Source organism: Herbaspirillum sp. NPDC101396, from assembly GCF_044767365.1.
Lineage (GTDB): Bacteria > Pseudomonadota > Gammaproteobacteria > Burkholderiales > Burkholderiaceae_D > Herbaspirillum.
In genome coordinates, this window is sequence record NZ_JBIWNT010000002.1 from 677400 (window position 1) to 733601 (window position 56202).

Annotated in this window: 57 protein-coding genes and 1 tRNA gene (1 of these 58 cut by a window edge); 15 read left to right on the top strand and 43 right to left on the bottom strand. The window is 60.3% G+C overall.

Annotation, left to right across the window (positions count from 1 at the left end):
• Positions 1 to 42: 42 nt before the first annotated feature.
• Positions 43 to 552: a flavin reductase family protein gene (locus ACIROY_RS08180; protein WP_402341098.1), complete on the bottom strand. Its 510-nt coding sequence runs from the start codon at positions 550 to 552 to the stop codon at positions 43 to 45.
• 305 nt (positions 553 to 857) lie between these two features.
• Between ACIROY_RS08180 and msrA the strand changes: the two genes are divergently transcribed.
• Positions 858 to 1397 carry a peptide-methionine (S)-S-oxide reductase MsrA gene (gene msrA / locus ACIROY_RS08185; protein ID WP_402274323.1) on the top strand — a complete coding sequence of 180 codons (540 nt, stop codon included), beginning with the start codon at positions 858 to 860 and terminating at the stop codon, positions 1395 to 1397.
• A gap of 85 nt (positions 1398 to 1482) precedes the next feature.
• Here the strand turns inward: msrA and ACIROY_RS08190 are convergent, their stop codons facing one another.
• The 6 genes from ACIROY_RS08190 to purB form a co-directional block, all read right to left on the bottom strand.
• Positions 1483 to 2694, bottom strand: a complete 1212-nt coding sequence (locus ACIROY_RS08190) for a class I SAM-dependent methyltransferase (RefSeq protein ID WP_402274325.1) — start codon at positions 2692 to 2694, stop codon at positions 1483 to 1485.
• Positions 2695 to 2765: 71 nt separating this feature from the next.
• Positions 2766 to 3401 (bottom strand): pyridoxamine 5'-phosphate oxidase, encoded by a 636-nt coding sequence (gene pdxH, locus ACIROY_RS08195; protein ID WP_402341101.1) that lies wholly within the window; start codon positions 3399 to 3401, stop codon positions 2766 to 2768.
• A 223-nt stretch (positions 3402 to 3624) separates the two neighbouring features.
• Positions 3625 to 4194 (bottom strand): YceI family protein, encoded by a 570-nt coding sequence (locus tag ACIROY_RS08200; RefSeq protein ID WP_402274331.1) that lies wholly within the window; start codon positions 4192 to 4194, stop codon positions 3625 to 3627.
• A 56-nt stretch (positions 4195 to 4250) separates the two neighbouring features.
• On the bottom strand, positions 4251 to 4808 hold the full coding sequence (locus tag ACIROY_RS08205) for a YceI family protein (RefSeq protein ID WP_402274959.1): 558 nt from the start codon (positions 4806 to 4808) through the stop codon (positions 4251 to 4253).
• 52 nt (positions 4809 to 4860) lie between these two features.
• The gene (locus ACIROY_RS08210; RefSeq protein ID WP_402341104.1) at positions 4861 to 5385 is read right to left on the bottom strand and encodes a cytochrome b; all 525 of its coding nucleotides are present in this window, start codon (positions 5383 to 5385) and stop codon (positions 4861 to 4863) included.
• Positions 5386 to 5643: 258 nt separating this feature from the next.
• Positions 5644 to 7011: an adenylosuccinate lyase gene (gene purB, locus ACIROY_RS08215; protein ID WP_402341107.1), complete on the bottom strand. Its 1368-nt coding sequence runs from the start codon at positions 7009 to 7011 to the stop codon at positions 5644 to 5646.
• Between the two features lie 220 nt (positions 7012 to 7231).
• Between purB and ACIROY_RS08220 the strand changes: the two genes are divergently transcribed.
• Positions 7232 to 7837, top strand: coding sequence for a glutathione S-transferase N-terminal domain-containing protein (locus tag ACIROY_RS08220; protein ID WP_402274337.1), 606 nt, complete (start codon positions 7232 to 7234; stop codon positions 7835 to 7837).
• 125 nt (positions 7838 to 7962) lie between these two features.
• Here ACIROY_RS08220 and bfr read toward each other — a convergent pair whose 3' ends face one another.
• The 9 genes from bfr to ACIROY_RS08265 form a co-directional block, all read right to left on the bottom strand.
• Positions 7963 to 8436 carry a bacterioferritin gene (gene bfr / locus ACIROY_RS08225; RefSeq protein WP_116434012.1) on the bottom strand — a complete coding sequence of 158 codons (474 nt, stop codon included), beginning with the start codon at positions 8434 to 8436 and terminating at the stop codon, positions 7963 to 7965.
• 245 nt (positions 8437 to 8681) lie between these two features.
• Positions 8682 to 9098, bottom strand: coding sequence for a biopolymer transporter ExbD (locus ACIROY_RS08230; RefSeq protein WP_116434011.1), 417 nt, complete (start codon positions 9096 to 9098; stop codon positions 8682 to 8684).
• Positions 9098 to 9832, bottom strand: a complete 735-nt coding sequence (locus tag ACIROY_RS08235) for a MotA/TolQ/ExbB proton channel family protein (RefSeq protein WP_402274340.1) — start codon at positions 9830 to 9832, stop codon at positions 9098 to 9100. The genes ACIROY_RS08230 and ACIROY_RS08235 overlap by 1 nt, the downstream gene beginning before the upstream one ends.
• 68 nt (positions 9833 to 9900) lie before the next feature.
• Positions 9901 to 10605 (bottom strand): energy transducer TonB, encoded by a 705-nt coding sequence (locus tag ACIROY_RS08240; RefSeq protein WP_402341110.1) that lies wholly within the window; start codon positions 10603 to 10605, stop codon positions 9901 to 9903.
• 14 nt (positions 10606 to 10619) lie between these two features.
• Entirely contained in the window at positions 10620 to 10847 is a 228-nt protein-coding gene (locus ACIROY_RS08245) for a bacterioferritin-associated ferredoxin (protein WP_083830777.1), read from the bottom strand.
• A 31-nt stretch (positions 10848 to 10878) separates the two neighbouring features.
• Positions 10879 to 11199, bottom strand: coding sequence for a hypothetical protein (locus ACIROY_RS08250; protein ID WP_016832156.1), 321 nt, complete (start codon positions 11197 to 11199; stop codon positions 10879 to 10881).
• 115 nt (positions 11200 to 11314) lie between these two features.
• Positions 11315 to 11503, bottom strand: coding sequence for a hemin uptake protein HemP (gene hemP, locus ACIROY_RS08255; RefSeq protein ID WP_016832155.1), 189 nt, complete (start codon positions 11501 to 11503; stop codon positions 11315 to 11317).
• 193 nt (positions 11504 to 11696) lie between these two features.
• On the bottom strand, positions 11697 to 12791 hold the full coding sequence (mnmA, locus tag ACIROY_RS08260; protein WP_402341113.1) for a tRNA 2-thiouridine(34) synthase MnmA: 1095 nt from the start codon (positions 12789 to 12791) through the stop codon (positions 11697 to 11699).
• Positions 12784 to 13293 (bottom strand): NUDIX hydrolase, encoded by a 510-nt coding sequence (locus ACIROY_RS08265; RefSeq protein WP_402274350.1) that lies wholly within the window; start codon positions 13291 to 13293, stop codon positions 12784 to 12786. The genes mnmA and ACIROY_RS08265 overlap by 8 nt, the downstream gene beginning before the upstream one ends.
• A gap of 176 nt (positions 13294 to 13469) precedes the next feature.
• Between ACIROY_RS08265 and ACIROY_RS08270 the strand changes: the two genes are divergently transcribed.
• From ACIROY_RS08270 to ACIROY_RS08285, 4 genes are all read left to right on the top strand, one after another.
• Entirely contained in the window at positions 13470 to 14585 is a 1116-nt protein-coding gene (locus ACIROY_RS08270; protein WP_116434007.1) for a Re/Si-specific NAD(P)(+) transhydrogenase subunit alpha, read from the top strand.
• Positions 14586 to 14667: 82 nt separating this feature from the next.
• Positions 14668 to 15030, top strand: a complete 363-nt coding sequence (panD, locus tag ACIROY_RS08275; RefSeq protein WP_116434006.1) for an aspartate 1-decarboxylase — start codon at positions 14668 to 14670, stop codon at positions 15028 to 15030.
• 63 nt (positions 15031 to 15093) lie between these two features.
• Positions 15094 to 15411, top strand: a complete 318-nt coding sequence (locus ACIROY_RS08280) for an NAD(P) transhydrogenase subunit alpha (protein ID WP_402341116.1) — start codon at positions 15094 to 15096, stop codon at positions 15409 to 15411.
• Between the two features lie 2 nt (positions 15412 to 15413).
• Positions 15414 to 16850: an NAD(P)(+) transhydrogenase (Re/Si-specific) subunit beta gene (locus ACIROY_RS08285; RefSeq protein WP_402274357.1), complete on the top strand. Its 1437-nt coding sequence runs from the start codon at positions 15414 to 15416 to the stop codon at positions 16848 to 16850.
• Between the two features lie 74 nt (positions 16851 to 16924).
• Here the strand turns inward: ACIROY_RS08285 and upp are convergent, their stop codons facing one another.
• The 5 genes from upp to ACIROY_RS08310 all read right to left on the bottom strand — a co-directional run bounded on the left by upp (position 16925) and on the right by ACIROY_RS08310 (position 22001).
• On the bottom strand, positions 16925 to 17572 hold the full coding sequence (gene upp / locus ACIROY_RS08290) for a uracil phosphoribosyltransferase (RefSeq protein WP_094565282.1): 648 nt from the start codon (positions 17570 to 17572) through the stop codon (positions 16925 to 16927).
• Positions 17573 to 17671: 99 nt separating this feature from the next.
• The gene (locus tag ACIROY_RS08295; protein ID WP_402341119.1) at positions 17672 to 18847 is read right to left on the bottom strand and encodes an FAD-dependent monooxygenase; all 1176 of its coding nucleotides are present in this window, start codon (positions 18845 to 18847) and stop codon (positions 17672 to 17674) included.
• Positions 18848 to 18876: 29 nt separating this feature from the next.
• A complete protein-coding gene (gene pepP, locus ACIROY_RS08300; RefSeq protein ID WP_402341121.1) occupies positions 18877 to 20223 on the bottom strand; it encodes a Xaa-Pro aminopeptidase in 1347 nt (448 codons plus the stop codon).
• A gap of 28 nt (positions 20224 to 20251) precedes the next feature.
• Positions 20252 to 20962, bottom strand: a complete 711-nt coding sequence (murU, locus tag ACIROY_RS08305; protein WP_402274365.1) for an N-acetylmuramate alpha-1-phosphate uridylyltransferase MurU — start codon at positions 20960 to 20962, stop codon at positions 20252 to 20254.
• 13 nt (positions 20963 to 20975) lie between these two features.
• Positions 20976 to 22001 carry an aminoglycoside phosphotransferase family protein gene (locus ACIROY_RS08310; RefSeq protein WP_402274368.1) on the bottom strand — a complete coding sequence of 342 codons (1026 nt, stop codon included), beginning with the start codon at positions 21999 to 22001 and terminating at the stop codon, positions 20976 to 20978.
• Positions 22002 to 22099: 98 nt separating this feature from the next.
• Between ACIROY_RS08310 and ACIROY_RS08315 the strand changes: the two genes are divergently transcribed.
• From ACIROY_RS08315 to rsmA, 4 genes are read left to right on the top strand one after another with little or no spacing between them, the layout of a single operon-like run.
• The gene (locus ACIROY_RS08315; protein WP_402341123.1) at positions 22100 to 24394 is read left to right on the top strand and encodes an LPS-assembly protein LptD; all 2295 of its coding nucleotides are present in this window, start codon (positions 22100 to 22102) and stop codon (positions 24392 to 24394) included.
• A gap of 12 nt (positions 24395 to 24406) precedes the next feature.
• Positions 24407 to 25849, top strand: a complete 1443-nt coding sequence (locus ACIROY_RS08320; RefSeq protein WP_402274373.1) for a peptidylprolyl isomerase — start codon at positions 24407 to 24409, stop codon at positions 25847 to 25849.
• An 8-nt stretch (positions 25850 to 25857) separates the two neighbouring features.
• The gene (pdxA, locus tag ACIROY_RS08325; RefSeq protein ID WP_402341125.1) at positions 25858 to 26916 is read left to right on the top strand and encodes a 4-hydroxythreonine-4-phosphate dehydrogenase PdxA; all 1059 of its coding nucleotides are present in this window, start codon (positions 25858 to 25860) and stop codon (positions 26914 to 26916) included.
• Positions 26913 to 27698 carry a 16S rRNA (adenine(1518)-N(6)/adenine(1519)-N(6))-dimethyltransferase RsmA gene (rsmA, locus tag ACIROY_RS08330; RefSeq protein WP_402274378.1) on the top strand — a complete coding sequence of 262 codons (786 nt, stop codon included), beginning with the start codon at positions 26913 to 26915 and terminating at the stop codon, positions 27696 to 27698. The genes pdxA and rsmA overlap by 4 nt, the downstream gene beginning before the upstream one ends.
• 26 nt (positions 27699 to 27724) lie before the next feature.
• On the opposite strand, the gene ACIROY_RS08335 is transcribed toward rsmA, so the two are convergent.
• Entirely contained in the window at positions 27725 to 28078 is a 354-nt protein-coding gene (locus tag ACIROY_RS08335) for a helix-turn-helix domain-containing protein (protein ID WP_402341127.1), read from the bottom strand.
• Positions 28079 to 28646: 568 nt separating this feature from the next.
• Between ACIROY_RS08335 and ACIROY_RS08340 the strand changes: the two genes are divergently transcribed.
• Together ACIROY_RS08340 and gloA are read left to right on the top strand one after the other, a co-directional pair.
• On the top strand, positions 28647 to 30356 hold the full coding sequence (locus tag ACIROY_RS08340) for a methyl-accepting chemotaxis protein (protein WP_402274382.1): 1710 nt from the start codon (positions 28647 to 28649) through the stop codon (positions 30354 to 30356).
• A 162-nt stretch (positions 30357 to 30518) separates the two neighbouring features.
• Positions 30519 to 30905 (top strand): lactoylglutathione lyase, encoded by a 387-nt coding sequence (gloA, locus tag ACIROY_RS08345; protein ID WP_016832138.1) that lies wholly within the window; start codon positions 30519 to 30521, stop codon positions 30903 to 30905.
• An 81-nt stretch (positions 30906 to 30986) separates the two neighbouring features.
• Here gloA and ACIROY_RS08350 read toward each other — a convergent pair whose 3' ends face one another.
• The 10 genes from ACIROY_RS08350 to ACIROY_RS08395 form a co-directional block, all read right to left on the bottom strand.
• Positions 30987 to 31907 carry a M48 family metallopeptidase gene (locus tag ACIROY_RS08350; protein WP_402274385.1) on the bottom strand — a complete coding sequence of 307 codons (921 nt, stop codon included), beginning with the start codon at positions 31905 to 31907 and terminating at the stop codon, positions 30987 to 30989.
• Positions 31908 to 31926: 19 nt separating this feature from the next.
• On the bottom strand, positions 31927 to 32679 hold the full coding sequence (locus ACIROY_RS08355) for a lysophospholipid acyltransferase family protein (protein WP_402274388.1): 753 nt from the start codon (positions 32677 to 32679) through the stop codon (positions 31927 to 31929).
• Positions 32680 to 32753: 74 nt separating this feature from the next.
• Positions 32754 to 33311, bottom strand: a complete 558-nt coding sequence (gene gmhB, locus ACIROY_RS08360; RefSeq protein WP_402274390.1) for a D-glycero-beta-D-manno-heptose 1,7-bisphosphate 7-phosphatase — start codon at positions 33309 to 33311, stop codon at positions 32754 to 32756.
• A gap of 36 nt (positions 33312 to 33347) precedes the next feature.
• Positions 33348 to 35459 carry a glycine--tRNA ligase subunit beta gene (glyS, locus tag ACIROY_RS08365; RefSeq protein WP_402274393.1) on the bottom strand — a complete coding sequence of 704 codons (2112 nt, stop codon included), beginning with the start codon at positions 35457 to 35459 and terminating at the stop codon, positions 33348 to 33350.
• Positions 35460 to 35539: 80 nt separating this feature from the next.
• On the bottom strand, positions 35540 to 36457 hold the full coding sequence (glyQ, locus tag ACIROY_RS08370; RefSeq protein ID WP_402274395.1) for a glycine--tRNA ligase subunit alpha: 918 nt from the start codon (positions 36455 to 36457) through the stop codon (positions 35540 to 35542).
• Between the two features lie 149 nt (positions 36458 to 36606).
• Complete coding sequence (gene lnt, locus ACIROY_RS08375; protein WP_402341129.1) at positions 36607 to 38202, bottom strand: apolipoprotein N-acyltransferase; 1596 nt, start codon at positions 38200 to 38202, stop codon at positions 36607 to 36609.
• A gap of 9 nt (positions 38203 to 38211) precedes the next feature.
• On the bottom strand, positions 38212 to 39099 hold the full coding sequence (locus tag ACIROY_RS08380; RefSeq protein WP_402341131.1) for an HlyC/CorC family transporter: 888 nt from the start codon (positions 39097 to 39099) through the stop codon (positions 38212 to 38214).
• Between the two features lie 214 nt (positions 39100 to 39313).
• Entirely contained in the window at positions 39314 to 39550 is a 237-nt protein-coding gene (locus tag ACIROY_RS08385; protein WP_402341133.1) for a pentapeptide MXKDX repeat protein, read from the bottom strand.
• A gap of 65 nt (positions 39551 to 39615) precedes the next feature.
• The gene (locus ACIROY_RS08390; protein WP_402274407.1) at positions 39616 to 40401 is read right to left on the bottom strand and encodes a molybdopterin-dependent oxidoreductase; all 786 of its coding nucleotides are present in this window, start codon (positions 40399 to 40401) and stop codon (positions 39616 to 39618) included.
• Between the two features lie 25 nt (positions 40402 to 40426).
• Complete coding sequence (locus tag ACIROY_RS08395; RefSeq protein ID WP_402341135.1) at positions 40427 to 41044, bottom strand: cytochrome b/b6 domain-containing protein; 618 nt, start codon at positions 41042 to 41044, stop codon at positions 40427 to 40429.
• On the opposite strand from ACIROY_RS08395, the gene ACIROY_RS08400 reads away from it, so the two are divergent.
• Together ACIROY_RS08400 and ACIROY_RS08405 are read left to right on the top strand one after the other, a co-directional pair.
• A complete protein-coding gene (locus ACIROY_RS08400) occupies positions 41037 to 41198 on the top strand; it encodes a hypothetical protein (RefSeq protein WP_402341137.1) in 162 nt (53 codons plus the stop codon). The two genes, ACIROY_RS08395 and ACIROY_RS08400, sit on opposite strands and share 8 nt — an antisense overlap.
• Positions 41199 to 41317: 119 nt before the next feature.
• The gene (locus tag ACIROY_RS08405) at positions 41318 to 41500 is read left to right on the top strand and encodes an anti-sigma factor (RefSeq protein WP_402341139.1); all 183 of its coding nucleotides are present in this window, start codon (positions 41318 to 41320) and stop codon (positions 41498 to 41500) included.
• 129 nt (positions 41501 to 41629) lie between these two features.
• Here the strand turns inward: ACIROY_RS08405 and ybeY are convergent, their stop codons facing one another.
• The 4 genes from ybeY to ACIROY_RS08425 all read right to left on the bottom strand — a co-directional run bounded on the left by ybeY (position 41630) and on the right by ACIROY_RS08425 (position 45754).
• Positions 41630 to 42088, bottom strand: a complete 459-nt coding sequence (gene ybeY, locus ACIROY_RS08410; RefSeq protein ID WP_402274413.1) for an rRNA maturation RNase YbeY — start codon at positions 42086 to 42088, stop codon at positions 41630 to 41632.
• Entirely contained in the window at positions 42075 to 43160 is a 1086-nt protein-coding gene (locus ACIROY_RS08415) for a PhoH family protein (RefSeq protein ID WP_402274415.1), read from the bottom strand. The genes ybeY and ACIROY_RS08415 overlap by 14 nt, the downstream gene beginning before the upstream one ends.
• Positions 43161 to 43208: 48 nt before the next feature.
• Positions 43209 to 44549 (bottom strand): tRNA (N6-isopentenyl adenosine(37)-C2)-methylthiotransferase MiaB, encoded by a 1341-nt coding sequence (gene miaB / locus ACIROY_RS08420; RefSeq protein ID WP_402341141.1) that lies wholly within the window; start codon positions 44547 to 44549, stop codon positions 43209 to 43211.
• A 305-nt stretch (positions 44550 to 44854) separates the two neighbouring features.
• Positions 44855 to 45754 carry a LysR family transcriptional regulator gene (locus ACIROY_RS08425; protein ID WP_402341143.1) on the bottom strand — a complete coding sequence of 300 codons (900 nt, stop codon included), beginning with the start codon at positions 45752 to 45754 and terminating at the stop codon, positions 44855 to 44857.
• 87 nt (positions 45755 to 45841) lie between these two features.
• Between ACIROY_RS08425 and ACIROY_RS08430 the strand changes: the two genes are divergently transcribed.
• Entirely contained in the window at positions 45842 to 46444 is a 603-nt protein-coding gene (locus ACIROY_RS08430; RefSeq protein WP_402341145.1) for a cysteine hydrolase family protein, read from the top strand.
• A gap of 9 nt (positions 46445 to 46453) precedes the next feature.
• On the opposite strand, the gene ACIROY_RS08435 is transcribed toward ACIROY_RS08430, so the two are convergent.
• The 7 genes from ACIROY_RS08435 to ACIROY_RS08465 all read right to left on the bottom strand — a co-directional run.
• The gene (locus ACIROY_RS08435; protein WP_402274423.1) at positions 46454 to 46888 is read right to left on the bottom strand and encodes a CBS domain-containing protein; all 435 of its coding nucleotides are present in this window, start codon (positions 46886 to 46888) and stop codon (positions 46454 to 46456) included.
• A 120-nt stretch (positions 46889 to 47008) separates the two neighbouring features.
• A tRNA-Met gene (locus ACIROY_RS08440) sits at positions 47009 to 47085 on the bottom strand.
• 100 nt (positions 47086 to 47185) lie between these two features.
• The gene (miaA, locus tag ACIROY_RS08445) at positions 47186 to 48127 is read right to left on the bottom strand and encodes a tRNA (adenosine(37)-N6)-dimethylallyltransferase MiaA (protein ID WP_402341147.1); all 942 of its coding nucleotides are present in this window, start codon (positions 48125 to 48127) and stop codon (positions 47186 to 47188) included.
• Between the two features lies 1 nt (position 48128).
• Positions 48129 to 50021: a DNA mismatch repair endonuclease MutL gene (gene mutL, locus ACIROY_RS08450; protein ID WP_402341149.1), complete on the bottom strand. Its 1893-nt coding sequence runs from the start codon at positions 50019 to 50021 to the stop codon at positions 48129 to 48131.
• A 71-nt stretch (positions 50022 to 50092) separates the two neighbouring features.
• Positions 50093 to 52255 (bottom strand): Cache 3/Cache 2 fusion domain-containing protein, encoded by a 2163-nt coding sequence (locus tag ACIROY_RS08455; RefSeq protein WP_402341151.1) that lies wholly within the window; start codon positions 52253 to 52255, stop codon positions 50093 to 50095.
• 273 nt (positions 52256 to 52528) lie between these two features.
• The gene (locus ACIROY_RS08460) at positions 52529 to 55495 is read right to left on the bottom strand and encodes an EAL domain-containing protein (protein ID WP_402341390.1); all 2967 of its coding nucleotides are present in this window, start codon (positions 55493 to 55495) and stop codon (positions 52529 to 52531) included.
• A gap of 168 nt (positions 55496 to 55663) precedes the next feature.
• On the bottom strand, positions 55664 to 56202 hold the final stretch of the coding sequence (locus tag ACIROY_RS08465) for a methyl-accepting chemotaxis protein (protein WP_402341153.1). The gene runs 1198 nt beyond the window's last position; only the last 539 of its 1737 coding nucleotides appear in the window; its start codon lies off the right edge, out of view — the gene reads right to left on this strand; it ends in the stop codon at positions 55664 to 55666.

The window sequence follows — 56202 nt, forward strand, 5'->3', positions numbered from 1 at the left end:
GCGCCTTCGGGCGCTTTTTTATTTGCGTAAGCAGTTCAGCTTTCACATCTCATCGGTCTTCACAAATCGACCGTCATGGAAGACCAGCGCAGCTTGCGGAGTGACTTCGCAATGTTCCACCTCGCCCACGAAAATGACATGATCGCCTTCCGGATAGCGGCTGCGGTTATGGCATTCGAACCAGGCAGAGACACCTTTGAGCACAGGCTGGCCGGTGCGCGACAAGGTATATTCAACGCCGTCAAAACGGTCTACTGACTTGCGCGAAAACTGTTCCGCCAGCGCAGTTTGCTCAGCGCCCAGGATATTGATCACGTAATGCGAATTACCGGAGAAAACCGGCATGCTGCTGGCTTGTTCGGACAGGCTCCACAGCACCAGCGGCGGCGACAGCGACACTGAATTGAACGAGCTCGCGGTCAGTCCCAGCAAGGTGCCATCGTCCAGGCGCGTGGTGATGACGGTGACGCCGGTTGCGAACTGGGACAATGCCTTGCGGAAATGAGCGGCGTCAAAAGCGCGCGTGGTGGCGCGCGGGGAGCGAGAATGCATCTAAGGCCTGTGGAAACGTTCTGACAAGTAGGACATTATGCCCAAAAAAACACCGGACGTAACCCAAGGCCTCCTTGGGACAAGCCTGGGGTATTTTCTGAATGTAACTTTTAGGTACGTTAAATTGTTGAATTTTGATGCATCTGCAGATGCTGAAAAATGTCTGGCTGGAAGCCCCGGCGTCAGCGCCCATTTCGCCGACGCTAGGTTTTTGTCCGCGAGCAATGGTATAAACGTAGCTATGCGGGCATGAATTGCAAAGCACGTGCCGCAAGATCCATTTGAATCCAGACGCAGGAGCGATCGTGAGTACTTCAACTGAAACAGCAGTTCTTGGCGGCGGGTGTTTTTGGTGCCTTGAAGCCGTGTACCAGCAGCTCAAGGGCGTGCAGCACGTGGAGTCCGGCTACACCGGCGGCCACGTAGAGAATCCGACTTATGAGCAGGTCTGCAATGGTGATACCGGCCATGCAGAGGTGGTGAAGCTGAGCTTCGATCCGGCGCTCATCAGCTTCCGGGAAATTCTGGAAGTCTTCTTTACCATCCACGATCCCACTACGTTGAATCGACAGGGCAACGACGTCGGTACGCAGTATCGCTCGGTGATTTACTACGATTCGCCGGAGCAGCAGGATACTGCCAAGCACATCATTGCAGAGATGGCGCTGGTTTGGGATGCACCGCTCGTGACAGAACTGAGTCCGGTGGAAAAATATTACAAGGCCGAGGACTACCACCAGAATTACTTCCAGCAGCATCCTTTTCAGGGATATTGTGCTTTTGTGGTGGCGCCGAAGCTGGCAAAATTTCGGCAGGTGTTCGCAGAGAAGAGCAAGGGCGAATAAATCCTGGCCGGGAATTGGCCAAGGATACGCAGCAAAAAAGCAGCCGGCCTTAGCGCCGGCTGTTTTCATTGGAACAATTGCGTCGCTACGGCTGAGCGTCGTAGATATAACGTCGCGATTGCGGTAATGCGTCGGCAGGGCGATTCGCTTTGCCGCACACGACCTGATAGAGAGAGATCCAGTCCTTGTCGAAGCAATGCGCACTGCCGGCAAGATACACGCGCCAGATGCGATAGCGTTTTTCGTCGGTCAGCTTCTTGATTTCCTCTGCGCGCGCTTCAAAGTTGTCGGCCCAGATGGCGCAGGTCCTGGCATAGTGACGGCGCAGGTTTTCAACGTCGAAAACTTCCAGCCCGCCTTGTTGCATGGTCTTTAGCACCAGGCTGACATGCGGCAATTCCCCGGCGGGGAACACATATTTGTCGACGAATTCACCACCGCCATACGGGGACTCGCCATTCTCGATGTCCGTGCTGGTGATGCCGTGGTTCATCACCAGGCCGTCATCGGCGAGCAGCGAGTTCACATGTGCAAAGTACATCGGCAGGTTCTTCAGGCCGACGTGTTCGAACATGCCTACACTGGTGATGCGGTCGAAGGTGCCGGTGACGTCGCGATAATCCTGCAGCCGGATTTCGATGCGGTCGCTCAGGCCGGCTTTTTCGACACGCTCCTTGGCCAGCGCATACTGGTTTTCGGACAAGGTGACGCCGACGCAGCGCGCGCCGAATTTCTGCGCCGCGCGCAGCACCAGCGCTCCCCAGCCGCAGCCGATGTCGAGCAGCCGGTCGCCGGGACGTACCTTGATTTTGGTCAGGATGTGATCGATCTTCTTGATCTGTGCGGTCGCCAGGTCTTCATCGCCGTTCTCGAAGTAGGCGCAGGAGTACACCATGTTTTCGTCCAGAAAGAGTTTGTAGAACTCGTTCGAGACGTCATAGTGGTAGCGAATCGCTTCGGCGTCCTTTTCCTTGCTGTGGCGCACCGTGCGGACGATACGGGCAAGCTTGCCTTCGGCTTTCAGGGTTTTGGCGGCGAGCAGATTGGCGACATTGATGATGCTGGCGACGGGGCCGTCAACGTCAATCTTGCCTTCGACGTAGGCTTCTCCCAGATTGGAGAGCGAAGGGCGGAACAGGTAAGGCAGGGCGGACACGTGCGGCACGCGCAAGGTGACTTGCGGTGCGTTGTCGCTGAAATCGAATTGGCTGCCGTTCCATAACTCAAGGCGCAACGGCAATGCCGTTGCGTGTCGTACGTTGTCGACCCAAGCTGCTAGCTTCTTTTCCCAAAACACGATAATTCCCTCCGTGCGAGTAATGATGCTGTAGCGCGGCCCTTTCCGATGGCGTCGTCAACAAAGACGGGCTAGGGCTGCAGGCGTTGCCGGCTCCACGTACCGTCTGCTCCGCGCGTATAGACAACGCGGTCATGCAGGCGAGATGGCCGACCTTGCCAGAATTCGATTTTTTCCGGTATCACGCGGTAACCGCCCCAATGCGCGGGGCGAACCGGATGCGCTCCGTATTTTTGTTCCACTGCAGTGAACTGCGTTTCCAGCGTTTCGCGCTTGTCGACCGGCGCGCTTTGCTCGGAAGCGATGGCGCCCAGTTGGCTGCGTAGCGGACGGCTGAAAAAATAGGCGTCGCTTTCGGCCGCGGCGACCTGCTCTATCCTTCCTTCGATACGAACCTGGCGTTCTAGTTCTACCCAATGGAACAATAAGGCGACATAAGGATGTTCCTCGATGTCGCGTCCCTTGCGGCTGTGATAGTTGGTGAACCAGGTAAAACCGGCGGCGTCGACCTGCTTGAGCAGCACAATGCGCGATGACGGCCGACCGTCGGCGCCGACGGTGGCTACGCTCATGGCATTGGGCTCGGGGAGTTCCGCTTTCAGCGCCTCATCGAACCATGTTGAAAATTGAACAACAGGATCGGTGGCGACGTCGTTTTCCGACAAACTGGCGCGGCTGTAATCCTTGCGAAGATCTGCTATCGACATCGTTGCTTTATCCTAAATAGGTACCGCGGGAACTGCGCTAGAGTAGCGCGTTTTCAAAAAACTTGCACTTGGGCAGCGCCTTCCATCACCCCCGCGAGGCGGGCGGAAGGGCGTTTTCAGGCCTGTGTCCATTATGCGCGGGAGTGCGGATGCAACTTATGATATGGAACAAAAAAAGGCCGATGCGCATGACACGCATCGGCCTTTCCGGAAGGGAGGCGGATCAGTTGGACTTGATCGCTTCGACCTGGATCGCCAGCTTGACTTCCGGTGCGAACGGCGGCACGGCGTAGTTGATGCCGAAGTCGGTGCGGTTGAAGGTTCCCGATGCGTCGGCGCCGCAGACTTCGCGCTTGAGCATCGGATGCTGGATGCAAGTGAACTTGTTGATCTTCAGTTGCACCGGCTTGGTCACGCCATGCAAAGTCAGCTCGCCGTCGACGGCAACCGGCTTGTCGCCGTCGAACTTGATCGACGTGCCCTTGTACGTGGCGGTCGGGAATTTCTGCACGTCGAACACATCGGCGCTCTTGACGTGGTCATTGAGCTTGGCGTGACCGAAATCGACTGACGATGCGTCGATGGTGATGTCCAGCGAGCCGGTCTTGGCCGCGCGATCCAGCGTCACGGTGCCGGAAGTCTTGGTGAACTTGCCGCGCCATACGGAAATGCCCATGTGATCCGCTTCAAAGCTTGGATAGGTATGGCTTGGATCGATGGTGTAGGTATCGGCGGCGAAAGCCGTGACGGATGTCGCCGCCAGCAGGGAAATCAGGGCGAATTTCAGTTTCATGGTGAATCCTTTTCAATGAGCAGTGGGGTGTCGAAACGCTTTGTTATAAGTAAGTCTTAAGGTGTGGTGACGACGTGGAACTTGATCGTCACTTCGTCGGCGACCATGCCGGTGTCTTTCCATTCGCCTTCGCCGATGTTGAACGCCAGGCGCTTGATCGGCAAGGCGCCGTCAAACGTCTGGCCGCTGCCTTCTTTCTTGACCGTCAGCGGGAAGTGCACGTCCGCAGTCTTGCCCTTGATGGTCAGTTTGCCGGCGACGTCATACTTGGTGCCGGCCGGTGCGCCCGCAGTCGGCTTGATCGAGCTGGCGACGAAGGTGGCCTTGGGGAATTGCGCGGCGTTGAACCATTCCTTCTTCAGCACTTCCTTGTTGTACTCAGCCTCGCCCAGGTCGAAGCTGGCGATGTCGATGTCCACGCTGGCTTTGGCGGCGTCGGGTTTGGCGCTGTCGAAATCGATCTGCGCGACGAATTTCTTGAATTTTGCTTCGACCGGCACGTTCAGTTGCTTGAAGACGGCGCCGACCGTGCTTTTGGCAGTGTCGACTTTGAGCGGGGCTGCAATGGCAGCGGAGGAGGCGGCCAGGCCGAAGACGGCGATGCCGCCGAGCATGGCATGGACCAATGTAGTACGCAGAGTCATGAAATTTCCTCGGGAAAGATGATCAGGGCAGGATACGTCTGAGCACACCGTCGCGATCGATGAATTGATGCTTCAGTGCGGCCAGCACATGCAGGCAGAAAGCGGCTAGCAAAGTCATGTTCAGCCAGTAGTGCATCAGCTTGAGCAAGGGTTTGAGTTCGGGATTCGGATCGATGATCACCGGCAGCGGCAGCACGCCGAGATAGACCACGGGAATGCCGGCGGCAAGGCTGTACAGATAGCCGGAAACCGGAATCGCGAAAATCAGGATATACAGCAGGAAATGCAGCGCATGCGCGGCGCCTTGCTGCCAGCGCGGCATCTGCGCCGGGTATGCCGGCGCTGCATGCGTCAGGCGCCAGAGCAGGCGCAGGCAAGCCAGAGCGAGTACGGTCACGCCCAGCCACTTATGCCAGGAAAAATATTTGAGCTTGGTCGGCGTCAGGCCGGGAATGTCGGTCATCGTCACGCCGAGCGCGAAGGCGGCGATGATCAGCAGAGCAATGAGCCAGTGCAACAGGATGGCGGGTTTTGTGTAGCGTTCCATGGCGATTGCTGGTGGAGTATCAGGTTGTGCAGCGGGTTGTTCTGCATCGTACCGGCATTGGCGCGACCGCGTGCCGAGTCTGATCTCGCGCAGTCGGGAGGTGCCGGTAGGGTAACTCAACAGAATAAGGTGTTTTCATCGGCGGCAATAGATAGGCAGATTTGATTTCACTCATCCATTGATGTTGTGAATGAAGCTGATTACCGCGCAATTTGAGTGGACCGGGCGGCTTTGGTTTCCGCCCGATCGTTGCAATGATCAAATATTTTTGGCCAGTGCGATCGCTTCGCCGATGTAATTCGCAGGCGTCATCGCCAGCAAATGGTCCTTGGCGTTTTGCGGAATGGCCAAGCCGTTGATGAAGTCGCGCAGCGCATCCTTGGAAATGCCTTTGCCGCGGGTCAGCTCTTTCAACTGCTCGTACGGATTTGCGATGCCGTAACGGCGCATCACGGTTTGCACCGGCTCGGCCAGTACTTCCCAGGTGGTGTCCAGATCGGCAGCCAGGCGTGTCGGATTGACTTCCAGTTTGTTCAGGCCGCGCAGGCAGCTGTCATAGGCCAGCACCGCATAGCCGAATGCCACGCCGATGTTGCGCAGCACGGTCGAGTCGGTCAGGTCGCGCTGCCAGCGCGAGACCGGCAGTTTTTCCGACAGGTGCTTGAGCACGGCGTTGGCCATGCCGAGGTTGCCTTCGGAATTCTCGAAGTCGATCGGATTGACCTTGTGCGGCATGGTCGAAGAGCCGATTTCACCGGCCTTGGTGCGCTGCTTGAAATAACCCAGCGAGATGTAGCCCCAGATGTCACGGTTCAGATCCAGCAGGATGGTGTTGGCGCGCGCCACGGCGTCGAACAGTTCGGCCATGTAGTCGTGCGGTTCGATCTGGATGGTGTACGGATTGAACACCAGGCCCAGGCGCTGTTCGATGACGTTCTTGGAGAACGCCGCCCAGTCGGTTTCCGGATAGGCGGACAGGTGGGCGTTGTAATTGCCGACAGCACCGTTCATCTTGCCAAGGATCTCGACGGCGGCGATGCGTTTGACGGCGCGCTGCAGGCGGGCGACGACGTTGGCGATTTCTTTGCCCAGCGTGGTCGGGCTCGCCGGCTGGCCGTGGGTGCGCGACATCATCGGCACGGCGGCGTGTTCATGCGCCAGTTCGGTCAGCTTGGCGATCAGGCCTTGCAATGCCGGCAACACGACGGTGTCGCGCGCGGACTTGAGCATCATGCCGTGCGAGGTGTTGTTGATGTCTTCGGAGGTGCAGGCGAAATGGATGAATTCGGAGGCGGCGACCAGTTCCGGTACATCTGCGACCTTTTCCTTGAGCCAGTATTCGACCGCCTTGACGTCATGGTTGGTGACGGCTTCGATCTCCTTGATGCGGGCGGCGTCGGCTTCGGTGAAGTCGGCGGCCAGCTTGTCCAGCAGCGCGGTGGCGTTGGCGGAGAAAGGCTTGATCTCGGCAAAACCGGCAGCCGACAAAGCTTGCAGCCAGGCAATTTCCACTTTCACCCGATGATGCATGAAACCTGCTTCGGACAGGATGGGACGCAGCTTGTCGGTTTTTGCGGCGTAACGGCCGTCGAGCGGGGAGAGGGCGGAAAGTGCGGAAAGGGACATGATGATATGCGGATGAAAAGACGTTGAAAATAAGATGCGCAGGGCTCGCAATGCGTGCTGTCTTGGTCCGGCGGCGCTGCGGACCTGCGTTGACTCGCGATTTTACCATTGCCCGGGCCCGTAATCCGGAACGTTGCCGCTTGTCCTCCGGACGGCCGTCTCAGGCGTTGATGGTCAATCCCCGATGCTATAATCGGGCCGGATTATTACAAGAAATGTTATGAAACTGATCGCCTCGCTGGTAAGCCCTTACGCTCGCAAAGTCCGCATTGTCATGGCGGAAAAAAAGATCGATTTCGAATTGGTGCTGGAAGACGTATGGAGTGAGACCACCACGATCCAGCAATTCAATCCCCTCGGCAAAGTACCGTGTCTGATGATGGACGATGGTGGCGCCATGTTCGATTCGCGCGTGATTTCCGAATACCTCGATATTCTGACGCCGGTTGGCAAGTTGATGCCGACCAGCGGTCGCGAGCGCGCCGAAGTCAAATGCTGGGAGGCGTTGGCCGATGGCTTGCTCGAAGCCGCCATCCTGGTTCGTCTTGAAAAGAAGCGCCCGACACGCCAGCAAAGTCCGGAATGGATCAAGCGGCAATGGAGCAAGGTCGAAGCCGGCCTGAAGGCAATGTCGGTGGGTCTGGGTGAAAAGAATTATTGCGTCGGCAATCACTACACTCTGGCGGACGTCTCCGTCGGCTGTGCGTTGGGATGGCTGGAGTTTCGTTTCCCGGAAACCAAATGGAAAGACAACTATCCGGAATTGCTGCGCCTGTACGAGAAGCTGTCGGAACGTCAGTCGTTCAGGGATACCTTCCCGCAGTAAGAGTGGTGTCTCTGCGTGTCAATGCAGATCACGGCGTCTCAGGAAAAAAAAGCGCAACCCCGGAAGGTTGCGCTTTTTTTACGCCCTCGCCCGAGAGCGTCGGCTCTCGAAGCAGGATTGGTTCTTTACTCTGCGATGATCTGCGTTTGCAGGTAGTTCTGGATGCCGATCTTGTCGATGATATCGAGCTGGGTTTCGAGCCAGTCAATATGTTCTTCGGTATCGTCGAGAATCATCTGGAACAGTTCTCGCGAGACATAATCGCCATGCTGTTCGCAAGTGGCAATGCCTTCCTTGACGGTCTTGTGCGCAGCTTTTTCCAGGTTCAGGTCACATTGCAGCATCTCGGGCGTATTCTCGCCGATCATCAGCTTGTGCAAGGCCTGCAGGTTCGGCAAACCGTCCAGCATCAGGATGCGGTCGATCAGCTTGTCGGCGTGTTTCATTTCACCGATGGATTCTGCGTATTCTTTCTTTGCAATTTTTTCAAAGCCCCAATGCTTGTACATGCGGGCATGCAAAAAATACTGGTTGATCGCTGTCAGTTCGTTGGTTAACTGAGCATTGAGCAGTTTGATGACCGCTGGATCGCCTTTCATAGGTACCTCTGAGAATAGGGTGGGAAGAAGATCGGCTGGCGGGGTGGATAAGCAATCCGGCGCACATGAAGCTCAGCCGTGTGAACGGACGCATCATAGCGCAGCGGGTTACAGACTTCACCTTAAATTAGCGCGAATCATTCTTACTTTATTTCTATCGCGCAATGAGATTTGTTCCTGGCCTGCAAAAACAAAGCCCCCGCCGGCGAGGGTGGGGGCTTTGCTGGCAGCGAAACGGCAGAGACTTATTTCGCTTGCGGGTCGGTGACGAAGCCGATCTTGGACAGGCCGCCCGACTGGGCCGCCGCCATCACTTGCGCGACTTTTTCGTATTGCGTTGTGCGTTCAGCGCGCAGATGCAATTCGGGTTGCGGTTGCTTCTTGGCGGCTTCGGCGATACGTGCAGTCAATTGCTCGCTGTCGATCGCTTCTTCATTCCAAAACACCTTGCCGGAAGCATCGATCGACAGGCTGATGTTTTGCGGTTTCGGCTCATCCGGCTGGTTGGTGGCGCGCGGCAAATCGATCTTCACCGCATGATTCATGACCGGGATGGTGATGATGAAAATAATCAGCAGCACCAGCATCACGTCGACCAGCGGCGTGGTGTTGATCTCCGGGTTGAAGTCGTCGTCCGAATCGGACAGGGAACCCATCGCCATTACGCTCTCCCGACAGCCGTCAACTTGGCGCTTTTGGTGGCGCCTGTTTCGGCGTCCTCGTTGGCAGAGCGGGCGCCGGTGACAAACAACGCGTGCAGGTCGAAACCGAATTTGTTCAGCTTGGCGATCGTGGTCTTGTTACCGCGCACAAGGGCGTTGTAGCCGAAGGTTGCAGGAATCGCCACTGCCAGACCCAGCGCAGTCATGATCAGCGCTTCGCCGACAGGGCCTGCGACCTTGTCGATACTGGCTTGGCCGGAAGTGCCGATCGACACCAGTGCGTGGTAAATGCCCCAGACGGTGCCGAACAGACCGACGAACGGCGCGGTCGAGCCGACCGACGCCAGCACGGCCATGCCGGTTTGCAGCTTGCCCGATGCTTCGTCGATGGCCTGACGCAGCGACAGTGTCACCCAGTCGCTGACCGACAGTTGGTCATGCAGGTGGCCCTTGTGGGCAGTATGGTGGCTCATCGATGTGACGCCTGCTTTGGCGACTTCGGCGAATGGGTTGTCGTTGCCCAGTGTGGCGACGCCTTCCGGCAGGCTGGTGGTATCCCAGAATGCATGGCCGGCCGCATCGGATGCGCGACGGAAGCGCAGCAGTTGCAGCGCCTTGGTGACGATGACATACCAGGATGCGATCGACATGGCGACCAGCAGCACTGCGACGCCTTTAGTGACGAAATCCCCTTGCGCCCACAGGCTTTCCAATCCGTACGGACTTACTTCCATGATGACTTCCTTTGCTTATTGACTTGAATGAATAGACGAATGAATAAATGAACGAATGAGCGAATAAATTAGCGATCGAGCTTGAAATTGATGACGCCGGTGGCGGACACGACAATTGCCTTGCCGTCTTCGATATAGGGTTTGAATACCGCGCGCATGACTGCGCGTCGCGCTTCATCATCCAGGCGGGATGAGCCCGAGCCTTTGATGATGTCGACTTTTTCGGCTCTGCCTCCGGTATTGACCAGTACCCGGAATTGGACGACGCCTTCTTCGCCCATACGCTTGGAAGCGGCAGGGTAGCTGACGCGCGGGGGTTCAATGTATTCGATGCCGGAGGTAATCTGTTTGATCGGCGGCGGACCTGGCGGCGATGCAGGGGCCTGCGCTGGAGCGGCGGCTGGCGGCGATGGTTCAGCCGGTTGGGGCGGCGTTGGCGGTGCGCTGATGGCGGTTGGCGCCGGTGCTTGCGTAACCGGGATTGGCGGCGGTGGCGTCACTGACTTCCTGACCACGGGAACGACCTTGGGCGGCGCCGGTGGCGCTTTTGGCGGCGCCGGTTCGGGCGCACGCTCAGGCGTGATGAAAGTGGCGATCACTTCCTTCGGGATCGCGCTGGCGACCTGATGGATCAGGCCGCTTTGCAATGCATAGAAGAAGGCGATGTGCAGCAGGATGATGAAGCCGAGCGGGCCGATTTTCTTGACCTGGCGCCAAGCGAGACCAACGGGATTGGACGAGCTGCTACTCATAGTAGGCGATGAAGCGTTCATGAATGAAATGATCTTTAGGCAATCATGGTATTCGCACGGAATACCAGAGTCTGCACTGTGTTGCGTGTTTGATTGGAGTTGCTCAGACATTCGCGGAGGACATGCTTGGCGCAGGTGTGGCATTTTCCGCAGGAAGTGCCAATACCGAGCTCCTTGCGAAGCTCGGACATGGTAGTCATGCCTGCGTTCACTGCCTGGTGAATCTTGCCTTCGGAAATGTTGTTACAAACACATACGATCATTGTACGCCTTGCCGCCCGGGTATGTAGGCTCTTAAATGGATCTCGCTCCTGAAACGATGCGAGCGAACAGATTAAATTTCTCGGGTTGCGGCATTGTCCGTTCCACTACGGTTCCCCACTGTTCCGATAATTGTTGGCAAGTTGCCCGCAATACCGGCGCCAGATTCGGCAAATCCGCCAGCGCTTTCAGGTGTCGTTCAATCACTGACGCCAATTTGACGCAGCTTTTGGTTTCCTGATTACTGGCAGTGTAATGAGACATCAAATGCAGCACTGCTGAGACCAGCAGCTCTGGCTGTGCCGGTGCGTTATTTGGTTCCACGAACGCGGAATCCATTTTGTCGGTAACCATCAAACTCTCCTTAATCGGCTAGCTTGGCTGGCTAACGCGTAACGCATGGCATCACCGTTGGCTGGCTGGTTTTACATCGCTTCACTACGAATCCTGAAGCGACTCGTTAATATGGTTACGCCGTCAGAATCAATTTGTTCAGTTGTGTCAGACGCAGTTTGTAAATACGACCGCCGTGGTCGATTTCCAGCTCGCGCATTTGCCGGAACAAATCCTGGCTCTTGATGCGAGTAATGGGGGAGCCATTTGCTGCAGTGGCTGGCTTGTTGCGACGCTCGGTTCCGTGCTCGATCAGTTGGTTCATCACGACCTCCTATTAAATGCGAACAATTCTTATTTAGATTATTCGTCATTTAATCCTAGATTGCAAGCTCTTTTATGATTTGTTGCGAGTTTCTTGCCACGGGGAAACCGGTGGGTGGAATTTCCGTTGCCGAAAAAGCAAAAACGCCCCGCTGCGCAAGGCAAGCGGGGCGTTTCTGAAGGAGAAGAAGCGCTTACACGGACTCGATAATGCCGCCACCGAGGCAAACATCGCCCTGGTACAGAACTGCCGACTGGCCCGGCGTCACGGCCCATTGCGGGTCGGCGAAGCGCAGGTCAAAGCGGCCGCCGGCATCGCTGAACGAGCAGGGTACGTCAGCTTGACGGTAGCGCGTCTTGGCGCTCAGTTCGGCCATGTCGGGGGCTTCTCCGGCCACCCAGCTGATCTGGCTGGCGCCGAGCTGCGCCGACAGCAGCCACGGATGGTCATGACCCTGCACGATATAGAGCGTGTTGGTTTCGACGTCCTTGCGGGCGACGTACCAGGCGTCGCTGTTGCCGTCGGCGTTCTGGTGCGCCTTGATGCCGCCCAGTCCGATGCCCTTGCGCTGGCCCAGCGTGTAGAAGCTCAGGCCGACGTGTTCGCCCACGATGTCGCCCTCGGGCGTCTTCATCGGGCCGGGTTCGTAGGACAGGTAGCGATTAAGGAATTCCCGGAACGGCCGCTCGCCGATGAAGCAAATGCCGGTCGAGTCCTTCTTGGCCGCATTCGGCAGTTTCAGCTGCTCGGCGATCTTGCGCACTTCGGTCTTGTGGATTTCTCCAAGCGGAAACAGCGTCTTCGACAATTGCGCCTGGTTAAGCCGGTGCAGGAAATAGCTCTGGTCCTTGCTGGCGTCGACCGCTTTCATCAGTTCGAACTTGCCGGCCGGATTCTCGCGCACGCGCGCGTAGTGGCCGGTGGCGATCAGATCCGCGCCCAGGTGCATGGCGTGGTCGAGGAAGGCCTTGAACTTGATCTCGGCGTTGCACAGCACGTCCGGGTTGGGGGTACGGCCGGCCTGGTATTCGCGCAGGAATTCGGCGAACACGCGGTCCTTGTATTCGGAGGCAAAGTTGACCGCTTCAATGTCGACGCCAACCACGTCGGCGACGCTGACTGCATCGATCCAGTCCTGGCGCGTCGAACAGTATTCGGAATCGTCGTCGTCTTCCCAGTTTTTCATGAACAGGCCAATGACTTCATAACCCTGTTCTTTCAGCAGCCAGGCCGAGACCGACGAGTCGACGCCGCCGGACATGCCGATCACCACTTTTTTCTTAGCCATGGGCAACTCCTGCATCAATCCCGACTGCTGCCGTCACACTCGCGTCGGTATACAGCAGCGACAGCGGACCGCGCTGGCCGCTGAGGTAATCGTCCACGCAGCGCAGCACCAGCGGGCTTCGATGGCGTTCGCGGCTGGCGGCGATTTCGTCGCGTGTCATCCAGAGTGTGCGCACGATGCCGTCATCGAGCGGACGGTCGTGCTGCGCGCCCAATTTTCCAGCAAAGGCGAAACGCAAATAGGTCGTGTCGGCACCGCCGCGCGAGGACGAGACGTTGCGCGACATATACATGCCGATCAGCGCGGTTGGTTCGAAATCGTGGGCGGATTCTTCCAGTGCCTCGCGCACCACCGCTTGCGTCAGCATCTCGCCCTGCTCCAGGTGGCCGGCCGGCTGGTTCAGGCGCAAGCCGTCGCCGGCTTCCTCTTCTATCATCAAAAAACGGCCCTCGCGCTCAATAATCGCGGCGACTGTGACGGAGGGCTTCCAGACTTCAGACATAATATTCCTTACAAGAGCCGACATTTTACCGTGGCTGGGCAAAGGCTTCAGCGCGGCGGCCCGGAACGCATCGCATATGCGAGTACCGGCTCCTGCAAAGCTTTTGCGCAAAGTTGTTGATCTTTAAATTTTACGTGTAAGATTCCGGTAAGAATTTACAACTACAGGAGCTCTGAATGAGGCTAGGCATCCCCGTCGAAAGTCGGGACGGAGAAACACGCGTTGCGGCAACCCCGGAAACGGTCAAGAAGCTGGTCGCCGCCAAACATGAAGTGCTGGTGGAGTCGGGGGCCGGCATCAAATCCAGCATTACGGACGAAGCCTATGTCGCTGCCGGTGCGGTCATCGCAGCCACGGCCGACGTTTATGGTGCTGAAGCATTGCTCAAGGTGCGTGCACCGAGTGCAGATGAACGTGCGCGCCTGAAGTCGGGCACCGTCGTGGTCGGCATCCTGAATCCGTTCGATGCCGACAACCTCGCAGCGATGGCTGCCGCCGGACTGACCGCTTTCGCGTTGGAAGCCGCACCGCGCACCACTCGTGCACAGTCGATGGACGTGCTGTCCTCACAGGCCAACATTGCCGGCTACAAGGCCGTGCTGATGGCTGCCAATACCTATCAGCGCTTCATGCCGATGCTGATGACCGCCGCCGGCACCGTCAAGGCCGCGCGCATGCTGATCATGGGCGCCGGTGTGGCCGGCCTGCAGGCAATCGCAACCGCCAAGCGCCTCGGCGCGGTGATCGAAGCATCCGACGTGCGTCCAGCCGTCAAGGAACAGATTGAATCCCTGGGCGCCAAATTCCTCGACGTCCCCTTCATCACCGAGGAAGAAAAGGAAATCGCCCAGGGCGTCGGCGGCTATGCCCGTCCGATGCCGGCCGACTGGATGCGCCGCCAGGCTGAACTGGTGCACGAACGCGCCAAGCAGGCCGACATCATCATCACCACTGCGCTGATTCCCGGCCGCAAGGCGCCGGTGCTGATCAGCGAAGAAACCGTCAAGGCCATGAAGCCGGGTTCGGTCATCCTCGACATGGCGGTCGACCAGGGCGGCAACTGTCCGTTGTCAGAGCCGGGCAAGACCGTGATCAAGCACGGCGTGCACATCATCGGCGAAGGCAATCTGGCGGCGCTGGTGGCGGCCGACGCTTCGGCCCTGTATTCGCGCAACGTGCTCGATTTCCTCAAGCTGATCGTCGACGCCGAAGGCAAGCTGGTCATCAACCGCGAAGACGACATCGTCGCGGCGACCTTGCTGTGCAGCGGCGGCGAAGTGCTGCGCAAATAAAGCAGCATCAATGCAACATCTTATCCATACCGGTTCGCGCAAGCGCGCCGGAGCAGAACCAAGAATTAAAGAGTAAAGCCTTATGCAACGAATCATGCTGCGCGCGAAGATTCACCGCGCGACTGTGACCGAATGTGACCTGAACTACGAAGGTTCCTGCGGTATCGACGAAGACCTGCTGGACGCCGCCGATATCCGTGAATTTGAAAAGATCGAGCTGTACAACGTCAACAACGGCGAACGCTTCTCCACCTACGCTATCCGCGGCAAGCGTGGCAGCGGCGAGATCTCCCTGAACGGCGCGGCAGCCCGCCGCGCGCACCTGGGCGATCTGCTGATCATCTGCACCTATGCACCCATGACGGACGCAGAAATCGCCAGCTATGTACCGAAGATCGTCTTCGTCGACGACAAGAATCACATCACCAGCCTGAAAGCCATATAAAACCAAACAGGTCGCGGCATGGATATTTAAATTCATGCCGCAGCCACAGAAAGGAATGACACCATGGAAGTCGGTCACACCATCATCAACCTGATCATCTTCGTACTGGCGATCTACGTCGGCTACCACGTGGTCTGGACCGTTACGCCGGCCTTGCACACGCCGCTGATGGCAGTCACCAACGCCATCTCGGCGATCATCATCATCGGCGCCATGCTGGCTGCGGGCCTGACCGAAGGACCGGTCGGCCGCATCGCCGGCACGCTGGCCGTGGCGCTGGCGGCGGTCAACGTCTTCGGCGGTTTCATGGTCACGCAGCGCATGCTGGAGATGTTCAAGAAAAAAGAACCTAAAACCAAGACAGACAAGGCGGGGGCATAAGCATGAGCATGAATCTGGTAACCCTGCTGTACCTGGTGGCCTCGGTGTTCTTCATCCAGGCACTGAAAGGTCTGTCGCATCCATCGACGGCGCGTCGCGGCAACGCCTTCGGCATCGCCGGCATGGCCATTGCGGTGGTCACTACGCTGGCGCTGATCATCAAGCTCAAGGGCGACATGCCGACGTCGGGCATCGGCCTCTGGCTGGTGGCCGGCGGTGTCGTGGTCGGCGGCGGCATCGGCGCCTATCTGGCCAAGAGCGTCGAGATGACCAAGATGCCGGAACTGGTCGCGGCGATGCACTCGCTGATCGGTCTGGCGGCAGTCTGTATTGCCGTTGCGGCCGTGGCCGAACCCTGGGCCTTCAACATCGCCGCGCACGGCGAAGCGATCCCGCTGGGCAATCGCGTTGAATTGTTTATCGGGACCTTCGTCGGCGCGATCACGTTCTCCGGTTCGGTGATTGCGTTCGGCAAGCTGTCGGGCAAGTACAAGTTCCGCCTGTTCCAAGGCGCGCCGGTGAGTTTCTCCGGTCAGCACATGCTGAACCTGTTGCTAGCGGTGGCGATGATCGGCTTCGGCGTGATCTTCGTGCTGACGCAGAACTGGCTGCCGTTCATCGTCATGGCGGCCATCGCCTTCGTGCTTGGCGTATTGATCATCATCCCGATCGGCGGCGCCGACATGCCGGTGGTGGTGTCGATGCTGAACAGCTACTCCGGCTGGGCGGCGGCGGGCATCGGTTTCTCTCTGAACAATTCGATGCTGATCATTGCCGGTTCGCTGGTCGGATCAAGCGGCGCGATCCTCTCGTACATCATGTGCAAGGCGATGAACCGTTCGTTCTTCAACGTGATCCTCGGTGGTTTTGGCGGCGATCCGGCGGCTGCCGCGGCGGTTGGCGGTCAGGCGCAGCGTAACGTCAAGTCGGGCTCGGCTGACGATGCGGCCTTCCTGATGGGCAATGCGGAAACCGTGATTATTGTCCCGGGCTACGGCCTGGCGGTAGCACGTGCGCAGCATGCACTGAAAGAGCTGACCGAGAAGCTGACCCATAAGGGTGTGATCGTGAAGTATGCAATCCATCCTGTGGCCGGTCGTATGCCAGGCCACATGAACGTGCTGCTGGCGGAAGCCGAAGTGCCTTACGACCAGGTCTTCGAAATGGAAGACATCAACAGCGAGTTCGGCCAGGCCGACGTGGTGCTGGTGCTGGGCGCCAACGACGTGGTGAACCCGGCTGCGAAGGATCCGAAGTCGTCGATCGCCGGCATGCCGATCCTGGAGGCGTACAAGGCCAAGACGGTCATCGTCAACAAGCGTTCGATGGCTGCCGGTTACGCCGGTCTGGACAACGAACTGTTCTACATGGACAAGACCATGATGGTCTTCGGCGACGCCAAGAAGGTCATCGAAGACATGGTCAAGGCGGTTGAGTAGTCCGCCTTGATGCCGAGTAAATAAAAAAGCCGCCGGATTCAAAACCCGGCGGCTTTTTTTCATGATGCGGAGATTTACTTGGTGCCGAAAATCCGGTCGCCGGCGTCACCCAGGCCCGGCACGATGTAGGCATGGCTGTCGAGGTGCGAATCGAGCGAAGCGACGTACAGCTTCACGTCCGGATGCGCATCATGGAATACCTGTACTCCTTCGGGCGCCGCCACCAGCGCGACGAAAATGATGTTCTCCGCCGTCACGCCGCGTTTCTTCAGGACATCGACGGCATACACGGCGGAGTTGCCGGTCGCCACCATCGGATCGCACAAGATCATGGTGCGGTCTTGCAGGTCGGGCAGGCGCACCAGGTATTCCACCGGCTGATGCTGGTCGTTGCGATAGACTCCGATATGGCCGACGCGCGCCGACGGGATCAGCTCCAGCAAGCCGTCGCTCATGCCGATGCCGGCGCGCAGCACGGGAACCACGGCCAGCTTCTTGCCGGCGATGACGGGTGCATCATAAGTGACCAGAGGCGTTTCGATCGACTCGGTGGTCAGCGGCAGATCGCGCGTGATTTCGTAGCCCATCAGCAAGGTGATCTCGCGCAGCAAGTCGCGGAAGGTGCGCGTCGAGGTGCGCTTGTCGCGCATGTGCGAGAGCTTGTGCTGGATCAGCGGGTGGTTGAGGATGAACAGATTGGGGAAGCGGGGATCTTGTTTCATGATCTTATTTCATGGTCTTATCGGTCGGGACCGCAAGCGTGCGGCAATGCTGCATTGTCTCATGCCGGGCGCTGCGGGCAAGGGATTCAGGGCCGACCCTTAACGCCAGCCGAACATCATCTGCTCCGCCAGCACCCGTTTCGCCGGCGCTGCCACGTCGATCAGTCCCAATGACAAACCAAGCAAGGCTTGTGACGGCGCACCATCCGGCGCGCTGGCAAAAACCCGCGCCATCACATCGGTGAGCTTGATCGTGGCATTGCGGTCGCGACGCCGTTGCGTCGCGAAGTGTTCGAGTGCGGCCGGCCCGGAGCTTGTGCGCGTCAGCGCGCTGGCCAATACCACGGCGTCGCGCAAGCCGAGATTGAGTCCCTGGCCGGCGACCGGGTGCAGGGTTTGCGCGGCGTTGCCGATGGCAACGGTGCGGGCGGAGGCGCCAGGGGCGGCATTCAGGCCCAGCGGATAGCTATGGCGGGCGCTGCTGGAAGAAAAACGTCCGACGCGTCCGCCGAAGACTTCGCCGAGTTCATGCAAGAAAGCGTTGTCATCAAGCGCCAACAGATGCTTCGCCGTGTCCGGACGCACACACCACACCAACGCATATCCGTCATCCTGCGGCAGCAAAGCCAGCGGCCCTTGCGCAGTAAAGCGTTCGAAAGCGCGATGGGCGATCGTGGCCGTGGCGGTGACGTGGGCGACGATGGCGACCTGATCGTAGTCGCGTTGCACCGCCTTGGCGGTTTGTTCCGAGAACACGCCGCCTTCGGCCTGCACCACGATGCCGGCGCTGAAACTGCGGCCGTCGGCCAGTTGTACGCTGGCCTGCAAACCTTGCTCGTCGATGGCGGACACCTGTGCCGGACGCAGCACGGTCACTCCGTTCGGAGTGAGTGCTGCCGACAAGGCCTTCACCAGCGCGCCATACCGCACCACGTAGCCGAGCGCGGGCAGGTCATAGTCTTCGCGATTGATCAGCGTGCGACCGAAATGCTTGCGTCGCGACACGTGGATCTGGTTGATGGACGTCACCGACGGCGCCATCAGGGACCAGGCGCCGATTTCATGCAGGATTTGCTGGCTGCCGTGCGAGAGCGCAATCGTGCGCGGATCTTGCTCCGCCTGTTCGCCCGACTTGGCGTCGATCAGCGCGATGCGGTACGCTGGCATGCCGCGCTTGTACAGCAGCGTGGCGACGCTGAAGCCGACCGGGCCGGCGCCGCAGATGATGACGTCGTAATCCGGCCGGACTGGAGTGGCGGTGTCGGAAGAACTCATGGCAGGCGTGGAAACATGGCCGTCACGATTCACGCCGAGCGCATCAGCGCTTCGATGTCGGCCACTTTGTTGGGCACCGCCGTAGTCAGGATTTCACAACCGTCCGGCGTGACATGAGCGTCGTCTTCGATGCGGATGCCGATGTTCCAGTATTTTTCCGGCACGCCTTCGCCAGGACGCACGTAAATGCCCGGCTCGACCGTCAGAACCATGCCCGGTTGCAGCGTGCGCCACGGCTTGTCGCCGTCGGCGGTGGCCGGGTCGCGGTATTCGCCGACGTCATGCACGTCCATGCCCAGCCAGTGGCCGGTGCGGTGCATGTAGAACTGGCGGTAGTCGCCTTTGGCGATCACGTCGTCAAGCGAGCCGACCTTGTTCTTGTCGAGCAGGCCGGTGTCGAGCATGCCTTGCGCCAGCACGCGCACGGCGGCGTCGTGGCCGTCCATGAAGCGCTTGCCGGGGCGGGTGTCGGCGATGGCGGCGTCTTGTGCGGCCAGGACGATTTCGTACAACTCCTTTTGCGGGCCGGAGAACTTGCCGTTGGCCGGGAACGTGCGCGTGATGTCGGACGCATAGCTGTCGAGCTCGCAGCCGGCGTCGATCAGCACCAGGTCGCCGTCCTTGAGCTCGGCGTCGCCGGCACGGTAGTGCAGCACGCAGGCGTTGGCGCCGGTGGCGACGATGGAGCCGTAGGCAGGATATTGCGAACCGTTGTTGCGGAATTCGTGCAGCAGCTCGGCTTCCAGGTGATATTCACGCAGGCCGGGACGCGACAGGCGCATGGCGCGGCAATGCGCTTCGGCAGAAATGATGCCGGCGCGTTTCATCACTGCGATTTCGCTCGCGTCCTTGAACAGGCGCATCTCGTCCAGCAGCACATTGACGTCGACGATGGACGATGGCGCGGTGATGCCCGAGCGACCCAACGCACGCACGCTTTGCAGCCATCCCTGCAATTGCGCGTCGCGCTTGACGTCGTGGCCCAGCGCATAAAAGACGGCCGGTGCATCGGCCAGCAATTGCGGCATTTCCTTGTCCAGCGTATCGACGGCGAAGGCTTCGTCGAAACCGAATTCCTGGCGCGCGGCATCGGGGCCGTAGCGATAGCCATCCCAGATTTCGCGTTCAAGGTTTTTGTCGCGGCAGAACAGGATGCTGCGGCTGTCCTTGCCGGGCGCAGCAATCAGGATGATGACCGCTTCCGGTTCCGTGAAGCCGGACAGATAGTAGAAATAACTGTCGTGGCGATAAGGATAGTCGGCGTCGCGGTTGCGCATGACTTCGTGCGCGGTCGGGATGACGGCGACGCCGCCGCCTTTTGCTTGCATCTGCGCGATCAACTGGGCGCGGCGGGCGGTAAAGGAAGCTGTGGTCATCTTGGTGCTTTCTTCCGGATGATCCGGATTATCTGCCGGCGAGGGGCGTATTCAATTCTTCCAGCTGTTCGACGGTGCCGACATTGATCCATTCGCCGCGGTAAATTTCTCCGCCGACCTGGCCGCGCGCTGCGTATTCGCGCAGCAGCGGTCCGAGCTTGGCGTGTTCACCCGGCGTGATGGCGTCGAACATTTGCGGCCGGTACACGCCGATATTGGCGAAGGTGAACAAGGGCGAGCCTTCGTTGGCGATCGAAAAACTGTTCAGCGCAAAATCGCCGGTGGGGTGATGCGGCGGGTTTTTCACCAGATAAATCCAGGCGACGTCGCGCTTGTCCAATGGTATCGGATTTCCCCACAGGTCGTTGTCTTCGAGAACGGTCTTGACCTGTTCGAAATCAAAATGGGGGATATAGATGTCGCCGGAGATGGCGACGAATGCTTCTTCGCCGAGCAGGTGGCGTGCCTTGGCGATGCCGCCGGCGGTTTCCAGCGCAGTGCCTTCGGAGGAGTAGTGAATCCGGGCGCCGAACTGCGTGCCGTCGCCCAAGGTTTCTTCAAACAGGTGACCAAGATGCGCGTGGTTGATCACGATCTCGGTGATGCCGGCGCGCACCAGGTTCAGGATCTGCCAGACGATCAGCGGACGGCCGCGTACTTTCAGCAGGGGTTTGGGACAGGTGTCGGTCAGGGGGCGCATGCGCTCGCCGCGGCCGGCGGCAAAAATCATCGCTTTCATGGCGTATCCGGCCTCAGAATGTATAGCCGACTTGCGGCGCTTTGTCTTCCAGCTTCTCGATCAGTCTGACCAGCGGGATCAGCGCGTTGTAGCGGCGCGCGGCCTTGAGCGTGTATTCCATGACCAGCGGCATGTCCTTCAGATAGGCATCCTTGCCGTCGCGATGGTAAAGGCGTGCAAATATGCCGAGCACTTTCAGATGGCGCTGCAGGCCCATGAATTCGAAATCGCGGTAGAAGGTATCGATATCCGGCGCCACAGGCAAACCGGCGCGCCTGGCGCGTTCCCAATAGCGGATGACCCAGTCAAGCACCATTTCTTCGTCCCACTGGATGTAGGCGTCGCGCAGCAGTGAAACCAGGTCGTACGTGATCGGCCCGTACACCGCATCCTGGAAATCGATAATGCCCGGATTGCCGGTCGGCAGGACCATCAGGTTGCGCGAGTGGTAGTCGCGATGAACGAACACCTGCGTCTGCGCCAGGTTATTGGCGAGCAGGGAGTCGAACACCTTGGTCAGCGTGTTCTTCTGATCGTCGGTCAGCGTCACGTTCAGGTGCTTGGCGATGTACCAATCGGGAAACAGTTGCAGCTCGCGCGACAGCAGGGCGCGATCATATTCCGGCAGCACATCCGGCTTGCTCTGGGTCTGCAGCAGCACCAGCGCGTCGATGGCGTCGATGTAGAGCTTGTGGGCGGTGTCGTTGTTGAGCTGGTTCAGGTAAGTGGTCGTGCCCAGATCCGACAGCAGCAGGAAGCCGCGTTCAACATCCTGCGCCAGCACCGTCGGCACCGACACGCCGGTTTTTCCGAAGACTTCGGCGACGTGGATGAACGGGCGCACGTTTTCTTGCGGCGGCGGCGCATCCATGGCGATCAGCGTTTTACCGTCCGGCGTGTCCACGCGGAAATAACGGCGGAAGCTGGCGTCGGCCGAAGCGGGACGCAGCGTCTCGACCTTGGTGGGGACTGCGAGGGTGGGCAGCCATTCTTGCAACTGGGACAGGCGCGGATCGGCAGGGGAATTATTTAAAGACATGAACAATCAGAGGAATTCGTTTGATGATGTTGAGTTCCCATATAATAAGGGATTAAATCCAAAAAATCGCCTGCCATGGTGTTTGAACGCTTCTTTACATGATCCGCTTTTTCAAGTTTCCATTTGGTCGTAGTGCCGACTTGCGGATGTCGCGGTTCTTTACGTCCCTGGCTTCTCTTGCCGTCGCGGCGTCGGCAACGACCGTTTTGCCGCTCTCCGCGCAGGCGCAGACCACCCAGAATACGCCGGCCAAGCCCAATGCCAAGGCCGATGACAAGGATGCACCCGTCAACGTCAGCGCCGAACAGATGACCGGCCGGCCTGATCGCCAGATCAACCTCGATCGCGACGTCGAAGTCGTGCGCGGCGAAACCACCATCAAGGCCGACAAGGCCGAATACCGCATCATCAAGGACGAGGTCGAAGCGACCGGACACGTCTGGATGAAGCGCCTGCAGGATCGCTACACCGGTGACAAGGCCTTGATGAACATGGATTCGGGCAAGGGTTACGTCACCAATCCGACTTACCTGTTCGGCAAGAACGGCGGTCGCGGCAAGGCCGAGAAGATCGACTTCCTGTCCGATGACCAGGCCAAAGTTACAGAAGGCACCTACAGCACCTGCGAAGCGCTCGATCCCGACTGGTACATCCAGGCGTCCACGATGGATCTCGACAGCGGTCGCGACGTCGGCACCATGCATAGCGGCATCGTGTATTTCAAGGGCGTACCTATCCTCGGCGCGCCGCTGATGTCCTTCCCCTTGTCCGGTGAGCGCAAGTCGGGCGTGCTGCCACCGACGTTCGGCGTCACCAGCACGGGCGGCGCGGAGCTGACGGTGCCTTATTATTTCAATATCGCACCCAATCGGGACCTGACGCTGTATCCGCGGTTCATCGCACGGCGTGGATTGCTGCTCGGTGCGGAAGGCCGCTATCTTGGGGACGGCTACTCCGGCGTGACGACGGTGGAAGGCATCCAGGATCGCCAGACAGGCACCGGGCGCTACTCGATTTCGTCCCTGCATTCGCAGACACTGGCGCCGGGACTGGTGTTCGGCTGGAACGTCAACAAGGCATCCGACAACGATTATCCGAGCGATTTTTCCCATTCGGTAACGGCCAGTACGCAGCGTTTGCTGATTCGTGATGCCAGTCTGAGTTATTCGAGCACTTATTGGAGCGCAGTCGGACGCGTGACCAAATACCAGTTGCTGCAGGACATTAACAGTCCGATCCAGAAACCGTACGACCGCCTGCCGCAATTGACCCTCTCGGCGGCGCGCCAGGACGTCGGCGGGTTCGATCTGAATTTCGTTTCTGAATTCGCGCGCTTCTCGAACACGTTTACGACCGGCTCCACCGCAGGTTCCGAAATGGTCGGCGGCGATCGCATGTACGCCAATCAGTCGGTTTCGTACCCGATCGTGCGTCCGGGTTATTTCATTACGCCCAAGGTGATGATGGATGCCACCACGTATCGTCTCAATAATGTCGGCGTCGGCGCGCCGACCAATCTGACGCGCGTGGTGCCGACTTATTCGCTGGATTCCGGCATGACGTTTGAACGCGACACCACGCTGTTCGGACGCAACATGACGCAGACTCTGGAGCCGCGCCTGTTCTATGTCCGTACGCCGTACCGCGATCAAAGCCAGTATCCGAATTTCGACTCGGGCGTGGCCGACTTCAACTTTGCGCAGATCTTCAGCGAAAACCGTTTCGTCGGGCATGATCGCATCAGCGACGCGAACCAGATTACCGGTGCGCTGGTGTCCCGTTTCATCGAGGACAACGGCCTTGAGCGACTGCGTATGGCGGTTGGCCAACGCTTCTATTTTGCCGATCCAAAGGTGATTCTGGACGGCACCACCTCCACCATCAACGGCAGCAAATCGGACCTCTTGCTGTCGCTCGGCGGCCAGGTTACCAACAAGCTGTCGCTCGACAACACAGTGCAATACAGCGAGACCTTGCGCCAGATGGTGCGTTCAACCTTTGGCGCGCGCTGGCAACCGGCGCCGAAGAAAGTGCTGAATCTGACCTACCGCCTCGATCGCACCAACGCGACCGGTATCCTCAAGCAGATGGACATTTCCGGTCAATGGCCGGTGTCGCAACGCTGGTATGCTGTCAGCCGCATCAATTATTCGATCCCCGACAAGACCGTGGCCGAAGGTTTGCTGGGCATGGAATACAAGGCCGATTGCTGGGTGTTCCGCCTGGTGGCGCAGCGCATTCCGACTTCGTCGAGCAAGGCGTCCACTTCGTTCTTCATTCAGCTTGAGCTGAATGGTTTCTCCAAGATTGGCTCGAACCCGCTGGATGCGCTCAGCGCCAGTATTCCCGGCTATCAGATCATCAACAAGCCAGACGATCTCACACGTTATTAAACCGATAATCATATGAACGCTTCCTTCTCCCTGCGCCGTTATCCTTTCGCCCGCATCACTTCCGGCATCGTCCTGTTGAGCATGTCGCTGGGCATGGCCGGCAGCGCCCAGGCGCAGTTCGCCGCCACCGCGACGCCGGCGGTTCCGGGACTGCAGCTGCCGCCTTCTGCGGCGCCGGCAGCTCCCGCGCCGGCTGCGGCGTCTTCGCGTGCACCGCGTCCAGTTGATTCCATCATCGTCGTCGTCAACAACGACGTGATCACGCGTCAGGAACTGGCCGAACGCCTGGCATCGGTGCAGAAGCGTCTGACCGCTCAGGGCGTCGCCCTGCCGCCGCGCAACCAGCTGCAAAGCCAACTGTTGGAACGCATGATCGTCGAGCGTGCGCAGACGCAAATGGCGAAAGAAAACGGCATTGTTGTGGATGACGTCATGCTGGATCGCGCGATCCTGCGCATTGCCGAACAAAACAAGATGTCGCTCGCCGATTTCCGCGTCCAGCTCGAGCGCGAAGGGATGGCCTATCCTGCCTTCCGCGAAGACATCCGTCGCGAAATCATCATGCAGCGCTTGCGCGAACGCGAAGTCGACAACAAGGTGCTGGTGTCGGAATCCGAAGTGGACAACTATCTGGCAGCGGAGAACAACACCGCCGTCAAGCACGAAGACCTGAACCTGGCGCAGATTCTTGTGCGGGTTCCGGAAAATGCCTCCCCTGAGCAAGTTGCCGCACGCCGCCAACGCGCTGAAGAAGTGTTGCGCCAACTCAAGACAGGCGCTGATTTCGCCAAGACCGCAGCAACCTATTCCGACAGCAGTGATGCGCTCAACGGCGGCGACCTGGGTTGGCGCGCGCAAGACCGTTTGCCGCAGTTGTTCCTCGATGCGGTGGCAAGCCTGAAACCGGGCGAAGTCTCCGCCATCGTCAAGAGCGGCAACGGCTTCCACATCATCAAACTGGTTGATCGCCGCAACGCCAGCGTCGCCGACAAGGCAGGAGCACCGGCCGTCGAGCAAACCCATGCACGCCATATCCTGATCAAGGTCAATCAGGTGGTCTCAGCCGCCGAAGCGCGTCGCAAACTGCTGGAGCTGAAAGAGCGCCTGGACCACAAGGCAGCAACCTTCGAAGAATTGGCCAAACTGTATTCGAACGACTTGTCTGCATCCAAGGGCGGGGATCTGGGCTGGATCTATCCGGGCGACACTGTGCCGGAATTCGAGCGCGCCATGAACGAATTGAAGCCGGGCGAAGTCAGCCAGCCGATTGAATCGCCGTTCGGTTTTCACCTGATCCAGGTGGTTGAACGCAAGACCGACGACGGCTCCAAGGAACGTGCGCGCCTGGCCGCACGCCAAGCCATTCGCGAGCGCAAGATCGAAGAGGCGAGCGAAGACTGGTTGCGTCAATTGCGTGATCGCGCCTACGTCGAATTCCGCACCGACGATAACTGATTCCGCTGATGTCCGAAGCCCTGCCCGCAGTCTCTGAAGATCAACGCCGGCGCCCCACGCTGGCGATCACCTGCGGAGAGCCGGCCGGCATCGGCCCGGAAATTTCCATTCGCGCCGCCTGGCAGCTGCGTGCAGAAGTACGCAGCGTGCTGCTCGGCGACGCCGCCTTCCTGGCACAGACGGCGCAGGCGCTGGACCCCGCCATCGCCTTGTCGGCCTTGTCGTTGCAGGCCTTTCGCAACAGCGGACTGCCCAACTTCCCGCAAGATCGCTTGATCGTCATTGACTGCCCCACCAGCGAACCGGTCGTTCCGGGCGTGCTCGATGCGCGCAATGGCCGCGCCGTGCTGCAGACGCTCGACGTGGCGGTCGAGTGGGCGTTGCAGGGACAATTCGATGCCATCGTTACCGCGCCGCTGCAAAAGAGCACGATCAATGACGCCGGCGTGCCTTTCACCGGCCATACTGAATACCTTGCTGAACGTACTTCCACACCGCAGGTGGTGATGATGCTGGCCGGCGGCGATGCGCCGCATTTACGGGTGGCGCTGGCGACCACGCATCTCGCGCTGAAGGACGTATCGGCGGCGATCACGTTCGACGGACTGGGTCGTACGCTCGACATCATCCATGCCGATCTGCGCGACAAATTCGGCATCCCCCGGCCGCGCATTCTTGTCACGGGCCTCAACCCGCACGCCGGCGAGAACGGTTACCTGGGGCGTGAAGAAATCGACGTCATCAGCCCTGCGCTGGCGGCCGCCAAGGCGCGCGGAATCGATGTCGCCGGTCCTTATCCGGCCGACACGCTGTTCCAACACAAATATCTCGAGCATGCCGATTGCGTGCTCGCCATGTACCACGACCAGGGCCTGCCGGTGTTGAAATTCGCCAGCTTCGGCCAGGGCGTCAACATCACGCTGGGCCTGCCCATCATCCGCACCTCCGTTGACCACGGCACCGCGCTCGACCTCGCCGCCCAAGGCTTGGGTCGCGCCGACCACGGCAGCATGGTCGAAGCCATCAGGACGGCGGCGCTCATGGCCCGCGCCAAGAATTCCCTATGAAACATATCGCCCGCAAACGCTTCGGCCAGAATTTCCTGACCGACCAGACCGTCCTGTACGACATCATCAGCGCCATTGCGCCGAAGAAGGACGACGTCATGGTTGAGATCGGTCCAGGGCTGGCAGCGATGACCAGCCTGTTGCTCGAATCGCTTGATGAGATGCACGTGGTTGAACTCGACCGCGACCTGGTGGCGCGCCTGCAGAAGCAATTTGATCCGAGGCGTCTGCATGTGCATTCCGCCGATGCGCTCAAATTCGATTTCACGTCGATTCCGGTGCCTGCCGGGCGCAAGCTGCGCGTGGTCGGCAACCTGCCTTACAACATCTCCAGTCCGCTGATGTTCCGTCTGGCCGAGCTGGCTCCGCTGGTTCAGGACCAGCATTTCATGCTGCAGAAGGAAGTAGTCGAACGCATGGTCGCCGATCCCGGCAGCAAGGCTTTCGGACGTCTTTCGGTGATGCTGCAGTGGCGCTATCACATGCAGCTCATGTTCGTGGTGCCGCCGACTGCCTTCGATCCGCCGCCGCGCGTGGAGTCCGCGATTGTGCGCATGATCCCGATTGCGCAGCCGCTTGAATGCGATCAGTCCCTGCTCGAAGAAGTCGTCACCAAGGCGTTCTCCCAACGCCGCAAGGTAATCCGCAATTGTGTCGCCGGTTTGCTCGTTGAAGCCGACCTGATCGCGGCCGGCATCGATCCGCAGGCGCGCCCTGAAGCGGTGCCGATGGAGCAGTTCGTCGCGCTGGCCAATGTGTTGCGGCAACATCGCGCCGACTGAATCTGTGACCGCTGTGCGGTCGTAAATTATTTACGCATCGATTTCAGCAGCAATTCCATGAAGTCCACCGCCAATTGCTGATCCTGCGGCCCCAGCAGGATGAAGCGTCCCAGCGCGTTTTCCAGACGCGCCGCCGCCGCCTTGCCGGCGTCGCTGGTGTTTTTTCCTGACTGGCTGTTTTGCTCGGCGATGAGATAGAGCGACGACACCGGGACGTCGAGCGCCTTGGCGACGTTTTCCAGCATGTCAGGTGTGAGGCGTTGCTTGTCGCGTTCGACGCGCGACAGATTGGCGGCATCGGTGCCGGCGACCAATGCAATTTCTTCCAGGCTCGCTTTTCTTTCCTTGCGAATCTTGCGTAGGACTTGGCCAATATTCATTTATCAATTCTCCTGCCAACATTGCGTGAGGCGCAAAGTCGTGCGGACAAATTTTTTGCTAAAATATTGCGTATTACGCAAATAATCGACGCCAAACCAAGGCCTGCAAGCAAAAATAAATCTTGCTTTACGGCATTGACGATTCAACCCTGTCGGAACCGCACCACGAAAGGCGGCAAACGGCAGGCAGGCGAAGAGATCAGCAGGTTCTCTCGCGCAGCGGCTCGCTTATGACAGCTGCGCGGATGATCGTCCTTTCTTTCATCATAGTTCGCCGACCGTGAGATGAAACCTGTATTTGCGCATGCTGTCATCTGACGGGGGAACGTCGCACATGGTCATCAGGAATTTCCCGATGGCAGCGCGACGCGTTGCGGATTAGTCTTGCGGAAATTTTCCGCACTTCAATATTGCGTCATTGCATCAGCGACGCCTTCGACAAATGCTTGTTGAAGCGTGATCTCCCGGCGCGTAGTATCGACTCATCCGGATCGGAGTAACCGGGACGCGTCGCGTCAGCCGTCAGCCAATACGTTCAATTGCACTTTTACATGACAAGGGGAAATGTATGCGCATAGCGAATTTCAAGATCGGGGCACGTCTGGGTTTAGGATTCGGCTTCCTGGTGCTGTTGCTGGTCGCCATGGCAGTGCTCGGGGTGACACGCCTGTCCGGGCTCAATGAACAGATGGACGAAGTCATCAACGACAAGTATCCGAAGACGGTGCTGGCCAACGACATCATCAAGAACGTCAATGTGATCGCGCGATCTTCGCGCAACGTGCTGTTGATGACCGATGCCGACGAGGTCGGCAAGGAAATGCAGACCATCCGGACCGCCAGCGACAACACCAAAACCACGCTTGAAAAGCTCGACAGCCTGATCACCGGCGACAAGGGGCGTGCGCTCATGAAATCGATCATGGATGCACGCACGCAATACAACGCCGGTCGCGACGAAGTGCTGCGCCTGGTCGTGTCCGGTGCGAAGAACGAAGCGACGGTATTGCTGCTGCAGACGGTGCGGCCGCTGCAACTGACCTATATGTCGGCAGTGGAAACCCTGATCGCGCATCAGAATGAATTGATGCATGTTGCCAGCAAGGAAGTCGAAGAAGAATATCTCGAAGCGCGCAATCTGGTGATTGCACTAAGCGCCATCGCGCTGGTGTTCGCAGGCCTGATCGCCTGGCTGGTCACGCGGAGCATTACATCGCCCTTGAGTCGCGCCGTCAAGGTCGCGGAGACCGTTGCAGCAGGTGATCTGACCTCGCAGTTCGATGCGTCCGGCAAGGATGAAACCGGCCAGTTGCTGCGCGCCTTGCGCTCCATGAACGACAACCTGCTCGATATCGTCAGCCGGGTTCGCCACGGCACCGACACCATCGCCACCGCATCGACCCAGATCGCCGCCGGTAACCTGGACCTGTCCAGCCGCACCGAGCAGCAGGCCAGTTCGCTTGAAGAAACCGCCTCGTCAATGGAGGAGCTGACTTCCACCGTCAAGCAGAACGCCGAAAACGCACGCGAAGCAAACAAGCTGGCCGTGTCGGCGTCGGCCGTCGCGGTCGAAGGCGGCAACGTGGTCGGCAAGGTGGTGCATACGATGGAATCGATCAATGCGTCCTCGCGCAAGATCGTCGACATCATCAGCGTGATCGACGGCATCGCCTTCCAGACCAATATCCTGGCCTTGAACGCTGCGGTGGAAGCCGCCCGCGCCGGTGAGCAGGGCCGCGGGTTCGCAGTGGTGGCCAGCGAAGTACGCACGCTGGCGCAGCGCAGCGCCGCTGCCGCCAAAGAAATCAAATCGCTGATCGACGACTCGGTGGAGAAAGTGGATTCCGGCAGCAAGCTCGTCGAGCAGGCTGGCCAGACCATGAACGAGGTGGTCAGCAGCGTGCGTCGCGTGACCGATATCGTCGGTGAAATCACCGAAGCCAGCCGCGAACAAAGCGAGGGCATCGAGCAGGTCAACCAAGCTGTCACGCAGATGGATCAGGTTACGCAGCAGAACGCCGCCTTGGTGGAAGAAGCCGCCGCTGCCGCACAATCACTGCAGGATCAGGCCACCAGCTTGTCGCAGATCGTCGGCGTGTTCAAGATCGATAGCAATCGCCTGCCGAATAATGCCGGCGCCGCGTCGTCCGTCCAGCAGCGTTCGCATGACGTGACGCCAAAGACGCCATCGCTGGCGCGCAAGCAGGAAACGCCGCGTCTGCCGGCTGCCGCACGCACGCCTGTCACCACCAAGGACGACGACTGGGAGCAGTTCTGATCGTTTGACGTTATCGCCATCACTGCGCGCCTGCCGCCATCTGACCGCAGGCGCGCGGCATTTTCCCGATCTGGAACGCGACGTAAATAATGCACGCCGGCAAGCCGACGCGAACAGCGCTACAATCCTGCACTCCGATAAGTTCTTAGGCAAAGGCTCACTATGCGCATCCTGCACACCATGCTCCGGGTTGGCGACCTGCAACGCTCCATCGATTTCTACACCAAGGTGCTCGGCATGAAATTGCTGCGCACCAGCGAAAACACAGAATACAAATACACCCTGGCTTTCCTCGGTTACGGCAGCAATCCGGATCACGCCGAACTCGAGCTGACCTACAACCACGGCGTCGACAAGTATGAAATGGGCACCGCCTACGGCCATATCGCGATCTCGGTCGACGATGCCTACAAGGCCTGTGACGCCGCACGCTCTTCGGGCGGCAACGTGACGCGCGAAGCCGGCCCGGTCAAGGGCGGCAGCACCGTGATCGCCTTCGTGACGGACCCCGACGGCTACAAGATCGAGTTCATCGAACGCAAAGACTAAGGTAAACCGACGTATAAACGATTCGGCCTGCTGCATGGAGACATGCGGCAGGCCGATTTTTTTGTCGAACGGAATTGCCGGTCAGAAAATCGGCAAAGTCTCGGGTGCGCTGTCGCGCAGGGCGCGCTTGGCGGTTTCGAATTCAGGGAAGATCGATTGTACCGTGGCCCAGAAGCGTGGGCTGTGGTTCATTTCGCGCAGGTGCGACAACTCGTGCGCGATCACGTAATCGATCAGCGGCAGGGAAAAATGCATCAGGCGCCAGTTCAGGCGGATGCGACCGTCGGCAGTACAGGAACCCCATTGCGTGGTGGCCGACGATAGCGCGAACGACTGGTAAGTCACGCCCAGTTTCTCGGCGTAGATCGGCAGGCGCGCTGCAAAGGTTTCCTTGGCGCGCGCTTGCAGCCAACCTTGCACGCGGTCTTTCAACTGCTGTTCGCCGGCGTCGGCAGGCAAGCCTACCGTCAACTCCAGCGTGTCTTCATCGTAAGCAATGCCGGCCGCCTGATGGGCGCGGATACGCAAGGTGATGTCCTGTCCAAGATAGGGCAGGGTGGCGCCGTCTAGCCATTGCATCTGCGGTTGAAGGCGGCGCGCCGAGCGTTCGCGGCGTTCATTGAGTTTTGTGAAGATCCAGCGCTGCTTTTCGCGGATGGCGTTTTCGATCTCGCCCAGGGTCACCCATTTCGGCGCAGTCACGCGCAAGCCTTCATCGCTGATCAGGAAGCCGATCGAGCGGCGCTTCGAACGCAGCAGCGCATAGTCGAGATGATGTTCGCCCAGCTGGATGCGCCGCATGCCATCGGCGGGACGGCCGATCGGCGGCGACATCGGCGGCAACGGCGTCTGCTGTTTCAGTTCGGGCGCCGGTGCGAGGTCCTGCTGCAAAAGCGGTGGCGGTGGGCTGTCCTGCGTCGTCTCAAGAGGCGTCGGTGTGAAGAAATCCAGTTGCAGCGTAAGCTGGTTAGGATCCGGCTGAGAGTGACGAAGCAGTTTCAATGTAGTGGGGCCGATGGTGTCAGTTTCTTGTTTTGTCGACGGCGGCATAAACCGCCGGGGAAATCACGCGCATTTCAGATTCTATCCAATTTTCAACGCGTTGGCTTAACTGTGCAGGATCCAGGCCTTCCGGCGAGATAGGTTTGCCGATCGATACCGTGATCATACCCGGAGTTTTGATGAATGAGCCCTTCGGCCAGCACTCGCCGGCGTTGACTGCGACAGGCACGACCACGGTGTTGGTTTCCACCGCCAGGCGCGAGCCGCCGTGCTTGTACTTGCCGGTCTGGCCGACCGGAATGCGCGTGCCTTCCGGGAACATGATTACCCACTGGCCGTCGGCCAGGCGCTTGCGTCCCTGCACCACGACTTGCGCGAAGGCGTCGCGGCCCTTGCTGCGGTCGATCGGGATCATGCGCAACAAGGCGATGCCCCAGCCGAAGAACGGGATGTAGGTCAGCTCCTTCTTGAACACGAACACCAGCGGACGCGGCATGATGATCAGGTAGAAAATCGTTTCCCACGCCGATTGGTGCTTGGATAGCAGGATCACCGGCGCGTCGGGCAGGTTTTCCATGCCCTTGACCTGATAGCGGATGCCGCAGATCACGCGCGCTGCCCAGATCACGATGACGTTCCAGCGCGAAGTCAGGTAATAGCGCTGCGCGTACGGGAACGGCGCGAACAGGATGCACGCCATCGACCACACTACGGTGGTCACGGTCATCACCAGCGTGAACAGCACGGAACGCAAAAACAGGTTGATACGCAAAATACAGTCTCCCTTTTCAGAGTCGGTGCGGCCGTGTCCGCAATGCGGCGGCCCGCTGCCTTCTCACTTATCCACTAAACCGACATTTCTACCGGTGCTTTCAATATGAAGTCGACTACGCCGGCGAGGTCCGGATAGATCAGCGTACCGGGCGGCAGGCCGCCTTTTTCGCGGGTCTTCTCGCCCTTGCCGGTGAGCACCAGGAACGGCGCACAACCGGCCACGAAACCGGCCTGCAGGTCGCGTAGCGAATCCCCTACGGTCACCACGCCGCCGCGCAGGCTGACGCCGAAGCGCTTGGAAATTTCGTTGAACATGCCCGGCTTGGGCTTGCGGCAATCGCAGTTGTCGTCGGCCGCATGCGGGCAAAAGAACACGGCGTCGATATCGGCGCCGACCTGCTGCGCGGCATTGTGCATCTTCTGATGGATGGCGTTGAGCGTCATCATGTCAAACAGTCCGCGGCCTACGCCCGACTGATTGGTCGCGACGACGACGCGATAACCGGCCTGGTTGAGGCGGGCGATCGCTTCCAGCGAACCCTTGATCGGAATCCATTCCGCGGGCGACTTGATAAAGGCGTCCGAGTCCTGGTTGATCACGCCATCGCGATCCAGAATGATCAGCTTCATGTTCTTCTTACCCTATCCCTGAGAACTTGATGGACCTTATGCCGCCAGCTTGGAAATGTCGGCGACCTGGTTGAGCATCTGATGCAATTCGGCCAGCAAGGCCTGGCGATTCTTGCGCAGCTGTTCGTCCTCTGCATTGACCATGACGTCGTTGAAGAAGGCATCGACGTTCTGGCGCAGTTGCGCCAGCGCCTTCAACGCGCCGCTGAAATTGCCTTGCGCATACGCGGCATCGACTTGCGGCTTGAGCAGCAGCATGGCCGAATACAGCGCCTGCTCGGCGGCTTCGCGCAGCAAGCCGTTCTGCACGGTGCCACTCACTCCACCCTCGATCTTCTTGAGGATATTGGTGATGCGCTTGTTGGCGGCGGCCAGCGCTTCGGCTTCCGGCAGCGCGGCGAAGGCTTGCACCGCATCCAGGCGTTCGGTGATGTTGTCGAGTACTGCCGGCTGCTGCGCCACCACCGCTTCGATCTCGTTGGGCGAGTAATTGCGCTCGCGCAGCAAGCCGCGCAGGCGATCAAACAGGAAGGCGCTGACGTCGGCGCTCGGGTCCTTGAAATTGCTGTTGCCGGCAAATTGCGCCACGGCGGCCTGCAGCAAGGCAGGAATCGCCAGCGGCAGACGCTTTTCAACCAGCATGCGCAATACGCCCAGCGCATGGCGGCGCAGCGCGAACGGATCCTTGTCGCCGGTCGGCTGCAGGCCGATGCCCCAGATGCCGACCAGGGTTTCCAGTTTGTCGGCCAGCGCCACGGCGGTGCCGGTCGCGGACGACGGCAGGGCGTCGCCGGCGAAGCGCGGCTGATAGTGTTCGGAAGCGGCCAGCGCGACTTCATCCGGCTCGCCGTCGTGACGCGCGTAGTAGGTGCCCATGATGCCTTGCAGCTCAGGGAACTCGCCCACCATGTCGGTCAGCAGATCGGTCTTGGCCAGCAGCGCGCCGCGTTCGGCCAGCGCCACATCATTGCCCAGCAATTTGGCAATCGCACCGGCCAGCGCCTGGACGCGCTCGGTGCGTTGCAACTGGTTGCCCAGCTTGTTGTGATACACGACGTTAGCCAGTTGCGGGACGCGGTCGGCCAGCGTCTTCTTCTTGTCTTGCTCGAAGAAGAACTTCGCATCCGACAGGCGCGGACGCACCACGCGTTCGTTGCCCTGGATGATGTGCTGCGGGTTGGCGGTTTCCAGATTCGAAACGATCAGGAAGCGCGAGCGCAGCTTGCCGTTCGCATCCGTCAGCGCAAAATATTTCTGGTTGGTCTGCATGGTCAGGATCAGGCATTCCTGCGGCACTGCCAGGAACTGGTCGTCGAACTTGCATTCGTAGACCACCGGCCATTCGACCAGCGCCGTGACTTCATCGAGCAGCGCTTCCGGCATCAGGACCTTGTCGTCGCCGGCCTTGCCGAGCAGGTCGAGGCGGATCTTTTCCTTGCGTTCTGTGAAGCCGGGAATGACTTTGCCCTTGCTGATCAGCGTTTCGACATAGGTCTCGGGCGAGTCGATCGCGATCGCGCCCTGTGACAGGAAACGATGGCCTTGGGTGATCTTGTCGGCGTCGAGGCCGAGGATGTTCAGCGGCACCACGGCGGCGCCGTGCAGAGCGATCAGGCGGTGTGCCGGACGCACGAAATGCACGGTATTGCCTGCGTCACGGCCGTGCTGGCGCTGGTAGCTCATCACCTTCGGAATCGGCAGCTTGGCGACCGATTCTTCCAGTGCCGCTTGCAGACCGGATTGCAGCGCGCCGCCCTTGGCGGTGTAGTTGTAGAAGAAGCTTTCGGCCTTGCCGTCCTGAGCGCGTTCCAGCTGGTCCGGGGTGATCACGGTGGCGCCGACTTGCACCGCCAGTGCCGCCAGTTTCTTGACCAGCGGCGCCGCAGGGCGACCTTCGGCGTCGAGAGCGACGCTGACCGGCAATACCTTTTCGCGGATAGCCTTGTCGAGCGAGGTGGCGCGTACTTTAGTGATGGAAACCGCCAGGCGACGCGGTGTCGCGTAAGCGGTGGCGACCGCGCCTTCTTCAAGGAAGTCGCGCGATTTCAGTCCGTTGAAAATCCCGTTGGCAAAAGCGTCGCCCAGTTTGGCGAGCACCTTGGGAGGCAGTTCTTCGGTCAGGAGTTCTACTAAAAGTGTTTGAGTCATTTTCTGTTTTCTTGCCGATTTCTTGCTTATTTGGCGCTACAGCGGGTGTCAGCCGCAGCGCGATCCGATCAATGCTTTATTCAAGCCGCCTGGCGCGAAACGTCGGCATCCGCCATCGGGAAGCCGAGGCGCTCGCGCGATTCGTAATATGCCTGCGCCACGGCGCGCGACAGGTTGCGGATGCGGCCGATGTAGGCTGCGCGCTCGGTGACCGAGATGGCGCCGCGTGCATCCAGCAGGTTGAAGGTATGCGCCGCCTTCAGGATCATTTCGTAGGCCGGCAGCGCCAGCGGCACTTCCAGCAGGCGCTTGGCTTCGGCTTCGTAGTTGCCGAACAGCGAGAACAGGAAGTCGGTATTCGAATATTCGAAGTTGAAGGTCGATTGCTCGACTTCGTTCTGGTGGAACACGTCGCCGTAGGTCAGCTTCTTCTTGACGCCGTTCTCGACCCATTCGGTCCAGATCAGGTCGTAGACGTTTTCCACGTTTTGCAGGTACATCGCCAGGCGCTCGATGCCATAGGTGATTTCTCCCAGCACCGGTTTGCAGTCGAGGCCGCCGACTTGCTGGAAGTAGGTGAATTGCGTCACTTCCATGCCGTTGAGCCAGACTTCCCAGCCCAGGCCCCAGGCGCCCAGCGTCGGGTTTTCCCAGTCGTCTTCGACGAAACGCACGTCGTTTTGCTTCAGGTCCAGGCCCAGCGCTTCGAGCGAACCGAGGTACAGGTCGAGGATGTTCTCAGGCGCCGGCTTCAGCACCACCTGGTATTGGTAGTAGTGCTGCATGCGGTTGGGGTTTTCGCCGTAGCGGCCGTCCTTGGGGCGGCGCGACGGTTGCACGTAGGCGGCGCGCCATGGCTCAGGCCCGATGGCGCGCAGGAAGGTCGCGGTGTGCGAAGTGCCGGCACCGACTTCCATGTCGTAGGGCTGGAGCAATGCGCATCCTTGCGCATCCCAATATTCTTGCAGCTTGAGAATGATCTGTTGAAATGTAAGCATCTTTTTATGTTGCCGGTGATGGCGGGCAAGGAATTGCTAAAACCCTGAATTTTAGCGGTTTTTGAGGGGGCCATGCGGCCCAAACGCAGGAACAGGCCGGAAATAACGAAGACAGGCCCGGGAACGAACAAAGAAAAACGCGGTGGCGACTAGCGTTTGCGGCGCGACAGCAGCCAGGCCGCCGCCAGCGCGGCGATCGCCAGCGCCAGCATCAGCTTGTTGCCGAGCAGGATGTAGGGCGTCTGGCCCTGGAAACCTTGCACCGAGGCGCTCAGCATGTTGCGCGTGTAAGGCTGCAGTTCCGACACCAACTGGCCTTTGGGGCCGATCACGGCGGTCGCGCCGGTGTTGGTCGCGCGCAGCATCGGGCGGCCGGTTTCCAGCGCGCGCATCTGGGAGATCTGCAAGTGCTGCGGCAGCGCGATCGAATTGCCGAACCAGGCGATGTTGGACAGGTTCAGCAGCATGCTGGCCTGCGGCTGCCCGGTGTAGTAGGCGCCGCCGAGCTGGGCGGCGATCTCTTCACCGAACAGATCCTCGTAGCAGATGTTGGGCATGATCCATTGCTGCTTGACCTGGAATGGAAGCTGCAAGGGTTTGCCACGCGTCATGTCACCCAGCGGAATGCTCATCATGTCGACGAACCAGCGGAAACCGAGCGGGATGAATTCGCCGAAAGGCACCAGGTGATGTTTGTCGTAGCGATACGGTGTGCGCTCGCTGGCCGGATCAGGAGAAAAACCGACCATGCTGTTGGCGTACTGGCCGGGTCCGTCGGACAAGGGAATCCCCAGCGCCAGATGGCTGCCCGAAGTCTGTACAAAGCGCGCCAGGCGCGCCAGATAGTCCGGCGGCAGTTGCTGCGGCAGCAGCGGCACAGCGGTTTCGGGTGTGGCGATCAGGTCGGCCGGCGCGCTGCGGATCATATCGTCGTACATCATCAGCGACGACAGCAGCGCTTCGTTGGAGAATTTCATCTCCTGCGGAATATTTCCCTGCAGCAAACGTACGCTGATCGGCTGTCCTGCAGCCTGTGTCCAGTCGACCGTGTGCAGCGCTACGCCGGCGCCGGCGAGCAGCAGCGTCAGCGCGGCGGGCAGGACGCGCGGCCCGGTGCGCAGGCTCAGCATGGCGAGACTGCCGGCGACGATGGCGGCAATCCAGGCCAAGCCATAGACGCCGACCACGGGCGCGAAGCCGGCCAGCGGACCGACGTTGTGTGCATAGCCCGAGGTCAGCCATGGGAAACCGGTGAACAGCCAGCCGCGCAGCCATTCCGACAAGGCCCACAGCGTCGGCAATAGCAGCAGCAACAGCACCATTTGCGAGGTCGCCCAGCGCTGCTGCAGCCAGCGCGCCAGTGTTGCGGTCAACGCGGCATAGAGACCCAGGTAAGCCGCCAGCAAGCCCACCGCCAGCGCCGCCATCCATCCCGCCATGCCGCCGTAGTCGTGCATGCTGATGTAGAGCCAGTGCACGCCGGCGGCCGCCCAGCCGAAGCCGTACAGCCAGCCGGTCAGGGCATTGCGGCGGAAAGAGGCAGTGCGGGAGATCTGGCGGAACAGCCAGGCCAGCGTGAGGATCTGTATCGGCCAGATGTTGAACGGCGCGAACGCCAGCACGTTGGCGACGCCGGCCAGCAAGGCGAACAGCGGCGTCCAGCGTGCAAGGCGCGATACCGTCGAACTGTTGGCGGCAGCCGCAGCATCGGTAGAGTCAGCAGGGATGGGCGAAGAAGAATTCACGCGGAAAAACTATTGTTCTTCCTCGGCTGCCGGCGTGTCCGGCAGTTTTTCCACCAGCAGCACATGCGCCTGGCGGGCGTCGGCGCGCAACACTTCGAAGCGCATGCCGCCGATGTCGAATTCGTCGCCCTTGCGCGGCACGCGGCCGAGGTGGTTGGCGACCAGGCCGCCGATGGTGTCGGCGTCTTCATCGGAGAAGGTGGTTTCCAGCGTCTCGTTGAACTGGGTGATCTCGGTCAGTCCCTTGATGCGCCAGCGCGGCCCGTGGGCGCCGTCCTTGATGGCGAGGATGTTGTCTTCTTCCTCGTCGAAATCGTATTCGTCTTCGATGTCGCCGACAATTTGCTCGAGCACGTCTTCAATCGTGATCAGCCCGGCGACACCGCCGTATTCGTCGACCACGATGGCCATGTGGTTGCGGTTGGCGCGGAAGTCGCGCAGCAGCACATTGAGGCGTTTGGATTCGGGAATGAACACGGCCGGACGCAGCATGTCGCGCACGTCGAAGGATTCTTCAGCGTAATAGCGCAGCAGGTCTTTCGCCAGCAGCACGCCGACCACCTTGTCGCGCTCGCCTTCAACCGCAGGGAAGCGCGAATGCGAGGTCGACAGCACGTCGGGCATCCAGGTTTCGATCGGCTTGCTGATATCGATGGTGTCCATCTGCGAACGCGGCACCATGATGTCGCGCACGGCGAGATCGGATACCTGGAATACACCTTCGATCATCGACAGCGCATCGGCGTCGATCAGGTTGCGTTCATGGGCGTCTTGCAGGACCTCGAGCAACTCTGCTCGGTTTTCTGGTTCGGGGGAGATGAGGGCGGTGAGACGTTCGAACAGGGAACGGTGTGGTTTAGCGTCAAGAGATTTGACGCTACTAGAGTGATCTTGCATATGGCGTGAGCCGTGGGTCCGACGTTGTTTCGATGAGCCATAGGATACAACAAATATATGACAAATCTACTAAAACCCGATTTTCACGACTGAGACGCGCAACGAACGCAAGCAGCAGGCTGGATCAAATGGCAACAGTTTCCCGGCGGACATGTGCACTGACGGACATGTCCACGGCGAGGGGATGCCGCAGACATGTCGAAAGAAACGAAGATTACTTCTTCATTTCATCTTTCTTCATTTCATCCTTGCCCATGCCGTCTTTAGCCATGGCGTCCTTGCCCATGGAGTCCTTCTTCATCTTGTCCTTTTTCATGCCATCCTTCTTCATGCCGTCCTTCGACATGGAATCCTTGGACATGTCGTCCTTGGCCATCGTATCGGCAGCGTAGGCGCCAGATACGGCAGCCATCATCAGACAGGCGAACAGGGTCGAGAGTGCTTTTTTCATGTGAATCTCCTAGATGTTGAAAATTGGCAAAAGCGCCATGACTACGGCAGATGCTTGGCAGATTGCTAAGCGCCGCCGAACCAGTTGTACCCCTGGTCTTCCCAGTAACCGCCGGGGTAAGTGTTGGTTACTTCGATCGAAACGATATGCTTCGGATTCTTGTAGCCCAGCTTGGTGGGCATGCGCAGCTTCATCGGGAAACCGTATTTCGGCGGCAGTATGTCGCCGTCATACGTCAGCGTCAGCTGCGTCTGCGCGTGCAGCGCCGTGGCCATGTCGATGCTGGTGTAATAGTCGTCGGCGCAGCGGAAGGCGATGTACTTCGCGCTCAGGTCGGCGCCGATATGCTTGAGGAAACCGGCGAACGGCACGCCGCCCCAGCGGCCGATGGCGCTCCAGCCTTCGACGCAGATGTGGCGAGTGATCTGTTCCACCTGCGGCAGGCGGCGCAGCTCGGCCAGGGACCAGGTGCGGCGGATGGCAATCAGGCCTTTGAGCTCAAGGCGATAGGCATCGCCGTCGACTTCGGTGATTTCATCCTCGCCATAAAACGCGTTGAACGGAAATGGCCGCGTGATCATCGACGCCGGATACGTCGGCGCCAGTTTGTTCGGATCGAACAGCCAGCCCTGCACACCATCGTTCATGCGTGAAATCTTCGTCAGCATGCGGTTCACGGATTCCTGCTCGGTGAGATTGCAGCCGCTCAGCAGCGACAGGCCGCCCAGCGTCAGTGCGCGCTTGCCGAACAGGCGTCGCGACGGCATCGACAATTCGAGTTCGCGGCGCGCATCCTTGAGGATCAGTTCGCCGTCGAGGTTAGACGGCAGGCGATTTGGTTTCTTGATCATGGTAAGGGTCTCTGTTTAGTGGCGTTCAGCGTCCGCGCAGCATGGCCAGCAAGGTGCGCGGCACCAGCGCCACCATCGCGACATGCACGACAATGAACAGCACCAGGAAACTCATGGCAAAAAAGTGCACGATGCGCGCGCTGTCATAGCCGCCCATCAAGTCGCGCAGCAAAGGCAGCTGCACCGATTTCCAGATCGCCAGTCCCGAGACCACGATCAGCACCAGGTCGGCGATTACCGACAGATACGCCAACTTTTGCACGGCGTTGTAATGGTCCAGAGACGCGTGCTGCAACTTGCCCTTGAGCGCCTGCACAAAGTCGTGGAAGACTTCCTTCGGGCGCAGCGGAAAGAACTTGCGCCGTGCACGTCCGCTCAGCAGATTGAGCGCCAGGTAAATCACGCCGTTGATTGCCAGCAGCCACATCGCCGCGAAATGCCATTGCAGCGCACCGCCCAGCCAGCCGCCCAAGGTCCATTCCTTGGGAAACGAGAAGGGAAAAATCGGCGACGCGTTATAGATGCGCCAGCCGCTCAGGATCATGAGCACGACGGCGAGCGCGTTGATCCAATGCGTGACGCGCAGCCACAGTGGATGGATGGTCGCGGACGTCGTCGGAAGCGTGGGCGCATGGATGTTCAAGTTCGTCTCCTCAATGCATGGCGAATATGTGTTTCATGCAGCTTGGTCGGACGAGTTGGCGGTTTCTTACAAGGAATTTGAAAAAAGTGAAAATCACGGCATGGCAGGGCTCGCAACGGCATCAGCAGCCACTGCGAAAAATAATCGTCAGTGAATTGTAAGAAATGACGTCCGGCCACGACCAACATGCAGGGAGCCGGAGAACGGCGCTGAAAGCGCGACGGCGGGTTGGCTGATTTACAATGCCAGACGGAGTGCGACAGGAGCAATGACATGAACTGCAAGGAAGCACATCGCGTCTTGTGCGAGGCGCAAGACAGCAAATTATCTTTCGCCCGGCGGCTGACGTTGCGCTGGCATCTGGCTATCTGCGACCATTGCACGCGCTTCGGCCGTCAGCTGGATTTCATGCGCAGGGCGGTGCGGCGTTACCGCGACGGCGGGGATGGGAAGTAAGGTGGGAAGTAGGGCAGAAAAATAGGCAGGGAACACAATGCCGTCGCAGCGCAAGGCTGCGGCCGGCAATGTTCAGTGCTGCCGATGTTGCAGATGTTGATGCAGATGTTGATGCAGATGTTGGTAGTGTTACCGGCGGTCCGCGTAAGGATCGGCGAAACCCAGGCCTGCCAGAATTTCAGTTTCCAGCGTTTCCATTTCGGTCGCTTCTTCTTCGTCTTCGTGATCGTAGCCTTGCGCATGCAGCACGCCGTGCACGATCAGATGCGCCGCGTGATCCAGCAGCGGCTTCTTCTGCTCCAACGCTTCCTTTTCCAGCACGTCGGTGCACAGGATGATGTCGGCCTGCGTCACTTCGGCGTCTTCCTCTTCCGTGTAGGCAAAGGTCAGCACGTTGGTGGCGTAATCCTTTTCGCGGTATTCGCGGTTCAGCGTGCGGCCTTCTTCGGTGTCGACGAAGCGGATCGTCAGTTCCGCCGGCGCGAACAGCGCGGCCTGGATCCAGCGGCGGATCTGCGGACGCGGCACGCTGTCCTTCAGGCGTGTATCGGCGTACTGGACGGACAGGGTCAGTTTATTTTTTTGCATGGCGTGGCTTGGCTGACTGGGTCAGGCCCTGGCTGAGGCGTTTGACGGCGGTGTTGGAAGTGACATGTGAATTGCTGACGGTCGATACCGCTTCATAGGCGTCGACAATGCGCGCGACCATGGGATGGCGCACCACGTCGCTGCTGGTGAAGCGCGAGAAGGCGATGCCGCGCACCTCATTGAGCACATTGAGCGCGTCGACCAGGCCGCTCTTCTGGCCGTGGTGCAAGTCGATCTGGGTCACGTCGCCGGTGACCACGGCCTTGCTGCCGAAGCCGATGCGGGTGAGGAACATCTTCATCTGTTCCGGCGTGGTGTTCTGCGCCTCGTCGAGGATGATGAAGGCGTGGTTCAGCGTGCGGCCGCGCATATAGGCCAGCGGCGCGATTTCGATCGCCTGCTTCTCGAACAGCTTCTGCGTACGGTCGAAACCGAGCAGGTCATACAGCGCGTCGTACAGTGGGCGCAGATATGGATCAACCTTCTGCGCCAGATCTCCCGGCAAGAAGCCCAGGCGTTCGCCGGCTTCGACAGCCGGGCGCGTCAGCACGATGCGCTGCACGGCGTCGCGCTCGAGCGCGTCGACGGCGCAGGCCACCGCCAGGTAAGTCTTGCCGGTGCCGGCCGGGCCCACGCCGAAGGTGATGTCGTGCTCGAGGATGGCGTGCAGGTACTGGCTCTGGTGCGGCGTGCGGCCGCGCAGGTCGTGCTTGCGCGTTTTCAGGATCGGGCTTTCGATCTCGGTCTTGTCTTTCTTGTCAACCGCGATATCCGCATCGTCGAGTTCGGCGTCGATGGTCGCGGTGGCGCGTTGTTCGACCAGCGCCAACTGAATGTCTTCCACCGATACCTGCTTGTCGGCCCGCGTGTAGAAACGATCAAGGACCGCGACCGCGCGTTCGGCGTTGGTGCCGCTGACGATGAACTTCTCGCCGCGACGGAAAATCGTCACGTCGAGGGCGGACGAGATCTGCCTCAGGTTTTCATCGAGCGGACCGCACAGATGCGCCAGGCGCTTGTTGTCGAGCGGTTGCGGGATGAAGTAATGAGGCTGGTTGGGTGATTTTTTCAATCTGGCTCGGTGTCGTCAGGTGGATTTAAATAGCGGATGGCGATGGCGTCATTGCTTGACGATGATCTCGCCGCGCAGCGAAAACGCGAAAGTCTGGACGATGGTGACATCGATCATTTCGCCGATCAGGCGGGCGCCGTTCGGGCCGGCGTCGAAATTCACCACGCGGTTGTTTTCCGTGCGGCCTTGCAATTCGTTGGCATCTTTCTTCGAAGGGCCTTCGACCAGAATGCGCTGGACCGTGCCGAGCATGGCCTGGCTGATCTTGCTGGCATTGTCCTGCACCACCGCTTGCAGATGTTGCAGGCGCTTCAGTTTGACGTCGGCAGGCGTGTCGTCGGCCAGGTTGGCCGCCGGTGTACCTGGCCGCGGGCTGAAGACAAAGCTGAAGCTGCTGTCGAAGCCGATATCGGTAATCAGCTTCATCAGCGCGTTGAAGTCTTCATCTGTCTCGCCCGGGAAGCCGACGATGAAGTCGCTCGAAATCGTGATGTTGGGACGCACTTCGCGCAGGCGGCGCAGCACCGATTTGTATTCCAGCGCCGTATAGCCGCGCTTCATGGCCGACAGGATGCGGTCGGAACCGTGCTGCGCCGGCAGGTACAGGTGATCGACCAGCTTGGGCACCTTGGCGTAGGTGTCGATCAGGCGCTGGGTGAATTCCTTGGGATGGCTGGTGACGAAACGAATGCGCTGGATGCCGGGCATCTCGGCGATGTATTCGATCAGCAGCGCGAAGTCGGCGATCTCGCCGTCTTCCATGACGCCGCGGAAGGCATTGACGTTCTGGCCCAGCAGCGTGATTTCCTTGACACCTTGTGCGGCCAGTCCGGCCACCTCTGTCAGCACGTCCTCGAAACGGCGCGACACTTCCTCGCCGCGCGTGTACGGCACCACACAGTAGCTGCAGTACTTGCTGCAACCTTCCATGATCGACACGTACGCCGTCGCGCCTTCAACGCGGGCCGGCGGCATGTGATCGAACTTTTCGATTTCAGGGAAGCTGATGTCGACCTGCGGGCGGCCGGTAAAGCGGCGCTCGCTGATCATCTGCGGCAGGCGATGCAGGGTTTGCGGACCGAATACCATGTCGACGAAGGGCGCGCGCTTGACGATGGCTTCACCTTCCTGGGAGGCCACGCAACCGCCGACGCCGATCAGCAGGTCAGGATTGATTTTCTTCAGTTCGCGCAGGCGGCCGAGATCCGAGAACACTTTTTCCTGCGCCTTTTCGCGCACCGAACAGGTGTTGAGCAGGATCACGTCGGCGTCTTCCGGACGGTCGGTCTTGACCAGACCGTCGGACAGGTTCAGCACGTCGGCCATCTTGTCCGAGTCGTACTCGTTCATCTGGCAGCCGAAGGTTTTGATGAATACTTTTTTCTGCATAAATGTCATTCAGGCATGAGCGCGCGGCGGGAGGCTGGGTCCTGCGCACGTTGGCTTGTGGGGCGCATCGGCCAGGCGCCGGCAAGGGGAAGCTGAGCATGGGCAAACTACAGTCGCGGCAGCCGGAAAGGCGGCTTGTGCGGCGCGATCCGGGGCGCCTGCAGTCGGTGCTTCCAAGGTCCGCGATTATAGCACCGGATCCCGCGCGGAGCCGCAGGCGGGCGCGGATCCGGGGAGGCCGGAAAAGGCGTTGAAAATGTCAACAATGTCATCAAGGCAACTTCCCGGCGGCTCTTCCGCCAGATTCAGGCGGGCGATCCGTCGGCGAAGCAGCCTTCCAGCCAATCCAGCACCGCCCGCAGACGCGGCAGTGCCCGCAGATCGCGGTGGTACACCGCCCAGGCCTCGCGCTGCAACTGTGGCGCAGCCTCTGCCAGTTCCAGCTCAGGCGCCAGCAGGTAATGCGGCAACAAGGCCATGCCCACGCCGGCGCGCGCCGCCATGCATTGCGTCACCAGGCTGGTGCTGCGGAAGCGCACCGGATTGCCGCCGGCATGATCCGCCAGCCATTGCGTCTCGGGAATATCCGGCACACCGTCGTCGAAGCCGATGAACGGCGCAGAAGCCGGCGCGGCGCGCCATTCGGCCACGCGTGCGCGGCTGCCGCACAGGAAGTAGCTGATCTTGCCCAGCTTGCGCGCAATCAGGTCGCCGTCCTGCGGCCGCGCGAAGCGGATCGCCAGGTCGGCGTCGCGGCGCGCCAGGCTCACGGTCTGGTGACTCATGCTGAACTCGATGTCGAGCTGCGGCCAGCGCTCCAGCAGCGCCGGCAGGCGCGGCGCCAGGAACATGGTGCCCATGGCGTCGGTGCTGGCGATGCGCAGCTTGCCTTCCATGCGGATGTCTTCGCCGGCCAGGCGGCGCGCCAGCTGCGCGGTCTGCGCCTGCATTTCGCGCGCGGCGGCCAGCACCGTTTCGCCCAGCCGCGTCAGTTCGGTGTCGTCGCCGCGTCGTGTAAACAACGGGCCGTGCAAGGCATGCTCCAGCGTTTGCAGGCGCCGGCTGACAGTGGCATGGGTCACGCCCAGCATGCGCGCGGCACCGGAAAAGCTGCCTGATTCGATAAACGCGGCAAAGGTGCGCAAGCCTTCCCAGTCGGCGGCGAGGAGTGCAGACGAGTCGGATGCGGCTGTGAATTTATTCACGGATGGCTACCTGTTTTTGTGAATTGATGAACGTATTTTAACCGTCTAGGATGATCCCATCGTTCACCACCCTCAAGGAGAAAAACCATGTCCACACCAAAAACCCTGCTGCAAATCGCCGGCGCCGCACCGCGTTCGCCAAGGTGGCAAGACGCCGCACTGGTGCTGATCGATCACCAGACCGAATACACCGTCGGTGGTGTGCCGCTGGCCGGCATCGACGCCGCCGTCGGCGAGATCGCCGCCTTGCTCAAGCAGGCGCGCGCCGCCGGGGCACCGGTATTCCACGTGGTGCACCACGCCAAGCCGGGTGCGGCGCTATTCGATCCGCAGCGCGAATTCGTCGGCATCATCGACGGCCTGCAGCCGCAGGACGGCGAAGTCACGGTGGTCAAGGCGCTGCCGAATTCCTTCGCCGGCACCACGCTGGACGCCGAGCTGAAGAAGGCGGGGAAAAAGGAGCTGATCATCGCTGGCTTCGCCACCCACATGTGCATCAGTGCCACCACACGCTCGGCGCTGGATCATGGCTATGTGTCGACGGTGGTGGCGGCGGCGTGCGCCACGCGCGATCTGCCGGATGCGCTGGGCAAGGGCGTGGTGCCGGCGGCGGAGGTGCAGCGTGCGACGCTGGCGGCGTTGGGTGATCGTTTTGCGACGATCGTGCCGGATGCGGCTGCACTGAATTAACGGCGATGTTTACGCGACGGTCGGATTGGTTGGATTGATCCGCAGGTTCTTGAGAATGTCGCGCCACGTGACGATGCCGACCGGCCTGAAGTTCAGATCGACCACCGGCAGGCAGGAAATGCCGTGGGTATTGAAAGACTGGATCGCGTCATCGACCGTGGCGCTTTCCTGCAGCACGATCGGCCGCCGCGTCATGATCTGGTGCACGCGCTTGTTCAGACTGGCGGTGTCCTGGTAGGTTTCCCGGGCCGAGCCGATGTTCGGACTCAGCGCCTTGAGCAGGTCGCGATCGGACACCACGCCCAGCAGCTTGCGCTCTTCCACCACCAGCAGGTGATGGAATTTCAGGTTGTCGAAAATCTCTTTGACCGTTTCCAGCTTGTCGTCCAGGGTGACGGTGACGAGCTTCGCGGTCATGATCTTCTTGATGCTGACTCCAGCCATTGCTCCTCCGTTGATATGTCGGATTGTCCTCCAAGCCAGGCAGGGCAGGCAATTGACGCAGGTCAAGTTGACCGTAAAAAACAAAAAAGGCCCGTGCGAACACGGGCCTTCAGATGTCTTTGGTGGTGATAGGTGGACTTGAACCACCGACCCCAGCATTATGAGTGCTGTGCTCTAACCAACTGAGCTATATCACCAAAAGCAAGCCCGTGATTATGCTGTCCGTTCTTGCTTGTGTCAAGAGATTTAAGCCTAAGATTGCTGTTTCATTAACCCGCGCTTGCCGGCCCTATCCAATCAATGTTCCAGCGCCTTACGCACGTACGCCATCACCGCCTGCGTCGCGTCGGGCGCATTGCAGTCGATCACGATGCGGTCCGGTGTCGAGCGCAGCCAGGTGATCTGGCGCTTGGCCAGTTGTCGCGTGGCAATGATGCCGCGTTCGCGCATTTCGGCGCGGTCGTACTGGCCGTCGAGATGTTCCCAGGCCTGGCGGTAGCCGACGCAGCGCATTGACGGCAGGCCCAGGTGCAGGTCGCCGCGGGCGCGCAGCTTGCGGACTTCGGCCAGCAGGCCGTCGTTTTCCAGCATGAGGTCGAAGCGGCGCGCGATGCGTTCGTGCAGCACGGCGCGGTCGGACGGCTCCAGCGCCAGCGGCAGCAGCGTGAAGGGTAGCGCCGCCGCGGTCTTTTGCGTGAGCAGCGCCGACATCGGCTTGCCAGTCAGTTCGATGATCTCGAGCGCGCGCTGGATGCGCTGGCTGTCGTTGGGTTTGAGGCGGGCGGCGGTTTCCGGGTCGAGCGTGACGAGGCGTGCGTGCAGGGCAGGTACGCCATCGCGTGCAGCTTCTTCGTCCAGGCGCGCGCGTACTTCGGGATCGGCTTCAGGCAGGTCGTCGAGGCCGTCACGCAAGACCTTGAAATACAGCATCGTGCCGCCCACCAGCAGCGGCAGCTTGCCGCGCGCACGGATGTCCTGCGCCAGGCGCAGCGCGTCGTTGCGGAACTGCATGGCGGAGTAGGCTTCAGTCGGATCGATGATGTCGATCAGGTGATGCGGCACGCTGGCGAGTTCGTCGGCGTTGGGCTTGGCGGTGCCGATGTCCATCTCACGATACACCAGCGCCGAGTCGACCGAGATGATTTCGCAGGGAATGTGTTTGGCGATTTCAAGCGCAGCGGCAGTCTTGCCGGAAGCGGTCGGTCCCATGATGGCGACCGCCAGTGGCGTTGCGGTCATGCTATTGACCGCGCAGGAAGAGTTTGTCCATGTCGGACAGGGCCAGCTGGCTCCAGGTCGGACGGCCGTGGTTGCACTGGTCTGCGCGCTCGGTGGCTTCCATCTGGCGCAGCAGGGCGTTCATTTCCGGCACGGTCAGGCTGCGGTTGGCGCGCACCGCGGTGTGGCAGGCCAGCGTGCCGAGCAGTTCATTGCGACGCTCAAGCAGCACGCGTGAGCCGCCGAATTCGCGCACGTCGCGCAAGACATCGCGCGCCAGGGTCTGGGCGTCGGCGTTCTTGAGCAGCGCCGGCACCGCGCGCACGGCCAGCGTGGTCGGCGACATCGCGGCGATGTCGAAGCCGAGTGCGCTCAAGGTTTCCTGATGTTCTTCGACGGTGCCGACTTCGACGGCGTCGGCGTAGAAGGTCACCGGGATCAGCAGCGGCTGCACGAACATGGAGTTGTCGTCGAGCGCGTTCTTCAGTTGCTCATACAGGATGCGCTCGTGCGCGGCGTGCATGTCGACCACCACCAGGCCCTTGCTGTTTTGCGCCAGCACGTAGATCCCATGCAGCTGCGCCAGCGCGAAGCCGAGCGGGAAGTCGTCGGCCGGCAGCGATTGTGTATTGGCGGAGACCGGCATGGCGAAAGCGCCCGGCGCTGCTTCGCTGCCGAAGACCGACGCCATGTCCAGATTGGTCTGCACGCCGGGTTGGAACATCGCACCGTATTCCGCCGTGTTCTGCGCCACGCCGAAATTGCCGGCGGAGAAATTCGGTCTCAGCTGCGCGCCGAATTCGTTCTGATACTGCGGCTGAGGCTGCGCTTGCTGATCGCGCATCCACGGCAGCGGACCGTTGCCTGCGGCTTGCGGCGCCGGCGCGTTGCCGAAGGAGGTGGCCGACGTCGCCGCCAATGCGCGGCTGACCGCGTGGAAAACGAATTGATGCACGCTGCGGCTGTCGCGGAAGCGCACTTCGATCTTGGACGGATGGACGTTGACGTCGACCAGCGCCGGATCGAGGTCGAGCGACAGCGCGTACGAGGGATAGCGGTCGCCGTGCAGCACGTCCTGGTAGGCGGCGCGCACCGCGTGCACCAGCAATTTGTCGCGCACGAAGCGGCCGTTGACGTAAAAATACTGGCCGTCGGCGCGCGCCTTGGAGGCGGTCGGCAAACCGACAAAGCCGTGCAGGCGCAGCGGGCCGGCGCTCTCGTCGAGCGGCAGGCGGGCGTTGGCGAACTCATCGCCTAGGATGTGGGCGCTGCGCTTGGCGAATTCGCCGGTGTTCCAGTGATCGACGGTCTTGCCGTTGTGGGTCAGCGAAAACGTCACGTCCGGACGCGCCAGCGCAATGCGGCGCACGACTTCGGCGCAGTGGCCGTATTCGGTCTGTTCGGACTTCAGGAACTTGCGCCGCGCCGGCGTGTTGAAATACAGATCCTGCACGTCGATGGTGGTGCCGGGCGCACCCGAGGCAGGCACGACTGTGCCTTCCTGCGAGCCGGTGATTTCCCAAGCGTGGGCGGCGTCGGCGGTGCGGGTGGTCAGCGTGAGCTGGGCGACCGAGGCGATCGAGGCCAGCGCTTCACCGCGAAAACCCAGCGTGCCGACGTTTTCCAGATCAGTCAGCGAAGCAATCTTGGAGGTCGCATGACGCGCCAGCGCCAGCGGCATCTGCTCAGGCGGAATGCCGCGGCCGTTGTCGGTGATGGCGATGCGTTTGACGCCGCCCTGTTCCAGGCGCACGGTGATGTGCGTGGCGCCGGCATCAAGCGCGTTCTCCAGCAATTCCTTGACGACGGCGGAAGGACGTTCGATGACTTCGCCGGCAGCGATTTGGGAAATCAGCTGGTCGGGCAGGGCCTGGATGGGGCGAATTGGACGGGGCGGGCGATCTGGTGCGTTCATCCTGCGATTATACCGCCAGCAGGCTCAGGGATCGCTCACGGATCACCCTTGGCCTGCTGTGCCGATTGTGTTCAGAACTGTTCCCAGTCCTCGTCCTTGGATGGCGCCGGCAAGGATTTTTTTGCCGCCGGGAGTTTGGTGACGGGCACGATTTTCGGTGCAGCCGCCGGTTTGACGAGCGGCGCAGCCTTGGCGACGACTTTGTGCGCTGGCGCCGCTGGTGTCGTTGGTGCGGCGAACGCCATGGCATGCGTTTCGTCCAGCTTGAAGGTGCTGACCGAGGCGGTCAGCTTGTGTGCCTGGTCCTGCAGCGATTGCGCGGCGGCGGCGGCTTGTTCGACCAGTGCGGCGTTTTGCTGCGTGGTTTGTTCCATCTGCACGATGGCGTGGTTGACCTGCTCGATGCCGGCGCGCTGTTCCTGGCTGGCCGAGCTGATTTCGCCGACGATGTCGGTCACGCGCTTGACGCTGGCGACCACTTCGCCCATGGTGGCGCCGGCTTGTTCCACCAGCTTGCTGCCGGCCTCGACTTTGTCGACCGAGTCGTCGATGAGGCCCTTGATTTCCTTCGCCGCCGATGCCGAGCGTTGCGCCAGGCTGCGCACTTCCGATGCGACCACGGCAAAGCCGCGGCCCTGTTCGCCGGCGCGGGCAGCTTCCACCGCTGCGTTCAGGGCGAGGATGTTGGTCTGGAAGGCGATGCCGTCGATCACGCTGATGATGTCGACGATCTTGCGCGAGGATTCGTTGATCGAGCCCATGGTGTCGATCACCTTGCCGACCACGGCGCCGCCTTGCGAGGCCACTTCCGATGCGGACAGTGCAAGCTGGTTGGCCTGGCCGGCGTTGTCGGCGTTCTGCTTGACAGTCGAGGTCAGTTCTTCCATCGCCGAGGCGGTCTCTTCCAGCGAACCGGCCTGCTGCTCTGTGCGCGAGGACAGGTCAAGGTTGCCGGTGGCGATTTCGCTCGAGGCCGTTGTGATCTGCTCGGTGCCCTGACGGACGTCGGCGACCACGTGGGCCAGGCCTTCGCTGATGCCGTTGACGGCGCGCATCAACTGCCCGATTTCATCCTGCTGGCCGTCGCTGACGCGCACGCGCGCAGTCAGGTCGCCGCTCGCCAGCAAATCGGCGGCGGCACGGGCGCGCGCCAGCGGACGCGTCACGACCCGCTTGATCACCATGGTCAGCACCACGCCGACCAGCAGCAGGAAGATTGCGCCGAACAGCATGAAGCGGTTGCGCATGGCGGCGATTTCCTTGGTGACTTCTTCGGCGTAGGTCTCGCCGACGATGACCCAGTTCCAGGCCGGGAATTGCGAGAAGGCGACGATCTTTTCTTCGCCGGCATGGCCGGCGGTGTCCGGGTTGTCCCACATATAGCGCATCACGCCTTGCTTCTTGGTGAGCATGTCCTTGATGAATTCCTTGCCGTCGACGTCTTTCAGTCCCAGCAGGTTCTTGCCTTCATCCTTCGGACCGGCCAGCAGCGTGCCGAAATCCTTGCCTTCCTTGGCGTTGAGCACATAGAAAAAGCCGGTCTCGCCGATCTTCAGCGCCTTGATCTTGTCTTTCAATGCCTTGATGTCGCCGGAGATGTCGACGCCAACATACAGCACACCGATGAGCTGGCCGGCGGCATCCTTGATCGGCACGTACTTGGTGATGTATTGCTTGCCGAACAGCGTGGCGATGCCGCTGTAGGACTTGTCCGCCTTCAATGCCGCGTAGCCGGGATGCGCACGGTCGAGCAGCGTGCCAACCGCGCGTTCGCCGTCTTCTTTCTTGACCGAGGTCGAGACGCGTACGAAATCATCACCGGTCTTGGCGAAGATGGTCGCGGTCACGCCGGTCTGCGCGGTGAATCGGTCGGGAATCGTGAAGTCGAGGTTGAGGTCGGTGTCGCCGTTACGCAGCACTGGCGTGGCCTTGTCGCCGATCTGCACGGTGCGGCCGGCGTCCAGCGTGAACTTGCCCGGGAAAGAGTTGGAGAACATGTTGGAGAAGCGTTCCACCTGGCTGTTCACCGAACGGTCAAACATCTCGACCATGTTGACCACGCCGCGCGTCTCGCCGCTGATCTGGTTCATCGAACGCTGTTCCAGCATGGCCGACGTGGTGAGGTCGATCAGCAGGATGGCCGCGACGAACAGCGCGCCGACCAGCGCGAGAGTAAGGGAAGTGAGCTTGGTGCCGACGGCCCAGCTGCGATAGTGGAAGGCAGAAGTTTGCATGGTGTGGTTTTCTTTTTGTTTGGGCGCAAGACGCCCGGGAACCGCGAGCAAACGTTGTGGGGCTGAATTTTCAGCAAACGTTTGCGCGTGCGCGGCTGGATCGAAAGGCTTCGGTTTTTTGAACGCGAGCAAGTATAGCCAACTTCGCTTTTCATGCGGTCTCATTTGAGCCAAAAAACAACGTAAGTCGTTGTTTATGAACCGGTTTTAGCGGTAAGACCAATGAAAAGCGATGCAATAATGCTACGTAATATTGTTTCCCTGATAAAACTTTTAGAGAAAATTGTCGATTTTGAAATTTTTCAGCCAATGTTCAAAGACCGTGGCCAGCATCGGTCGCGAAAACAGGTAGCCTTGCGCCACATCGCAGCCCTGTTGTTTCAGCAAATCGTATTGCCGCTTGTCTTCGACGCCTTCGGCCACCACGATCAGGTCGAGGCTTTCACCGATGCGGATGACTGCGTTGGTCAGCGCCAGCACCGTCTGGTCGCGGTCCATGTCGCGCACAAAACTCTGGTCCAGCTTGAGCTCGCACACCGGCAGGTTGCGCAGGTAGCCGAGACTTGAATAACCGGTGCCGAAATCGTCCATCGCCAGCTTCACGCCTTGCGCATGCACTTCGCGGATGGTGCGCGTGGTGCTGGGATTGGTGTCCATCATCACGGTTTCGGTGATTTCCAGCGTCAGGTCGCCTGGCGCCAGTTCGAAGCGTTGCAGCAGGCCGGCGATGAACTGCGGTAGTTCCAGATCATGGAAGTTGGTGGACGACAGATTGACCGATACCGACGGCACGTTGATGCCGCGTCGGCGCCAGTCGTGCAGTTGGAAGCAGGCTTCTTCCAGCGCCCATTTGCCGAGCTCGCCGATCAGGCCGCATTCTTCCGCGATCGGGATGAAGCGCGCCGGCGAGACCTGGCCAAGCTGGTCGTGATGCCAGCGCGCCAACGCCTCCACACCGTGCAACAGGCCGGTGTGGAAATTGACCTGCGGCTGGTAATGCAACTCGAAATCGCCGCCACGCAGCGCGTCGCGTAGCGCGCCCTCCAGCGCCAGGCGTTCCTGCGCCTGGGAATTCATCTCTTCGCTGAAGAAGCTGAAGCGGCCGCGGTTGCTGGCCTTGGTCTGGTACATCGCCATGTCGGCGCGATGCAGCAGGATCTCTATGGTCTCACCGTTGTCGGGAAACAGGCTGATGCCGATGCTGGCCGAGGGCGTGATCGCCACGCCGGCAATATGGCAGGGCAGCGACAGGCTGGCCTGGATGCGCTTGACGACGTCCGTGACGCGGTTCAGGTCGCATTGCGCCAGCACGATGACAAACTCGTCGCCGGACAAGCGGCCGACAATGTCCGACTTGCGCGCCTCGATCTGCAGGCGGCTGGCGACCGTGCGCAGCAGTTCGTCACCGGCCTGATGCCCCAGCGAGTCGTTGATCTGCTTGAAACGGTCGAGGTCGATGAACAGCACCGCCAGCGGAATCTTGGTGCGCGCCGCATTGGCGATGGCCTGGTTGGCGTTGACCAGCAGCAGGCTGCGATTGGGCAACCCGGTCAGCGAATCGTAGAACGCCAGCCGGTGGATGCGCGAGCGCGCCTCTTCGCGCTCCAGCGCCAGCGCGCACAAGTGCAGGCTGACATCCACCAGGCGGTGATGGAAGGGATCGGGGCGGCGTTTGCTGTGATAGTAGAACGCAAACGTGCCGATCACGCGGCCATCGGCCGACTTGATCGGCGTCGACCAGCACGACTGCAAACCCGTGGGCAGCACCAGGTGGCGATATTCGGCCCATAGCGGATCGGTGGCAATGTCCGTCACCTCCACCGGCTCGGCGCGGAACGCCGCGGTGCCGCAGGAGCCGACGCTCGGGCCGATCGCCACACCCTCGAGTGCGCGGCTGTATTCTTCCGGAAGACTGGGTCCGGCCACCGGATGCAGCAAGCCCTGTTCGTCCACGCGCAGGATCGACGCCGCCACGTCGGGCGCCATGCGTTCCAGTTCCACGCACACCATGGTCAGCACTTCCTGCAGGCTGGCCTCACGCACCATGGCATTGAGCGCCTTGTATTGCAGAACTTCGTGCATCTTGGTGTTGGTGATGTCGGTCAGGATGCAGACCGCATTGATCAGTTTGCCGTCGCCGTCGAGGATCGGATTGACCACGGTCGATACCCACAGCGGATGGCCCTGTTTGTCGACCATCATTTCTTCGCCGTGGAAACTGCGGCCCTCGGCGATTACCGCATAGCAGTCCTCGATCAGCTTGAGGATGGCGGTCTGCCCCTCGAACAACTCGCGCGGCCGACGGCCGATGACTTCCTCCGCGGTGAAGCCGAGCATGCGGCTGAACCCGGTGTTGTGGAAGACGATGTGATTGGCGTCGTTGGTGATGAACACCGCATTGTCGGTTTCATTGATGCCCAGCGACAGCAAGTGTTGATACTCGCGGTCGCGCTGCTCGCGCACCATGCGGTACGACACGTCCGAGCCGATGCTGATGATCTTGATCGGCTTGCCTTCGAGATCGAACACCGGCGTATAGGTGGCTTCCCACCACACCGGCCGGCCGTCGCGCGCGATGCGTTTGAAACGGCCGGAGAAGAAGCGGCCCTGGTTGACGTCGCGCCAGAAATTTTCGTACTCCTGGCTGCCGACGTAATCCGGTTCGCACAGGAAGCGGTGATGCTTGCCGACGATCTCTTCGGGCAGGTAGCCCATGGTCTTGAGATAGTTGCCGTTGGCGCCGACGATGATGCCATCGGCAGAAAATTCAATCACGCCGAGTGAGCGGTTGAGCGCACGCAGCACGCTGTGCTTTTCCTGCGAGTCGTCGATATGGGCGGTGATGTCGGCGGCAATTGAAACCACCCGCAGCAAGCGTCCCTCGGCGTCGAACACCGGATTGCAGGTGGCTTCCAGCCACAGCCGCGAGCCGTCGCTGCGCATGCGCTGCAAGGTGCCGGACACGACTTCTCCCTGGTGCAGGCGTCGCCAGAACTCGGCGTATTCGGGTGATTCAGCGTGCACCGGATTGCACAGCATGCGGTGATGGTGGCCGACGATGTCGCTGCGCCGGTACGCCATCAGCGTGAGGAAATTCTCATTGGCCGACAGGATGGTGCCATCCGGCGCCAGTTCAAGGATTGCCATCGAGCGAGAAAACGCCGCCAGCAGCGCCTCTTTTTCTGCAAGGGAGCTGCGGCATTGTTCAAGCTCGAGGCCGATGCGTTCGGCGTCCATCATGGAGTCGTTCCCCTCCCGTTCCTTGACTGCACTCATACGCGTCAATTCTCCGCTCGGTATGATTTATGTTGCGTCCGGTTTGAATCTGACCAGCATCTGCCTTGCATCCGGTCCCGCTCTCGGGCGGGTTGCACCGAATTTGTTAAAACGGCGTCTTACAACTATTTCTTAAAACTGTTCCCACTGATCGTCGCCGCCGTCGTCAGCTTTGGCGGTGATGGGCTTGACTGCCGGCAATGCTGCCGGTACTTTCCTGGCCGGCGCGGCGGCGGGCTTGACGGCTTTGGCAATCGCCGGCGCCGCTTTGCGCACCACCGTCGCAACCTTGACTGCAGCCGGCGCCTGAGCGGCGTCGTTACCCGAAATCCTGAACACGCTGACCGCCTGCGTCAGCCGACCGGCCTGTTCCTGCATCGATTGCGCAGCAGCGGCGGCTTCTTCCACCAGCGCGGCGTTCTGCTGCGTGGTCTGGTCCATCTGCGTGATGGCCTGGTTGATCTGCTCAATGCCCTGGCTTTGTTCCTGACTGGCTGCGCTGATTTCGCTGACAACGTCGGTGACGCGTTTGACGCTGGCGACCACCTCGTCCATGGTCGTGCCGGCTTGCGCCACCAGCTTGCTGCCTTCACCGACCTTTTGCACCGAGTCGGCGATCAGTTCCTTGATTTCCTTGGCAGCCGATGCCGAACGTTGCGCCAGGCTGCGTA

Coding starts and splice junctions, on each gene's coding strand:
- ACIROY_RS08435 (WP_402274423.1), bottom strand. CDS start 46,888: ATGGCTGGAGTCAGCATCAAGAAGATCATGACCGCGAAGCTCGTCACC.
- ACIROY_RS08235 (WP_402274340.1), bottom strand. CDS start 9,832: ATGGAAGTAAGTCCGTACGGATTGGAAAGCCTGTGGGCGCAAGGGGAT.
- ACIROY_RS08400 (WP_402341137.1), top strand. CDS start 41,037: ATGTTCAAGTTCGTCTCCTCAATGCATGGCGAATATGTGTTTCATGCA.
- ACIROY_RS08460 (WP_402341390.1), bottom strand. CDS start 55,495: ATGATGGACGCCGAACGCATCGGCCTCGAGCTTGAACAATGCCGCAGC.
- ACIROY_RS08335 (WP_402341127.1), bottom strand. CDS start 28,078: ATGAATATTGGCCAAGTCCTACGCAAGATTCGCAAGGAAAGAAAAGCG.
- pepP (WP_402341121.1), bottom strand. CDS start 20,223: ATGACCACAGCTTCCTTTACCGCCCGCCGCGCCCAGTTGATCGCGCAG.
- pdxA (WP_402341125.1), top strand. CDS start 25,858: ATGTCCGAAGCCCTGCCCGCAGTCTCTGAAGATCAACGCCGGCGCCCC.
- pdxH (WP_402341101.1), bottom strand. CDS start 3,401: ATGTCGATAGCAGATCTTCGCAAGGATTACAGCCGCGCCAGTTTGTCG.
- ACIROY_RS08285 (WP_402274357.1), top strand. CDS start 15,414: ATGAGCATGAATCTGGTAACCCTGCTGTACCTGGTGGCCTCGGTGTTC.
- gloA (WP_016832138.1), top strand. CDS start 30,519: ATGCGCATCCTGCACACCATGCTCCGGGTTGGCGACCTGCAACGCTCC.
- ACIROY_RS08320 (WP_402274373.1), top strand. CDS start 24,407: ATGAACGCTTCCTTCTCCCTGCGCCGTTATCCTTTCGCCCGCATCACT.
- ACIROY_RS08230 (WP_116434011.1), bottom strand. CDS start 9,098: ATGGCGATGGGTTCCCTGTCCGATTCGGACGACGACTTCAACCCGGAG.
- ybeY (WP_402274413.1), bottom strand. CDS start 42,088: ATGCAAAAAAATAAACTGACCCTGTCCGTCCAGTACGCCGATACACGC.
- ACIROY_RS08240 (WP_402341110.1), bottom strand. CDS start 10,605: ATGAACGCTTCATCGCCTACTATGAGTAGCAGCTCGTCCAATCCCGTT.
- ACIROY_RS08405 (WP_402341139.1), top strand. CDS start 41,318: ATGAACTGCAAGGAAGCACATCGCGTCTTGTGCGAGGCGCAAGACAGC.
- mnmA (WP_402341113.1), bottom strand. CDS start 12,791: ATGGCTAAGAAAAAAGTGGTGATCGGCATGTCCGGCGGCGTCGACTCG.
- ACIROY_RS08310 (WP_402274368.1), bottom strand. CDS start 22,001: ATGTCTTTAAATAATTCCCCTGCCGATCCGCGCCTGTCCCAGTTGCAA.
- ACIROY_RS08315 (WP_402341123.1), top strand. CDS start 22,100: ATGATCCGCTTTTTCAAGTTTCCATTTGGTCGTAGTGCCGACTTGCGG.
- ACIROY_RS08200 (WP_402274331.1), bottom strand. CDS start 4,194: ATGAAACTGAAATTCGCCCTGATTTCCCTGCTGGCGGCGACATCCGTC.
- ACIROY_RS08280 (WP_402341116.1), top strand. CDS start 15,094: ATGGAAGTCGGTCACACCATCATCAACCTGATCATCTTCGTACTGGCG.
- bfr (WP_116434012.1), bottom strand. CDS start 8,436: ATGAAAGGCGATCCAGCGGTCATCAAACTGCTCAATGCTCAGTTAACC.
- glyS (WP_402274393.1), bottom strand. CDS start 35,459: ATGACTCAAACACTTTTAGTAGAACTCCTGACCGAAGAACTGCCTCCC.
- gmhB (WP_402274390.1), bottom strand. CDS start 33,311: ATGAAGCTGATCATTCTGGATCGCGATGGCGTGATCAACCAGGACTCG.
- upp (WP_094565282.1), bottom strand. CDS start 17,572: ATGAAACAAGATCCCCGCTTCCCCAATCTGTTCATCCTCAACCACCCG.
- ACIROY_RS08430 (WP_402341145.1), top strand. CDS start 45,842: ATGTCCACACCAAAAACCCTGCTGCAAATCGCCGGCGCCGCACCGCGT.
- ACIROY_RS08295 (WP_402341119.1), bottom strand. CDS start 18,847: ATGAGTTCTTCCGACACCGCCACTCCAGTCCGGCCGGATTACGACGTC.
- ACIROY_RS08385 (WP_402341133.1), bottom strand. CDS start 39,550: ATGAAAAAAGCACTCTCGACCCTGTTCGCCTGTCTGATGATGGCTGCC.
- ACIROY_RS08220 (WP_402274337.1), top strand. CDS start 7,232: ATGAAACTGATCGCCTCGCTGGTAAGCCCTTACGCTCGCAAAGTCCGC.
- hemP (WP_016832155.1), bottom strand. CDS start 11,503: ATGAACCAACTGATCGAGCACGGAACCGAGCGTCGCAACAAGCCAGCC.
- ACIROY_RS08245 (WP_083830777.1), bottom strand. CDS start 10,847: ATGATCGTATGTGTTTGTAACAACATTTCCGAAGGCAAGATTCACCAG.
- ACIROY_RS08390 (WP_402274407.1), bottom strand. CDS start 40,401: ATGATCAAGAAACCAAATCGCCTGCCGTCTAACCTCGACGGCGAACTG.
- ACIROY_RS08250 (WP_016832156.1), bottom strand. CDS start 11,199: ATGGTTACCGACAAAATGGATTCCGCGTTCGTGGAACCAAATAACGCA.
- glyQ (WP_402274395.1), bottom strand. CDS start 36,457: ATGCTTACATTTCAACAGATCATTCTCAAGCTGCAAGAATATTGGGAT.
- ACIROY_RS08270 (WP_116434007.1), top strand. CDS start 13,470: ATGAGGCTAGGCATCCCCGTCGAAAGTCGGGACGGAGAAACACGCGTT.
- ACIROY_RS08340 (WP_402274382.1), top strand. CDS start 28,647: ATGCGCATAGCGAATTTCAAGATCGGGGCACGTCTGGGTTTAGGATTC.
- rsmA (WP_402274378.1), top strand. CDS start 26,913: ATGAAACATATCGCCCGCAAACGCTTCGGCCAGAATTTCCTGACCGAC.
- murU (WP_402274365.1), bottom strand. CDS start 20,962: ATGAAAGCGATGATTTTTGCCGCCGGCCGCGGCGAGCGCATGCGCCCC.
- panD (WP_116434006.1), top strand. CDS start 14,668: ATGCAACGAATCATGCTGCGCGCGAAGATTCACCGCGCGACTGTGACC.
- miaA (WP_402341147.1), bottom strand. CDS start 48,127: ATGACCGCAACGCCACTGGCGGTCGCCATCATGGGACCGACCGCTTCC.
- ACIROY_RS08380 (WP_402341131.1), bottom strand. CDS start 39,099: ATGCAAGATCACTCTAGTAGCGTCAAATCTCTTGACGCTAAACCACAC.
- ACIROY_RS08455 (WP_402341151.1), bottom strand. CDS start 52,255: ATGCAAACTTCTGCCTTCCACTATCGCAGCTGGGCCGTCGGCACCAAG.
- miaB (WP_402341141.1), bottom strand. CDS start 44,549: ATGCAGAAAAAAGTATTCATCAAAACCTTCGGCTGCCAGATGAACGAG.
- ACIROY_RS08205 (WP_402274959.1), bottom strand. CDS start 4,808: ATGCTCGGCGGCATCGCCGTCTTCGGCCTGGCCGCCTCCTCCGCTGCC.
- mutL (WP_402341149.1), bottom strand. CDS start 50,021: ATGAACGCACCAGATCGCCCGCCCCGTCCAATTCGCCCCATCCAGGCC.
- ACIROY_RS08180 (WP_402341098.1), bottom strand. CDS start 552: ATGCATTCTCGCTCCCCGCGCGCCACCACGCGCGCTTTTGACGCCGCT.
- ACIROY_RS08265 (WP_402274350.1), bottom strand. CDS start 13,293: ATGTCTGAAGTCTGGAAGCCCTCCGTCACAGTCGCCGCGATTATTGAG.
- purB (WP_402341107.1), bottom strand. CDS start 7,011: ATGTCCCTTTCCGCACTTTCCGCCCTCTCCCCGCTCGACGGCCGTTAC.
- ACIROY_RS08210 (WP_402341104.1), bottom strand. CDS start 5,385: ATGGAACGCTACACAAAACCCGCCATCCTGTTGCACTGGCTCATTGCT.